Below are 55,920 nucleotides of genomic sequence, written 5' to 3'. Positions count from 1 at the left end.
TAAAGCTGCAGATGATTGATGCTGGCAACGTATCGCTTGCTTTAAAACAATTAATAGTTGCTTGATCAAACGTCTGCAAGATGGACAATCATCCTTCCTGCAGGCGCCTTCACAAGATACCTGCGCATACTTTCAAAGATCCGGGGAAGTGGCCTCAGCGCCGTTCCCGTGTGCTGCGAAGTTTCCTTCGTAGCGAGCCGCCCATTATAGCCGGCTTTTCCGCTTCGTCAACACCTTTTTTCAAGGCCGTCTCACCGGGGTGGACGTTGTTGCCGACGCTGCTTCGTCGTTGGACCCGAAGGCCTTTCGTCGTTGCGAGCCGCCTATTATGCCGGACTTTTCGAGTCCGTCAACACCTTCGTTCGATCATCTCGTTCGTCGGTGGTGGCGTTGCTGTTTGCGTGCCGTTTCCGAAGAAGCGGTGCGCTGCAGCAAGGGAGCGAATTCTAGAGATCCTGCAGATTTCGTCAAGCATTTTTTTGCACGGTGATGACAGAACCAAGGCAACGTCACGCATGGCATACGCTCGAAGATCACTGTGGCGTTGACCGCGCGTTGCGCGGTCAACGCCACAAGGGCTATCAATGCACGGATGCACAGTGGAGAGACGGCAATGAACATGCAGGTGCGGCAAGCGTGGTGGCGCGACCTTTCAGTACCGGCCCTCGTTGCCGGCTTCATTACTGTGCTGGTCGGCTTCGCCAGTTCGGCCGTCATCGTGTTCCAGGCTGCACAAGCTGTCGGTGCCAATCAGGCGCAGATCGCTTCATGGATGTGGGCACTGGGACTGGGCATGGGTGTCACCTGCATCGGGCTGTCACTGCGCTATCGGGTACCGGTGGTGACCGCATGGTCGACACCGGGCGCGGCGATGCTGGTGGTCGGTGCCGGCGGCGCATCTCTTTCCGAGGCCACCGGTGCATTCCTGCTCGCTGCGGTTCTGGGCATGCTGGCTGGCTTCTCCGGCATCTTCGCCCGGTTGATGCAACGGGTACCGATGGCGCTGGCCGCCGGCATGCTGGCCGGGGTGCTGCTGCGCTTCGGTCTGGACGTGTTCGTGGCCATGAACACCCAGCTGGTACTGGCGCTGGCCATGTTCGCCACGTGGCTGGCCGGACGCCGCCTGTTCCCGCGCTATGCGGTCATCGCCACCCTGCTGGTCGGCATCGCGGTTGCGGCCAGCCGTGGCCTGCTGCACGCACAGCAGGTGCAGCTGCAACTGGCGGTACCGCAATGGGTGACCCCATCCCTGTCCTGGACCGCGGTGGCCGGCATCGCCCTGCCCCTGTTCGTGGTCACCATGGCCTCGCAGAACATTCCGGGCGTGGCGGTGATGCGGGCATCCGGCTACGACGCCCCGGTGTCGCCGCTGATCGGCTGGATCGGTGTGGTCAATACACTACTGGCGCCGTTCGGTGCGTACGCGCTGAACCTGGCGGCAATCACCGCCGCGATCTGCATGGGCCGTGATGCACATGAGGACCCGGCACGACGCTATACCGCCGCCATGGCGGCAGGTGCCTTCTACATCGTCATCGGACTGTTCGGTGCCACCGTGGCCGCACTGTTCGCTGCCTTCCCCAAGGAGCTGGTGGCCTGCGTGGCCGGTATCGCGCTGTTCGGCACCATCGCCAACAGCCTGGCCAGTGCGCTGGCGGTAGAGCGGGACCGCGAGGCGGCACTGGTCACCTTCCTGGTCACCGCCTCGGGCGTCTCACTGGCCGGCATCGGCTCGGCGTTCTGGGGCCTGGTGGCCGGTGCGCTGTGCCTGCTGGTGCTGCGGCCCCGTCAGGACCGCTGACCCACCCTACCCGGCCAATGCGGCGCCGACGATGCTCAGCGCCACCGCGATGACGATGGCGATCAGTGTGGCGACCACGCTGGTGCCGCCACGCGCGGTCAGCTCGCTGCGCAGCCGTGCATCATCGTCGCCGGTGACGGCACGGGCCTGGGCGATCAGGCGCTGGCAGTGCGCCAGGTACCAGTTGTTGCCAAAGATGCCGGTGGTGATGCTCAGCGCGAAGGTGATGACCAGCGACAGGCCATCCGGCACATCCAGCAAGGTCTCCACCACGCTGATCAGCAGCAGCAGGCCAGCCCACATCGCCGCCAGGCGGTACATCCTGCGGTACATCATCCAGATCAGGCCGAGCAGGAAGGCCGGCCAATGCCAGGTGCCACTGCCCGTGGCAATGCCCTGATCCAGCCGCCAGCGCTGGCGATAGATCGGGAAGTTGCCGCCGACCACGCTGGCGTACAAGGCCATCTCGCCCTCCAGCCCGGCAGCCGCAGCCCTGTCCGGTGCAGCGACCGGCGCACGATAGGGATCGGACGGGTCGCCGACATCCGGCGCGATGCCCTCAACCGCAGGGGCTGCGTCGATATCCAGGGCCGGAACCACCTCGACGGGGGTGGAAGCCTGCTCCAGTTCCGCCAACGGCCGCCATGAGGGCATACCTTCGCACCAGAGCAGGGTGCGCGCCGTAACCGTCCCTTCCTGCTGCAGCTGGCGAAGACCGGCCAGATCCACCGGCCCACTGCTCTGCCTGCCATTGGCGTACCACCATTGTGCTTCCTGCATGTTTTCCGTCCTTGCTACCTGCATCGACAAACTGAAATCGTTGTCCGCGCCTACAGCGCGGTACTGCCCAGGGTCTGCACCAGCTGATGGCGCGCACCCGGCGCAAGCGTAATCTGCTCCGGGCCTGCGTTGGCCACTTCCAGGCATACGTAATCGCGCCAGCCCTCGCCGACATCGGACATCCTGGCTGCCGCCTCGGCCCCCGGATTCCAGACCACCAGCGTCTGGCTGCCTTCGCTGCGGATCTCGATCCGCCGCTGCAGTACGGGATCATGCAGCACGTAATGGCCGCCGGCACCGGTGTAGATGCGATCGCTGCGACCGGGATCACGTGGATCGCGCAATGACCACGGTCCCTGTTGCAGGCGCAGCTGCGCATAGTCCTCGTACTTGTCCAGGTACTGCAGGCCGTCAAGGCCCTCGACCTCGACCCGCTTGGCATCGCCCACCCGGAAATAGCTGTGCAGGGCCTGGGTGAAGGTCACCGGCGAGGTTCCGGTGTTCTCGGTGACCAGCTGCTGGCGCAGCTGGCGGCCGATGCGCAGCTGCATCTGCAGGCGCAGGCCGCGATCGGCGCTGGGCGCAGGCGCCAACTGCAGCTCGACCTCGCCATCATCGCGCTGGCTGGCCTGCAGAAGCTCCCAGCGCGCGGTACGTACCAGGCCATGCGCCGGTACATCGGCGCTCTGGCCCTGGCGACCGAACCACGGCCAGCACACCGGGACGCCACCGCGGATGGGCGTGGGCAGCTCGGCGCGCGTGGGCGAAAGCCACAGCAGATCGGGCTGCCCATCAGGAATGAACGACAGCAGCTGGCCGCCGAACACGCTGACGACCGCCGTGGCGTTGGCGGTTCGCACCTGCCAGGCCTCCAGGCCGTGATACAGGCCGGTGCTGATGTCCGGATTCGACTGCATGCGATGACGCTCCTTGAAGACCGCGGCGATGATGTCGCGGTCAACGTGCCGCCGGCAAGGCTTTCTGCCCAGCGGGTGCGATGGCGGTCGCCTCTTCCTGCAGCGTGCGCAGGATGCGCTGGCCTGCGCGGCCGTCCACCTCGCTCCAGCCCAGGCGCTGCTGCTCGGCCTGGATCGCGCGGCGCGTGGCGGTACCGATCATGCCGTCGGCGGCACCGATATCGTGGCCGCGGGCCAGCAGCAGGGTCTGCAGCTGGCGGCGCTCATCGCGGCCCAGGCCCGGGTCATCGGTCGGCCAGGCGGTGGCCAACCCGTTGCCGCCACGCAATTGGTCAGCCAGCGTCGCGATCGCCAGCGCATAGCTTTCGGCGGCGTTGTAGCTGTAGATCGCGTCGTAGTTGCGGAACACCAGCAATGCCGGGCCCTTGTTGCCGGCCGGCAGCAGCAGCGCGGCGCGCGCATCCGCCGGCAGGTTGGCCGGAGCCAACACGCTGCCATCCAGCGCGGTCACGCCCTGCGCACGCCAGTCGGCCAGGGCGCGACGCTGGGTGCGGCCGGCCTGGCTTGCGTTGAAGCCCGCAGGAACGCGGACTTCCATGCCCCACGGCTCGCCGCTGCGCCAGCCGGCGCGCTTGAGGTAGTTGGCGGTGGAGGCCAGTGCATCGGGAATGCTGCCGACCAGATCGCGGCGGCCATCGCCATCACCGTCCACGGCGATGCGTGCATAGGTGCTGGGCATGAACTGCGTATGTCCGAAGGCACCGGCCCAGGAGCCGGTGAGCCCCTGGGCCTGCAGGTCGCCGCGGTCGATCAGCTTGAGCAGCGCCAGCAGTTCACCGCGGAAGAAGGGTTGGCGACGGCCGGCGCAGGACAGCGTGGCCAATGACTGCAGCAGCGGGCGCTTGCCGAACACGCGGCCGTAGTCGCTCTCCACGCCCCAGACCGCGACGATGGTGGCCGGATCGACGCCGTACTGCGCCGACACCCGATCGAGCAGGTCGCGGTGCTGCTGCAGCAGGGCGCGGCCATCAGCCACGCGCTGGCGATCGACCAGCGCGGCCAGGTAGTCCCAGATCGGCGTGGTGAATTCGGGCTGTGCATCGAGCAGGCCGAGCACGCTGGGGTCCGGGGTGAGGCCGGCGGTGATCGCGTTGAAACGGTCGGGACTGATGCCTTGTGTCACAGCGGTGGCCTGCAGGCCCGACAGGCAGCGGCTGAACGCCGGATCGATGTCGCCGGCAGGCGCGGCGGGCGCTGTCGGCGCCGAGGCAAGAGCGGCCGCCAGGCCGAGCGTGGTCAGAATGGGCATGGCGTCCTCCGTGTTGCCGTTGCACGGCCATCTTAGGGGTAGCGCTGCTGCTGAACCTGAAGCGGTACCGGCTGGCCGTCCGCCCTAGATGGCACGCAACAGGCGCAGGCCATAGGCCGGGCCTTCAGCATCCCAGCGCTGCATGACCTGCAGGCCAGCCGGCCGCAGCAGCGCTTCGAAGCTCTCGTCGGTGTACTTGTGGCTGTATTCGACGCGGATCGGTTCGTCGGCCTCGAAATGGAAGGTCCGGCCATCCAGATGGACGTCCTGTGCCCGCTGGCTGACCAGATCGGTCTCGATGCGCAGCCGCGCGACGCTGTAGCGGGCACGATGACGGAAGCCCTGCAGATCGAAGTCGCTGCCGACCTCGCGGTTGAGGCGGGCCAGCAGGTTCAGGGTGAATGCGGCGGTGACGCCCTGCGCATCGTTGTAGGCCGCCTCGATCAACGCCGGGTCCTTGTGCAGGTCGATGCCGACCAGGGCCAGGCCATCACGCCCCATGGTCTGGCGCATCGCGCGCAGCAGCGCGACCGCGTCTTCGCCTTCAAAGTTGCCCAGCGTGGAACCGGGGAAGAACAGCAGCCGTCGCGCGGGTTCGCGTTCGGGCATGGGTACGGCGACGGGACGGGTAAAGTCGGCACAGACCGGCAGCATCTCCACCTCGGGCAGCGCCGGGGCCAGGTGGTCGATGCTGGACAGCAGCGCGGCACGCGAGATTTCAATGGGCGTGTAGGCCACCGGGTCGTGCAGGGCGGCCAGCAGCAACGCGGTCTTGCGGCCACTGCCGCTGCCCAGTTCCACCACGTGCAGGTGCGGCCCGACGCTTCGGGCGATGTCCGGCAGTACCCGTGAAAGCAGGGCCAGCTCGGTGCGCGTGGGGTAGTACTCGGCGGTCTGCGTGATCTGCTCGAACAGGCGCGAGCCGCGCGCATCGTAGAAGTACTTGGACGGCAGCTGGCGCGGCGTGCGCGACAACCCGGCCACCACGTCGGTGAGGATCTGCTGGCGGCCGGGGGTGAGATCGGTCAGCGCCTGCAGTGCGTCGTGCACCGTACTCATGCGAGGTCCCTGGCCAGGCGCAGCCCGGAGAACTGCCAACGCGCCGGGGGCATGAAGAAGTTGCGGTAGCTGGCACGCACGTGGCCACGCGGCGTGGCGCAGCTGCCACCGCGCAGCACCCATTGCCCGCACATGAACTTGCCGTTGTATTCACCGAGGTTGCCGGCGAAAGGGCGGAAGCCCGGGTAGGCGCCATACGCGCTGTGGGTCCATTCCCATACATCGCCGAACAGCTGACGTAGTCCACTGCCCCCTGCAGCCTGCGGGTGCAGCCGATCGTCATCGGCAAAATGACCGCGAGGCGGCAGCGTTGCGGCGGCAGCCTCCCACTCGAACTCGCTGGGCAGGCGCGCACCGGCCCAGCGGGCGCAGGCATCGGCCTCGTAGTAGCTGAGGTGGCAGACCGGCGCATGCGGATCCAGTTCGCGCCAACCGCCCAGGGTGTACTCGCGCTGCAGGGCGTCATCCCAGTACAGCGGGTGCTGCCAGCCCTCGGCTTCGCGCAGCGCCCAGCCTTCGCTGAGCCACCAGCGCGGTTCGCGGTAGCCACCGGCGTCGATGAAGGCGCGGTACTCGGCATTGCTGACGGGGCGCTCGGCCAGTGCGTGCGCGGGGAGCAGCACGCGATGCGCCGGCGATTCGTTGTCGTAGGCGAAGGCGGTGTGCTGCGGCCAGGCTGCGGCGCCGATGGTGACGATGCGCTCGGGCGACTCGATCCAGCCCTGCGCACTGGCAGCGCTGGTTGCAGGCTGCAGGTCCTCGCGGTAGGCCGGCTGCAACGGATTGCACCAGAACGCGTGCTTGATGTCGGTGAGCAGCAGTTCCTGGTGCTGCTGTTCGTGCTGCAGGCCCAACTGCAGGTGCTGCAGTGCCTGCTCATCAAGGTCGCCTGCCGCCAGCCGCGATTGCACCTGTGCATCGACCTGCTGGCGGTAGTCGCGCACCTGCTGCAGCGATGGCCGCGACAGCAGCCCACGCTGCGGCCGGGCATGCGCCGGGCCGAGGCTCTTGTAGTAGCTGTTGAACAGGTAGTCCCAGGCAGGGTCATGCGCCGGTGCAGGTGGGAAGCCGGCCAGCACGAAGCGTTCGAAGAACCAGGTGGTGTGGGCCAGGTGCCATTTGCTCGGGCTGGCATCGGCCATGCTCTGCAGCATGGCATCTTCGGCGCTGAGGGGGGCTGCCAGCTGCATGCTGCGGTTCCGCACACATGCGTACTGGCGGGCGAGATCGCGCTGCGGGGCAGCGACGGCGGTGGCTACGCTGTCCATCCGGGCAGCATCTGCGCAACAGGGTGAGTGCCATGTCATCGTTCGACGTCAACGCGTTCACATGCGTGACCATCCCGCATTCAAGAAGCCGGTGCGAACGCCGCTAACGGCAATGCTGCGGCCGCGTCGTCACCGCGCTGGAATTCCTGCTTGCCCCTGCATCCGCTCCGCCAGCCTGCGCATTACCTGTTCGTGCTGCCCGCCGTGCTGGTTGCCGTGGTGCTGTGGGCAGCACTGGGCAACGAAGACGTTGCCAGCCCGGCCCAACGCATCCTGCCCTGGCTGCTGGCCTGCCTCGGCGCCGGCCTTGCCCTGCTCTACCACCAGGTGCGTACGCTCTGCCTGCTGCTGGTGGTGGCGGTCATGTTCGCGCTGCTGCACCAGGACGTGGGCGGCTACCTGCACAGCGGCCACGTCACGTCGCTGACACCGCTGCGCTTCCATGCCATTTCGGCCTGGTTGCCCTTGCTGTTCGCGGGCCTGGCATTGTGGCCCGAGCGCGGGCGGCGCCGCCACGACCTGCTGTTGCGCTCCGTCGCCAGCGGCACGGCACTGCTGATCTTCCTGCTGCTGGCCACGCAGCAGCCGCGCGGCATGCACGATCTGCTGTCCAACCGCCACTGGAGCTGGATTCCGGCCGACTGGAACGCGCTGGCACAGCTGCCAGCGCTGCTGTTCCTTCTGGCAACCGCCGCGCTGGGCTGGCAGGCCTGGCGGCATCCGCGCCCATTGCACACGGCGATGCTGCTGGCCCTGCTGTGCCTGTGGTGGATGCTGCCACGGGTGTTCCTGCAGCCGGTGCTACTGCCGGCACTGGCCAGCGCGGCCCTGCTGCTGATGCTGGGCGCGATGCTGCAGGAGTCCTTCCATATGGCCTTCCGCGATGAGCTGACCGGCCTGCCGGGGCGCCGCGCCTTCAATGAGACCCTGCAGCGGGCGCGCGGCACCTACAGCATCGCGATGGTGGACGTGGACCACTTCAAGTCGTTCAACGACACCCACGGCCACGACACCGGCGACGATGTGCTGCGCCTGGTGGCCTCGCGCCTGGGCCGGGTGGGCGATGGTGGCCGGGCGTTCCGCTATGGCGGCGAGGAGTTCGCGGTGGTGTTCCTGGATCGTCCCGCAGCGGCCTGCGTGGATGCAGTCGAGGCGCTGCGGCAGACCATCGAGGACACCCGCATGCAGCTGCGCGACCGGAGCACGCGCAGCCGCGACGATGAAACAGGGCGCCGGCAGCGCGGACGCGGCGGAAGCGGGCAGACGGTGCAGGTGACGGTGAGCATCGGGCTGGCAGACAGCCGCGTGGATGAGCGGCCAGCGGCAGTGATCAAGGCCGCCGACCAGGCGCTGTACGCAGCCAAGGACGGTGGTCGCAACCAGGTCCGCGCGCATGCCGGCCAGCGCGTGCTGGCGGCACGCGGCGGCTGAGGCTCACACCGCGTCGAGGTAGTACCAGCGGCCGTCGACGCGCAGGAAGCGGCTGTGCTCGGCCATCTTCACCGCGCTGCCGCCGCCCACGCGGTAGCGGGCGGTGAAGCGCACTTCGGCGCTGTCGGCGCCGGTGACGGTGTGCTCGTGCACGGTCAGGCCCAGCCAATGCGTACGCTGGCCGGGCGCGTCATCCAACGACAACTCGGCCGGACGGGTATCCGGATGCCAGCTCTGGCGCAGATAGTCCGCCAGTCCCCGCACATAGGCGCTGTAACGTGATCGCATCAGGCGCTCGGCATCGGGGGCGGCCTCACCGGCATGGAAACGGCCACAGCAGGCGGCGTATTCGGCGGGAAGGCCGCAGGGGCAGGGATCGGTGGGTTTTCGGCTCATGCGGACATTGTCGCCGGGTTGTGCGGATGGATCCACGCGGGGCACCGGTCAACCAGTGCAGGACAGGCGTATGCTGTCGCGCCCCCATATCGATTGATCGCCGTGCTGGAACTGGTTCCCCCTGAGTTGTGGTGGCTGGTGGTCATCGCCTTCACCGCCGGGCTGGTCGATGCCGCCGTCGGTGGTGGTGGGCTGGTGCAGCTGCCTGGCCTGTTCACGGTGCTGCCGCAGCAGACGCCGGCGATGCTGTTTGGTACCAACAAGTTCAGTTCGATGTTCGGTACCGGTGCGGCTGCCTGGCGCTATGCGCGCAACGTGCGCTTCCCGTGGAAGCCGGTGTTGTTCGCGGCCGGCACGGCCTTCATCTTCTCCTTCGCCGGCGCCACCGCGGTAAGCCTGCTGCCCAAGGACGCGGTGCGCCCACTGGTGCTGGTGCTGCTGGTCGCGATGCTGGCCTACACACTGTGGAAGAAGGACTTCGGCGCGCTGCACCGTCCGCAGGAGATCGGCCGCCGCGAACTGGTGATCGCGCTGGCGATCGGTGCGGCGATCGGCTTCTACGACGGCTTCTTCGGGCCGGGCACCGGCAGCTTCCTGATCTTCCTGTTCGTGCGCTTCTTCGGGCTGGATTTCCTGCGCGCCTCGGCGGCATCAAAGGTGGTGAACCTGGCGACGAATGTGGCGGCGATCTCGTTCTTCGTGCCGACCGGCAACATCCTGTGGCTGTTCGCGCTGCCGATGGCGGCGGCCAACATCATCGGTTCGGTGGTGGGCACGCGCCTGGCGCTGAAGGGCGGCACGCCGTTCATCCGCAAGCTGTTCGTGGGGCTGGTGGTGGTGCTGATCGCGCGGATGGCGTGGGATACGTTCCACGCTGCGTGAACGCGGTTGCCGGCCAGCGGCCGGCACTACCGGGTCATGAACCCCGCCCATGGGTAGTGCCGGCCGCTGGCCGGCATTCCCATCCGATCAGGTCATGAACCCCGCCCATGGGCAGTGCCGGCCGCTGGCCGGCATTCCCATCCGATCGGGCCATGAACCCCGCCCATGGGCAGTGCCGGCCGCTGGCCGGCATCCCCATCCGATCAGGTCATGAACCCCGCCCATGGGCAGTGCCGGCCGCTGGCCGGCATTCCCATCCGATCGGGTCATGAACCCCGCCCATGGGTAGTGCCGGCCGCTGGCCGGCATCCCCATCCGATCAGGTCATGAACCCCGCCCATGGGTAGTGCCGGCCGCTGGCCGGCATTCCCCTTCAATCGGCCAGGTCAGGCGTCGGCTTCTTCCGGTTCGTTGGCCTGCTGGCGGCTGCGCTCGGGCAGCTTCAGGCGCTTGCCTTCCTCGTCATACTCGATCAGCAGCACGCCGGAGTCGTGGCGGCCGCTGATTTCGACGAAGCAGGCGCCGCCGATGAACGGTTCCAGCGTCATCACCGACTTCAGCGGGGTGGCAACCACCATCTGGAAGCCGAAGTTGTCGAAGATGTTCATCGCCAGGGCGGTGAACTCGTTGTCGGCCTTGTCGAAGGCTTCGTCGAGCACCACTGCGGCGTAGCTGGGCAGCTGGCTGTCGGCACCGCCGAGCTGGTAGCGCAGTGCCGCGGCCAGGCAGGTGGTAGCCAGTTTCTGGCGCTGGCCACCGGACTTGCCGGCGCCGCTGCGGTAGATCTCGACCTGCTGGCGCGTTTCCGCATCCAGCTCGACGCCGATGAACTCCACGTGCATGCGCACGTCCAGCACCAGCTCCCGCCAACGCTTGTCCTCGCCTTCCTGCGAGCCCAGGCGGTTGACCAGCTGGCGCAGCACGGTGAACTGCGATTCGGCCAGCTCGCGCTGCTCGGTCTGCTGCTGCGACAGCACTTCGCGCAGCTGCAGCTGGAACTCGCCCACTTCCGGCAGACGACGGTCGCTCAGTTCGATGGTCAGCAACGTACCGCGGTTGAACGGCACCTGTTCCAGGCTGGCGTTCACTTCGTCCAGGCGCTGGCCGATCGACTTGCGGGCCTCGGCGCTGTGGCGCTGCAGGGCCAGCAGGTTGTTCTTGCTCTGGTTCTGCAGCAGATCGAAGAAGCGCTCTTCGTGCTGCGGCAGGCCATCGCGCTCCAGTCGTTCGAGGCGTGCGAGGAAGTCCTCGGCCGAGGCCACCGACACGGTGAAGTCGCCCGATTCCTCCGGCCATTGCTGGATGAAGCGACGGAAGCAGCCGATCAGCTGGTTCTCGATGCGGTTGAGGTCCTGCTGCGAGGACGACAGCTGCTCGTTCAGCGCGTTGCTGACCTGGCGCATGTGCGCTTCCAGCGTTTCCAGGCTGAGCGGACCCTGCTCCTGCAGGCGCTCGGCAAGGCCGGCTTCCTGCTCCTGGGCCAGGCTCGGCAGCACCAGCGCACGGCTCTGCTGGCGCGCGCGGTCCAGGCGGTCACGTTCCTTGACCAGCTGCCCGCGCTCGACGCGGACGTCTTCATAGGTGCGGCGGGCCTGCTCGATGTCGGCGCGCACGGCGTCGATCTGCTTGGCCAGCTTGGCGAGGTCGGCATTGCCTTCGCGCAGGTCGCGCAGCGTGGCCTCGATGTCGCTCAGGCGCTGCTGCGGGGCGGCGATGTCGATCTCGTTCCAGCTGATGCTGACCAGCTCGTGGCAGGCCAGGCGGCGTTCGTTGTCGCGGTCACGCTGCCCACGCAGGCGCGCGATGTCGGTCTCGCAGCTGGCGATGCGCTTCGCCAGTTCCTGAGCTTCGCGCTCGAAGGCGCCCACCTTGTCGTGGTTGTTGAAGCCGAGGATCCAGCGACGGCGGTCGCCCACCGCACTGCGGTCATCCTTCTCGAAACGGTCGCCCGGATGCTTGACCTGGCCTTCGCGGGTGATGCCGCGGTCGACGTTGCGCAGCTGCTTGGCATCCACGCACTCGTAGTCGAATCGCTTGCCGAGCTCGCGGCGCAGCCAGCTTTCGAACACGTGTTCGCGCAGTTCCAGCTTGTGCAGCAGCGACTTCGCCGACGGCTCACGGGCGAACGCATCATCGTTGCGGCGCACGCGGTAGTAGGTGAAGCGCATGCCCAGGTGGGTACGGTTCACCCACTCGGCGACGTCGTTGTAATGCTTGTCGTCGACCAGCAGCGACAGCGCGAAGCCACCCAGCACGCGCTCGATGGCACCCTGCCAGCCCTGCTCTTCCGAGCGGACCTGGATCAGTTCGCCGACGAACGGCAGCGCCGCTTCGGCGATGCCGGTTTCCTCGGCCAGGCGCGCGCGCAGCTTCTGCATCGGCGCCGGGATGTTGGAGGGCGTGCGCTGCATCGCTTCGAGTTCCGCACGGACCTCGCCGAAGCGGCGCTCGTCATCGCGCTTGCCACCCAGGCGATCGCTGATCGCATCGTCCAGCGCCGAAGAGGCGCGCTGGCGGTCCTGCAGCTCGTTCTGTGCGCGCTCAACCAGTTCGGCGAAGCCGTGTGCGTCGTCCGGCAGTTCGGCCCCCAGCTGCTGCGCGGCCAGGCTTGCCTGCTCGCGCTTGGCCTGGCGGCGGTCGCGCTCGGCTTCGGCGCGGCCCTGCTCGCGTTCCAGTTCTTCGATGCGCTCACCACCCTGCTGGCGGCGCTGCAGTTCCAGTTCGGCCAGGCGCTCGGTGTGATTGTCCAGTGCGGCACGGCGCTGGGCTTCTTCGCCAAGCAGGCCACGGTCACGCACGTCCATCTCGCGCAGGCGCGCTTCGATCAGCGCCTGGCGGCGGCTTTCACGGAAGCTGTCGACGCCGAGCTTGAGGGCTTCGTCGTCGCCGCGCCGGCGGTGCATTTCCTTCAGGTCGTTGTAGTAGGCGCGTGCCGGCAGCAGAGTCTCCACCTGGCGACGGGCGGTGACCACCGCCTGGTGCGCGCCATCGAGCTCGGCGAAGTCGCTGACCAGGCGCTCGGCGGCGTCGAAGGTCTTCGGCGTGTCGAGCATGAAGTCGCGCAGGAAGACGTTGAGGTCGCCCAGGTTCTTCGCCGACTGCGTCTTGTGCAGCAGGCGCAGCGCCATCTCGTTGTCGATGCCGAGCAGGTCGCGGAAGCGCTCGGCGTAGCCGGAGAAGGTGTCGAAGTGGTGCAGGTCGGACAGCTTCTGCTTGAGCTTGCGCAGGTCCAGGTCGAACCCACCAAGATCCTTGGCGATGTCGAACGGGCGCTCGGCAATCATGTAGTGCTTGCGCACGTCACCGGCCGAGGTGCCGTTGCCGGAGATCCACAGCAGGCGCACCAGGCTGACCACGCGGCCATCGCCGGCGCGGTATTCCAGCACCAGTGCGGTCCAGGTGGCGCCCTTGCGCAGGTACTGGGTGGCGATTTCGCCGGTGCCGCTGTCCTGCTGGTCAGCCCACGCGCCACGCACGTAGGACACCAGGTTGCGGTCGCGGCCACTGCGCTCGGCTTCACGCGCAGCAGCGTTGAAGTCGACGATGGCCGGCGGCGTCAGCAGCGCGGACATGGCATCGAGCAGTGTCGACTTGCCCGAGCCGGAACGTCCGACGAACAGGAAGCCGCGCTCGGCGATCGGTACTTCGGTCAGGCCGTTGAAGGTGCCCCAGTTGTGCACCTGCAGGCGGCGCATGCGGAACTGCTGCAGGCGCGGGTCCGGCAGGCCTTCGTTGAACAGGGCGGGAGTGTGCTTGGAGATAGCCATGCGATGGTCGGGTCTCTCAGGCCTCGGCGGCCGGGGTTTCGCGCAGCTGGCGGTAGACCGCCGAGAGCTGGGACACGTCTTCGGCGGAGAACAGCAGCTTCAGCGCCGGCGAGACTTCGTGGCGGTCTTCCTGGCCGCTGAGGCGGGTCAGGATGTGGTTGTCCTTCATCTTCTGCACCGCCGAGGCGACGCGGCGGTTGAAGCCGGCGCGGTCGGTGGACAGGTTCTTTTCGTAGATGGCCAGTGCTTCGGCCATTTCGGCATCGGCGACCACCGCGCGGTTGCCGCGCGCATCGGCTTCGGCCAGCTGCTGGCGCAGGTACAGCAGCAGCACCGAGTCGATGAAGGTCAGCGGCGAGGTGCGCAGCAGCACCGGCGCATCCACGTCTTCGGTATCGGCCTGGCGGGTGAAGGCCACGCCGCTGTCACGGTCGAGCACAAGTTCCAGGAACAGGTCCGCCAGCGAGGAGCGGATGGCCGCCTCGCTGCGGATCAGTGCCGGCCACAGCTTGGCGTGGCGCAGCTGGTCGATGCTGGGGCCGATCAGCAGCTGGCACAGCGCGCGGCGTGCGTCCAGCGGCAGGCGCCCGGTATCGCCGAGGTAGTACACGTCGTTGCCACGGCGGGGCTGCGCCACGGCCGCCACCGGTTCGGCCTCGTAGGCGTCTTCCGCCACGTCGGCCTGCGCTGCGTCGATGGGATCTTCATGCCAGCTCATGGCGTCTCTCCTGGGTGAACCAAACCAGCGGGATGCGGGCGCGACGGACCTGGCCGTCGCCACCACGCCATTGCGCAAGCTCCTGCTCGCCGGCGACCACGTTGCCGAAGCGCGTGCCCAGCGACAGATAGCCGATGACGCTGCCAAGACCTTGCGGCGCCTCGCGCTGCGACAGGGCCTGGGCGATGCTGAGCCGCGGCTGTGCATCGAGCAGGTCGTGCAGGTCGCGGCGCAGGGTGCGGAAGTCGATTTCGGACGAAGCGACCAGGTCGCCGACGCTCTCCAGGCTGATCGCGGCCGCGTCGTTGTACTCGACATTGCCGTCGACCTGGGCGCTGCGCGGATCATGCAGCTTCCACTGCGACCACGAGCGCAGGCGGCTGGTGGTCAGCTGCAGGTCGCGGCCGATGCCGCGTTGTGCGGGGAATTCGTCGCGCAGGGCCAGCGCTTCGGACTGCGCCTGCTTCAACAACTGGTTGAGGCGGCGCTGTTCCAGGTAGCCACGGCTCTGCACGAAGCCGCGCAGGCTGCGCGCGAAGTTCTGCAGCACGTCGTGCACCTGGCCACCGCGCTCGAGCATGGTGCTGGTGAAGCTGCGCAGGAAGTTGCGTTCGTTGCGGTCCAGGCGGCGGGCGAAGCCGCGCGCCAGCACCGCTTCCAGCGCGGCATCGAGCTGGGCACTCTGTTCGGCGTCGTTGAGCAGGCGCCAGAAGGCCTGGAAACTGCGCCCGGCGTCACTTTCGCCAATGACATCCACACCTTCGAACAGCTGCGACAGCACATCGCCGCGCTCGCCCTCGTCGTCGATGATGCGTTCGCGGAAATCGCGGTTGAGCTGCTCGAAGTCATCGCGCACGCGGCGGAAGTCCTCGGTCAGCTCGTCGGCCAGGCCGATGATCTGGCGGGTGCGTTCCAGCGCGCGCTTGCCGTCCAGCGCAACCACGCGGCCGGTGCCGACCCGGGCGATTTCGGCATCGATGCGGTCGCGCTCGTCGTGCAGCGCGGACAGGCGCGCATCGGGATCGGCTTCGGTCTGCGCAGCCAGCGCCGAGAGCTGCTCAATGACCAGCGCCAGGCGGCTTTCGGTGGCGGCCACGCGGGCCTGCTCGAGGCCGTCGGCGAAGCGGATCGCCTGCAGTGCCGCGGTCGCCAGCTCGTACTGCTCCTGGTCGGCGCCTTCGGGCAGACGGCGTTCCAGCCAGCCCTGGGCCAGCCAGTGCGCGATGTAGGCCTGGGCGGTGCGCGGCAGCTCGCGCGAGAGTTCATCGCCGGCCAGCTGGTCCAGCGCGCGCTGCAGTCGCTCGTTCAGTACCGAGGACGGCAGCGTGCGCTCGCCGTCCATCAGCAGGCCCTGCAGCAGGCCGATGATTTCCGGAGCGTGGTCGGCGGCAAGCAGCTTCCACTGGGGCTGTTCGCGCAGGTGGCGGTAACGGGCAATGCGTTCGCGATGCTTCATGCAGCGAAAGAAGTCTGTAGGGCTGACAGGGACAAACCGCCATGCACAGCTGCCGCGTGGACAGCCGTGGGCATGCCGGCCTGCAGGAGCCGGCGTGGTGCGGGCAAGCGGCTCAGCGCTTGCCGCCCACTTCGATGAAGCGCAGGAACTCGGCGCGGGTACGCGCGTCGTCGCGGAAGCTGCCCAGCATCTTGGAGGTGACCATGCTGACGCCGCGCTTGTGGATGCCGCGGGTGGTCATGCACTCGTGGGCGCCTTCGACGACCACGCCGACGCCGATCGGCTGCAGCACATCCTGGATGCACTGGGCGATCTGCGCGGTCATCTTCTCCTGCACCTGGAAACGGCGGGCGTAGGCTTCGACGACACGGGCCAGCTTGCTGATGCCCACCACCTTGCCGGCCGGCAGGTAGCCGACGTGCACGCGGCCGATGATCGGGGCCATGTGGTGCTCGCAGTGGCTTTCGTACTCGATGTCGCGCAGGACGATCAGCTCGTCGTAGCCGGCCACTTCCTCGAAGGTCCGCTCCATGTAGGCGCGCGGGTCGTCGCGGTAACCGCTGAACCAGTCGCCATAGGCTTCGGCGACACGGCGGGGGGTATCCAGCAGGCCTTCACGGGACGGGTCCTCGCCGGCCCAGCGCAGCAGGGTGCGCACGGCATCCTCGGCCTGGTCCTGGGTCACGTCGCCCTGCGGGGCGGCCTTTTCGTTGTTCTTGCTCATTGCGTACAGCGTCCCGAACGGGGGGCGAGCATCGTACCCGACCGGGGGGTGGGTCGTCCTGTTGGGACGGTTCATCGGGGGTCGTTGTTGGCGCGTCGTTGCTATCGGTTTGGAGTGGGAGAGGGGGCAGCGCAGGACACGCCGTAAACCCGTCCATGGGGGCTCGATGGCGCCATCCATGGCGCCAACGGTCCTGCGCAGCCCCCTCTCCCACTCCCTGGCGGTGTCCCGCGGGCGCGGCCTGCCCCCCGAAAGCGGGGGCAAAAGCGGGGGTTCATGGCTTCGGAAGCGGCGCGCCGCTGCTGTGGTGTCTTGTGCTTTGGTGGGTGCGGACCGTTGGTCCGCACTGCTTCTGCTCTTGCTTCCAAGAGCCAACCCACCGCGCTCGCGGGGGATGGGAAGGCAGCGGGGGCCGGGCGGGGCAGGACCGTCCGCGGCATGGATGCCGCGGCCGAGCCCCCAAGGGTGAGGGCGCTTGCTTGCGAGGCATGCCTCGCAAGCGCCCGAACGCACAGCCGCCAGCGGCTGGGCCGGACCCCGGAGGGGGGTTCACGGCGTGTCCTGCACCGTCCGGCGCCCGCTGCCCCACCCGACACCAGGCAGGCGCAACGCTTTCCTCACTACACCCACCCATTCAGAAAAACCTATTGATAGGAATGAAATTAGTAGTATCCTATCTATCTCCTATGGACCGACCCCTCGACGAGCGCACCGTGCTGCAGATGCAGCTCAGCTCCGGCCTGCTGTACGCAGGGCGGCAGTGGCAGCGCCTGGCCGACAGCCGGCTCGGCAGCTACGGCATCTCCACCGCCTGCACCATGCCGCTGCTGATGATCGGCCGCTCCGGCGGTGGCATCCGTCAGGTGGCGCTGGCGCAGCAGCTGGGCATGGAAGGTCCCTCGCTGGTGCGCCTGCTGGACAAGTTGTGCGCCAGCGACCTGGTCCGCCGCGAGAGCGACGCCAGCGACCGCCGCGCCAACCTGCTGTGGCTGACCGACGCGGGCCACGCGCTGGTCAGCGAGCTGGAAGACCAGTTGATCGGCCTGCGCCAGGACGTGTTCGGCGAGCTTTCCATGGATGAACTGCACGCCGTGCTGAAGGCATGGCGCCTGCTGGCCGAGGCCGCCGACCGCATCACGTAAGACCGCTGCCCCTGAACACCGCCGCTGCCGTGCACACGCCAGCGGCTTTTGCCCGTTGCCGTTGTTTCGTTGTTCCTCCCCTCCCCCCACCTCGCCCCCGCCCCTACCGATGCCCGGTGAATTCAGTCTCCACGGAGTGTTCGTCCCGACCCTGCTCGGGTTGATGTTGTTGGCCTACCTGGTCAACAGCGGCCTGCATGCGCTGCTGCAGCGTGCCGGTGCCTATCGCCATATATGGCACCCGCCACTGTTCAACCTGGCGCTGTACGGGATCGTGCTTGGCCTGCTGTTCCACCTCCTGCGTTGGATGCAATCGTGAACAAGATCGTGAAGAAGACCCTGCCGGTGCTGCTCACCAGCGCAGCCGTGATCATCGCCCTGCTGGTGCTGCGCCAGCTCTGGGTCTATTACATGGATGAGCCATGGACCCGCGATGCCCATGTCGGTGCCGACGTGGTGCAGGTGGCGCCGGACGTGTCCGGGCTGGTGGAAACGGTGCAGGTGGCCGACAACCAGGCGGTGAAGAAGGGTGACCTGCTGTTCGTGGTCGATCGCGCCCGCTACCGCATCGCGCTGGAGCAGGCCCGCGCCAACCTGGCCGAGCGCCAGGCATCGGTGGCGCAGCTGCGCCGCGAGATCGGCCGTGACCGCAGCCTGCAGGACCTGGTCGCCGCCGAGGACGCCGAAGTGCGCCGCGCCAAGCTGCAGGCCGCACAGGCGGCGCTGGCCACCGCACAGGCGGCGGTCGACCTGGCCGAGCTCAACCTGGGCCGCACCGAGGTGCGCGCGCCGGCCGATGGCCGGGTCAACGACCGCACCCTGCGCGTGGGCGACTACGTGGTGGCCGGCAAGCCGGTGCTGGCGCTGCTGGATACCGGCTCGTTCCGCATCGATGGCTACTTCGAGGAAACCCGCCTGCGCGGCGTGGCCCCGGGGCAGAGCGTGGACATCCGCCTGATGGGCGAGTCGGCCCCGCTGCGTGGCCACGTGGAAAGCATCGCCGCCGGCATCGAGGACCGCTACCGCAGCAACGGCAGCACCCTGCTGCCGAACGTGACCCCGGCCTTCGACTGGGTGCGGCTGGCACAGCGCATTCCGGTGCGCATCGCCATCGACGAAGTACCCAAGGGCGTGGAACTGATCGCCGGCCGCACCGCCACGGTGACCGTGGACACCGGCCGCCATCCGCACAACGACAAGGCCGGCACTGCGCCGACACAGGCGGGCCTGTGAACGCCGCCCTGCCCCGTCTCGGTCTGATCGTTGCGCTGGCCAGCTTGGCGGCCTGCAGGACCGTCGGCCCGGATTACGCCCTGCCGGAAGGGTCGGCGTTCAAGCGCCCGGAGGCCAATACAGCCTTCATCGATACGCAGAACCCGCAGGTGGCCGCCAACCAGGCGCTGCCCGACCGCTGGTGGTCGCTGTACAACGACCCGGTGCTGGACGGCCTGATCACCCAGGCGCTGCGTGACAACGTGGAACTGAAGGCCGCCGATGCACACCTGCGTCGTGCCGCGGCGATGTACGAACAAGCGCTGGACGCCGGTGGCTTTGAGTACGAGGCCGAGGCCGGTGTCAGCCGCGCGCAGCTGTCGGCCGAATCGTTCCTGCAGGAGCACGAGCTGCCGGTGATCAACCTGGCCGATGGCAAGTTCGCGGTCAGCTACCAGTTCGACCTGTTCGGCAAGCTCAAGCGCGGCGCCGAGGCAGCGCGTGCCGACGAGCAGTCGGTCGCTGCGGCGCGCGACCTGGCCCAGGTCAGCGTGGTCGCGCAGGTCGCCGACAGCTACCTGGAAATCTGCCACGCCAACCACGAACTGCACGTGGCCGAGCATTCGCTGCAGCTGCAGCAGCGCAGCCGCACGGTCACCGAGCGCCTGATCGCGGCCGGCCGCGGCACGCCGCCGGAACTGGCCCGCGCCAATGCGCAGGTAGCGTTGCTGGAGGCGGCACTGCCGCCGCTACGCGCGCAGCGTTCGGCGGCCGCCTATTCGCTGGCCGCGCTGCTTGGGAAAACCCCGGGCCAGCTGCCAGCCGGCGTGATCGACTGTGCGCACGCCCCCGGCCTGGCGCAGCCGCTGCCGGTCGGTGATGGCCGGGCGCTGCTGCAGCGCCGCCCGGACGTGCGCCAGGCCGAGCGCAAGCTGGCCTCGGCCACGGCGCGGATTGGGGTCGCCACCGCCGAGCTGTACCCGGACATCCGCCTGGGTGCCTCGGTGGGTGCCGCCGGCCTGCTGGAAGACTTCGGCACGCCGATGACCCAGCAGTGGTCGATCGGCCCGCTGATCTCGTGGACGCTGCCGTCGTCCGGCACGCACGCACGCATCCACGCCGCCGAGGCGGGTGCCGATGCCGCGCTGGCCGAGTTCGACCACACCGTGCTGCAGGCGCTGCGCGAGACCCAGACCGCGCTGGACCGCTATGCGCAGGACCTGCGCCGGCTGCAGTCGCTGCGCATCGCGCAGGAGCAGGCCGCACTGGCCGCCGAGCAGAACCGCCGGCTGTACCAGGGTGGCCGTACGCCGTACCTGTCCAGCCTGGATGCCGACCGCAGCCTGGCCACCAGCGACGCCACCCTGGCCGCCGCCGAAGCGCAGGTCTCGCGCGACCAGATCCATCTGTTCCTGGTGCTGGGTGGCGGCTGGCAGGCATCGGTTGCCCCGCCCGCGCCGTCCACCGCACAGGCCTCGGCGAAGTAAGCCATGAACGCGCTGACCGATCGCCAGGCCTGGCTGTTCTCGATCAAGACCTACCTGGCCGCGGTGGCCGCGCTGTACATCGCCATGGCCGGCAACCTGTCGCGCCCGTACTGGGCGATGGGCACGGTGTACATCGTCAGCCAGCCGCTGCTGGGCCCAACCCGCGCCAAGGGCGTGTACCGCATCGTTGGCACCCTGGTGGCCGGCCTGGCTACCCTGCTGGTGCTGCCGGCGCTGGTGGAAACGCCGCTGGTGCTGAGCGCGGCGATGTCGATCTGGCTGGCCGGGTGCCTGTTCATGGCCCTGCTCAACCGCGGCCCGCGCGGTTACGCGTTCCTGCTGGCCGGCTACACCACCGCCTTCATCGGCTTCCCGGCAGTGACCTCGCCGGAGACCATCTTCGACACCGTGGTGGCGCGCAGCGAGGAGATCATCCTCGGCACCGTGGTGGCAGTGCTGTTTGCTTCGCTGCTGTTCCCGGCCTCGGTACGCCCGATGCTGCGCGCCCGCATCGGCAACTGGATGGAGGACGCGGCGCAGTGGTGCCGGCAGATCCTCGAACGCGGCCGCGCGCACGCGCCGCGCAACCGGCTCGCCGCCGACCTGGTGCAGTTCGAGGCGTTGATCGAGTTCCTGCGCCGCGACGACCCGCGCCATGCCGGTTCGGCAGTGTCGATGGAGCGGCTGCGCGAGCGCATGCTGCTGCTGTTGCCGGTGCTGTCCTCGATTGCCGATCGCTTGAGCGCACTGCGCAGCGATGGCCAGGCCCTGCCGGAAGGCCTGCCGGCGCTGGTCGACGACATCCATGACTGGCTGGACGGGCCCACCAACGCCAGCGAGTACGCCCGCCTGCGCGCGCGCATCAGTGCGTTGAAGCCGCAGGTGGACCGCGACCTGCAGCACCTGCAGCTGGCCAGCCTGCTGCTGCGCCTGGAGGAACTGGTGGACCTGTGGCAGGACTGCCGCACCCTGCAGCACGCGATCGACCAGGGCACCGCGCCGCTGGACCGTGCGCACTACCGCATCCGCACCGAGCGCGTAGCCGCCGACAAGCACGTCGACTACGGCATGGCGCTGTTCTCCGCACTCAGTGCCGGCGTGGCGCTGATGAGCTACTGCGTGCTGTGGATCGCGCTGGGGTGGGAAGGCGGCGGCAACGGCGCGATGATGGCCGCGGTGACCGCCGCATTTTTCGCCGCGCAGGACGATCCGGCGCCGAGCATGGTGTCGTTCCTGGTGTGGGCGATGGTCGCCTCGGTGGTGGCCGGCGTGTACCTGTTCGGCGTGTTCCCGGCTGTGCACGACTTCGGCCTGCTGGCGCTGGTGCTGGCGGTGGCGTTCCTGCCGCTGGGGCTGATGCTGCACCACCCCAAGAGCGCGCTGTTCGCGCTGCCGCTGACGGTCAACCTGGCCGCGCTGCTGAGCCTGCAGAACACCTACAGCGCCAACATCCAGACCTTCCTCAACTCGTCCATCGCGATGTTCATCGGCATTGGCTTTGCGGTGGTGATGACCCGCCTGTTCCGTTCGGTGGGCGCCGAGTGGACCGCGCGCCGGCTGGTGCGGCAGGGCTGGACCACGCTGGCCGAAGCCGCCGAAGGTCGTGGCCAGCAGGACCGCCAGCGCTTCGCCGCGCGCATGCTTGACCTGCTCGGCCTGCTCGCGCCGCGCCTGGCGGCAACGCCGGAGGGCAGCGACATCGCCTCGGTGGACATGCTCAATGAAGCACGCATCGGCCTGAACATCCTGCAGCTGCGCCGCGCCCGGCTGGAACTGCCCGAGCGCAGTCGCGAGGCGGTCGAGCACATTCTGGAAGAGGTCGCCGTGCACTACCGGCGGCAGATCGCCGCGCGCAAGCCGATTGTGGCGGCCGACGCGTTGCGCGAGCGGCTGGATACTTCGCTGGGCCGGGTCGGTAGCGTGGCCGCCTGCAAGGCCCGCGATGAAGCCCTGATGGGCCTGATCGGCCTGCGCTTCGCGCTGTTCCCGGAGGCGAAGGCGCTGGCGCCGGGGTGGGCGATGAGTGCAGCCGGACAGCCGTAGCGCGATACCCTGTGTAGCCACAGACCTCGTTGCCGGGGTCGGATCCTTCGCCCCGGGCGAAGGCTCTGACCCCTGCTCTGCACAGGAAGCTCCAATGAGTTACGACATGATGGTGTTCGAGACCAGCGCCGCCCCACGTGAGGCGGCGGCCTTCATCGCCTGGTTCGAGAAGCAGACGCAGTGGAACGAGCGCCACGAGTACGACGACCCGGTGGTCAGCAGCCCGTCGCTGCAGGCGTGGTTCGCGGAGATGGCGCAGGACTTCCCGCCGATGAACGGCCCATTGAGCAACGACGATGACGACCGTGCTGAGGTGACCGAGTACAGCATCGGCCGCGAGGTGATCTACGGCGCGTTTGCCTATTCGGTGGCCGAGCGCGCGCACGGCCGCGTGCAGGACCTGGCCGAGAAGCACGGCGTGGGTTTCTTCGATGTGAGTGCCGATGAAGCGGCGATCGTGTTCCCGGATGGGCTGGTGTTGATCGCGGAATGACGGGGGCGGCAGGGCTGCGCCCTGCACCTGCCGAATCGACGGCAACGGCAACGTCAAATGCGTGCTATCCGTGGGTTGGCGGGGTGGGTCCGGTTGCGGGGGACGCTGCAAGTACATCCTTGTAAGCTCGGTCGCCGCATCCATGCGGCTCACGCCCCCGCAACCGGACCCACCCCGCCTTCGACAGTTTTCCGGTGGCCGGTAGATCCACGCCATGCGTGGATGAGCGTGGAAATGATCGAAGTACGCTTCTGTAGAGTCGAGCCACGCTCGACTCCGTAGCCCATCAGCCGAGCATCGCTCGGCTCTACAGGAAGCGCATCGCGCCCGCGTCAAAACAACGTGCCCTGCACCGTAGGCTGTTCACTGCGCGTCGGTAATTCGATCACGTCTTCCGCACCCAGCCGCCAGGCCAGGCCACCCAATCGGCTGGCGTGGCGTTTCAATGCGGCCTGCAGCACCTCTGCGCTGCCCGCCACATGCAGCACTTGGCGGGCGCGGGTCAGGCCGGTGTAGACCAGCTCGCGCGACAGCACGCGGCTGTCCTGGCGTGGCAGCTGCAACCACACTTCATCGAACTCCGAGCCCTGTGCCTTGTGCACGGTCATCGCAAAGGCGCTTTCGTGCGCGGGCAGTGCGGCCGGGTGGAAGGCGCGCGGCTGGTCGACGCTGTCGCCGGGGAACCAGGCCACCATCGCGCCACTGCCATCGCGCAGGCAGATGCCGATATCGCCGTTGAACAGGCGGTGCCGGTAGCTGTTCTCGGTCACCAGCAGCAGGCGACCCTGGAAGTAGCCAGGGGTGTTGCCGGCCAGCAGCTGTTCGATGCGGCTGTTGAGCCCGCGCGCACCCTGCGGGCCTTCGCGCAGCGCGGTCAGCACGCGCAGGCGCCCGGCCTGCTGCAGGGCAAGCGCTGGATCGGCCGCGTCGGCCAGTGCACGCCAGTGGCCCAGCAGGTGCTCGCGCTGGCCGCGCAATGGATCGGCCTCGCCTTCGTGGAAATGCACGCCTGCCAGCGACCCACCGCGCAGCAGCTGCAATGCGGTACCGCTGTCGCCCTCGCGCACGGCATGCGCCAGCGGTGCCAGGTCCAGCGCATCGCTCTGCCGGTAACCACGTTGCAGCTGCACGCGGCGGCCGGCGAAGGCGCGCGGCGTGGCCTGCGGCTGCAACGTGGCCGGTGCCAACAGACCCTGCAGTGCCTGCGCATCATCGGCGCGGGTGCCGATGCCATCACCGCTGGCGCGCAGGATCGCGCTGAGCACATCACCGGCTTCGACCGAGGGCAACTGATCGGGGTCGCCAAGCAGGATCAGGCGGGTGCCGCTGGCGATCGCGTCGACCAGCTTGGCCATCATCGGCAGATCGATCATCGAGGCTTCGTCGACCACCACCACGTCCACCGGCAGCGGGTTGTCGGCGTGGTGGCGGAAGCGCGGCGAATCCGGGATCACGCCGAGCAGGCGATGCAGGGTGGTGCCGGTACTGGGCAATGCCGCGCACAGCGCCGGGTCCACGCCGTTCTCCTGCAGGCGCTGCACGGCCAGACGCAGGCTCTCGGCCATGCGCTCGGCGGCGCGTCCGGTAGGCGCGGCCAGCGCCACTTCGGGCAGCGGCTGGCCGGCGTGCCGGGCCTGCGCCGCCAGCAGCAGCAACAGGCGCGCGATGGTGGTGGTCTTGCCGGTGCCGGGGCCGCCAGTCACCAGCGCCAGCGGATGGCGCAGGGTCACGCCGGCGGCACGGGCCTGGTGATCCTCGCTGCCCGATGCCTGCGGGAACAGCTGCGCGAACAACGGTGCCAGCGCTGCCATGTCCGGTGCCGGCAGCGGATGCCGGCCGATGCGCTGCAGCCCGGCGGCCAGCTGCCGTTCGTACTCGCGGTAGCGGCGCAGGTAGAGCAGGCCGTTCTCCAGCACCAGCGGCGCATCCTCGGCGATGGCGTCGGCCTGCTCGGGTATAGCCACCCAAGGCGATGCGCGCAGTTGTGCCAGCCAGTCCTGCGCGGCGGGCCACTCGGGCACCCCTTCCAGCAGGCGCTGCGGCTGCGCCGGATCGAAGCCGGCGTGGCCCTGCGCCACCGCCAGCGAGGCCAGCGCCGCCGCCAGCGCCACGCTCTCCGGCGTGTCGCCGCGCAGCCGCATCAGGCTGGTCGCCAACGCGTGGTCGAGGGTGCGCAGCAGGCCCTTCTGGTGCAGTTCCTTCAGCAGGCTCATGCGCTGGCCCCACGGGCACGTGCGGCCAGTTCGGCCTGGGCCTGTTCGCCACCGGCGAACAACGCATCCAGTGCATCCACCAGCGCCAGCGGGAAGCGGTCCACATGCACACCGTTGCCGGTGCCATCGAGGCCGCGGCAGAACAGGTAGCGGATGCCGCCCATGTCACGCTCGTAGTCGTAGGCCGCGCCCAGGCGGAAGCGCAGCCAGCGATGCAGGGCCACGGTATAGATCAGCGCCTGCAGGTCGTACTCGCTGTGGCGCATGGCGATGGCCAGCAGGTCCTGGCTGTAGCCGGGCAGACGATTGGATTTGTAGTCGAGCACGTACCAGCGCCCGTCGCGCACGTAGGTCAGGTCGATCATGCCGGTCATCAGCCCTTCCAGGCGGCGGCGCTGGCCGAAGCCTCGACGACCACTGGAAACACCGTGGGCATGCAGCACCTGCAGCAGCGCCGGCACCGTGGTGGGTTCGATGGCGAAATGGAAGTCGATTTCCGCGCGACGCTCACCTTCACCCAGGCTGTGCAGCGCGCCGCCTTCGGGCAGCGGCACGGTGAGCGTGTGGCCGACCAGCGGCACCAGCACGGCCACGCCATCGTCCAGGTCGACGTCGGCATAGCCTTCGTCGTGCAGCGCCTTGCGCAGTACATCGGCCTGTCCCTCGGGCGCTTCCCGGCCCGGCTTCCAGTCACCCCAGGCAGCAAAGTCGACGTTCTCCATCGCCTCGTGCAGCACGTTGCCGAAGCGGCTGCCCATGAAGCGCGGGTCGATCGGCGCGCTGTCTTCGACGACGGCGGTGGGTTCGGGCAGCGCCGGTTCCAGCGGCAGCTCCGGGCCGGCCGGTTCATCGGCGGCCGGTGCCGGCAGCTCGGTGGCGGCGGCTTCAATATCACTGCCAGCGCCCGCATCGGCATGCGCCAGCTGGGTGAAGCTGTACACCCACCAGTCATGCGGCACGCGCCGGGTCAGAGCACGCACCGCCGGCAGGTCGCCTTCCACTTCGGCCGCCAGCTGCGGCAGCGCGGCCGGTGCCTCGCTGTCATCAATATGCACATCGGCGTGCGCGCGCAGCGCCTGCAGGTCACCCAGCAGTGGCGCCAGACGCGTCCTGCCGAGCCCGGCCAGATCACCCACGGCGATCCACAGCGCATGCTCGGCGCGGGTCAGTCCCACATAGAGCAGGCGCGCATCCTCGGCACGCTGCTCGCGCTCACGCTGCGCGTTGGCCGCTTCCCAGGCCTCGTCCTTGTCCAGCTTCCAGTGCAGCTGGCGCTGGCCGCCAACGTGCACGGTGCAGTGCGAGGCGGTGTTCGGCGCGCCGCCGTCGATGCCGACGAAGGGCAGGAACACCAGCGGATACTCCAGGCCCTTGCTCTTGTGCAGGGTGATGATCTGCACGCGGCGCGCATCCGACTCCAGGCGCAGGAGCTGCTGCTCGTCATCCTGGTCGGCACTGGCCATCTGCCCCTGCAGCCAGTCCAGCAGGCCATGCATGCCCAGCGCCTGCGCCGAGGCCTCCTGCAGCAGTTCACCCAGCTGCAGGTAATTGGTCAGGCGGCGCTCGCCATCGATCAGCGCCAGCAGGCGTTCACCCTGTGCGGCACAGACATCGGCAATCACTGCGAACGGTCCGCCGCGCTGCCAGCGCTCGCGCCAATGCAGCAGGTGTGCCTGGAACCCGCGTTGCAGGTCACCTTCGCGTTCCATTGCCGCGATCGCGCTGGCCCGCTGGCCAAGCAGCACGGTGGCCAGCGCTGCACGCAGGCGGCCTTCGTCGGCCGGTTGCAGCAGTGCCAGCAGCAGCGCACGAAGGTCGCGGGCTTCAGCAGTGGCGAACAGGCTCTGCTTGCCGGCCGCCACCGCGGGAATGCCGACCGCGGCCAGCGCGCGCTGTACCAGGGTGGCCTCGCGATGCGAGCGCACCAGCACCGCGATATCACCGGGCTGCACCGGTCGCTCACGCAACACGGCATTGCCCGTGCGCGCATCGACCAGGATCTGGTGAATCGCGGCCACGCAGGCCTGGGTCGCCGCATCACGCGAGGCATCGGCGCTCATCGCCTTGTCACCGCCACTGCGCAGCACACGCAGGGTGAGTGCCTTGGCGGCCTGCCCGTCGCGCAGGTAGTCCGCATCGCTGCGCACGCCACCGGGCCGCACCGGCTCGAACCGGATGTCGCGTTCGAGGAAGGCGTCTTCGCCACCGTTGTCGTACAGCGCCTGCAACGCGCGCAACACAGACGGTCGCGAGCGGAAGTTCTGGTCCAGCACCGGCGCCTGCTGCGCCACCTGCTTGGCCTTCAGGTAGGTGTGGATGTCGCCACCGCGGAAACCGTAGATCGCCTGCTTGGGGTCGCCGATCAGGAACAGCGCCGGCGCCAGGCCGAGTTCGCGCACCTCCGGCGAATCGCCGAACACGGTGTGGAAGATGCCCCACTGGCGATCGTCGGTGTCCTGGAACTCATCGACCAGCGCGATGCGGTACTGCGCACGCAGTTGCCTGACCAGCGTCAGCCGCTGCGGGCCTTCCAGGGCGAGCGCTACGCCATCAATCAGATCGTCGTAGGTCTGTACCCGGCGCGTACGCTTCAGCGCCTGCAGGCGCTGCGTGGCTTCGGCGCGAAGCGTGTGCAGGAAATCCAGCGCGGTGCCACGCAGCCAGGCATCGCGTTCGGCCAGCAGCGCGACATAGCGCGCCAACGGCGCCTGCAATGGCGACGACGGCGTGCGATCAGGGAATTTCTTGTTGGTCTTGTCGGCCAGCACCTCCGGCAGCAGTGCCGGCAGGCGATCGCTGGCCAGCAGCTCGCGCGGGTCGGCGCGCTCGGCCCAGGCCAGCAGCTGCCGGCCCAGCGCGTGCAGCCAGCCCAGCTTGTATGACACGCCGTTGAGCCACTTGTTGTCGACGGCATCGCAGAGGTCGATGAAGAACTGCTCGCCATGCTCGCGCACGCTTGCGGACAGTGCTTCCGCCGCGCTCTGCAATGCCGGGCGTGGATCGGCCAGCGCCGTCGGCCGTGGCAGCGGATGCAGCGGCGGTGTGCCCAGCAGCGCGCGCAGATCGGCGGCCAGCGCGTCGGGGCTGGACCACAGCCAGGTCAGCGGCTCCAGCGTGACCGGGTCGTTGGCATGCACGCGCCACAGATCGGCCGCGAGCTCCTCCAGCAGTTCACGGTCGCTGGCCAGCAGTTCCGGCGGATCAAAGGTGTGGCCGCTTTCCAGCGCATGCTCGCGCAGCACGCGGGTACAGAAACCATGAATGGTGAAGATGGACGCCAGGTCGATCTCGTCTGCGGCCACCTGCAGGCGGCGTTTCAGTGCGGCGGCGCTCTCGGTGCCGCCCCGCAGATGGCGCTGCAGCACGTCGCGCGTCAATCGTACCTCCGGTGCTTCACCGTCGGCCGCTTCCAGGTCGACCAGGCGCGCGGCCAGCGCCAGCCGCTCGCGGATGCGCTTGCGCAGTTCCTGGGTGGCGGCATCGGTGAAGGTCACCGCCAGGATCTGGCCGATGCGCAGGCCCTGCTCCACCACCAGGCGGGTGAACAACGTGGCCAGGGTGAAGGTCTTGCCGGTGCCGGCGCTGGCTTCGATCAGCCGGATGCCCTCCAGCGACAGCGCCAGATAGGGATCGCGGCTGAGGGATTCGAGGCCGTCTTCGGCGATGGCGGTGTTCATGCGCTGCCCTCCTGGCGTGCTTCGGTGCCGAGAGCGCGGCCTTCGCGCACCGCGCTGAAGACCACCTGGCTGTTGCGCAGCAGGTCAGCGTAGCTGGCCTCGGTAGCGAACGGGTCGGCACCCCGCAGCAGCAGCTGCCAGGCGTCGCTGCTGGATTCACCCCAGCTGCGGTCGCTGCCGTGCCACTGCTTCCAGCCTTCGCTGCGCTGCTTTTCTGCTGGCGCGTTGTACAGCACCCAACCGGTGTACGGGGCAAAGCGCAGCGGCTCGCGCAGGCCACGCTGGCGCAGCTGCAGCAGCGCACGCAGCGCCGCACGTGCAGCGGGAACGCTCAGTGCCGGCAGTACATGCGGGCCGGGACCGGCGTCGCCACCATCATGGAACTGCACAAGCGGCAGCGCGTCGCCCGCCGCGTTCGCCAGCAGCCAGTCCAGGCCGTGGCGGATCACTGCATTGCCATTGAGCGTGCCGGCACGCAAGCGCACCAGCCCTTCCGGATGCCGATCGGCCACGCGGCCATGCAGGCGCACGCCATCGATGTCCACTTCGTAGCGACGGCTTTCCAGTGGTTCGCCCTGCAGCCAGCCCAGCAGCGCACTGGCATACGGGCGTGTCTTCAACTGCTCCACCTCGAACTGACGCTCGCCCAATGGACCCGACGGCAGCAGGCCACGCGCGCGCAGGCGTGGGTACAACGGCTCGGTATCGCCGCTGAGCGTGGCGCGCACTACCGCCGCCTGCACGCTGCGCTTTTCCGGCCCGCGCGAGGACAGCACCAGCGGTTCCAGGTCATCCACCTCCTCGACCTCGTCGGCCAGGCGCAGGCCCAGCGACTGTGCGAGGAACTGCCCGGCCGGGTCGCACAGGAAGCGGCGCAGGGTATCGAGCGCGACCTCCTCCTCCACCGCGTCGTCGAGCGGCGGCGGCAACGGTGCATCGAACCACGGCTGCAGGCCACCGCGCTGGCCGGTGAGGCGACCGGCGGCTGGGTGCCACTGGCGGCGATAGCTGAAGCGACGCGGATCGCCATCACCGAACGCCGCCGGTGAGAACGGCTGCAGGGCGTGGCGCACGGTGAAGTCGCGGACCGCCGCAGGCGGATCGAGGTGATACGCGGCGGCGGCGTCGATCAGTTCGCTGACCAGCACCGACGGCTCGCGCACGCTGCCATCGCGCGGATCGGCGCCGAGATAGCTGAGATAGAACACCTCCTGCGCCGCGGCGAACAGCTGCAGGAACAGGAAGCGGTCATCCTCGCGGGTGGAGCGGTCGCCCGGACGGCGGCGCGGCGTATCCAGCTCGGCAGTGAGCTGGTTGAGACCGGCAGCGGGGTCACGGCGCGGGAAATCGCCATCATTGAGGCCGAGCACGCAGATCACCCGGAACGGCAGCAGGCGCATCGGCACCATGCGGCCGAAACTGATGCCACCGGTCAGCAGCGGTGCGCGCGTATCGGCCTCGCCCAGCGCGCCGGCGAAGTGCGCGCGCACCACCTCTGGCGGCACGCCTTCCTCGAAGCCGGCCTTGGCGGCATCTTCGGCGAACTGGTTGAGCAGCTTGCGCAGGCGCTCCAGCGCGCGCTGGCTGTTGGGGGAACTGGGCGCGGTGGGCAGCAGTGCATCCAGCAGCGACAGCAGGCGTTGCCGCCACTGCGCCGGGGTGAGCAGCTCGCCCAGTCGGCGCTGGTAGATGGCCAGCACGCGCAGCAGGCGCAGCAGCCGGTCCAGCGCGTCCAGCGCACCGCCTTCCAGTTCGATCCACGGCGCCACGCCGGCCAGGTCGGCCTCGCTGCCGGTGGCGTGGCCGAGTACCAGGCGATCCAGCGCGAACTGCCAGGTGTAGGCGTCGTCGGCCGGTGCCTGGTGCTGGTTGCGGTGTTTCGCATCCAGGCCCCAGCGTGCACCGGCCTGTTGCAGCCAGCCATGCAGGCGGTCGAAGTCCACCGCTTCCAGCCCGGCCGCCTCGGCCAGCGGCGCGCTGGCCAGCAGGTCCAGCACTTCGTTCAAGCCAAAGCGCGAGACCGGCAGGCCCAGCAGGTGCACGAACACATCGGCCAACGGCTCGCCGGCCAGCGGACTGCTGTCGGCCAGCGCATACGGAATGTGTTCCTCCTCGCCGCCGCGACCGCCGAACACCGCTTCCAGGTACGGCACATAGGGATCGATGTCCGGTGCCAACACCGCGATCTCGCGCGCCTGCAGCGGCGGGTCGAAGCGCGGGTCCTGCAGCAGGCTGCGCAGCTGGTCGTGCAGCACCTGCAGCTCGCGCAGGCGGGTATGGCAGGCATGCACCTGCAGGCTGGGGTCGTCGCTGCGCAGGCCGTCGCGCAGCTCGCCCGAGGGCAGCGCGCGGCGGTGGAACAGGTCACGCTGCAGGCGATGCAGCAGGCTGTCGGACAGGCCGCCTTCGTCCAGGGTCGGGCGGGTGTCCTCCTCCGGATCGGAATAGGCAGCGATTTCGCCGGCCGGATGCACCACCTCGTAACTGCCCAGCACCGCCATGAAGTCGCGCCCGGCCGCACCCCAGGCTTCCAGCAGGCGGTTCTCGCCGGCCGCTTCGCCGAAGGGGTCCGGTGCGCCGCTGCGCAGGCGCTCGGCCAGCGTCTGCAGGTCACCCCAGTACGACTGCACCGGGGTAGGCATATAGAAATGCAGTTCGCCCACCCGCGCCTGGGTGGCCATCACCCGCAGCACGTCGGGCGAGATGTTGAGCGTTGCGAACGCAGACATGCGCGGTGGCAAGCCCTTCGGCAGCGGTTGGACGGCACCTTCGAAACGGTCCAGGTACTCCTGGATGCGGCGCGCGCGGTAGTCGTGGCCCTGGGTGATGGTGCGCCACAGGATCGCCTGCGGGTCGGCAGGATCGGCACCGGCTGCCCAGCGCAGCAGCCAGTCACGGCGCCACGCCTGGTACTTTTCAAATACCGAGGCCAGCTCGCCGGCCAGCGCCCAGGGTTTCAATGCGTCACCGCCGGCAAGATAGGACTGCAGCGCACGCATCGGTGGCTGCGCCAGCAATGTCGGGTCGCGCAGGGCCTGGTACAGCTTCCAGTGCAGGCCGGCCGCGTCCAGATCGTCCTGCTCGCCGCTGACGTTGGCCTTCAGCGCGCGGGCCACGAACTCGCCCGGGGTGAGGAATTCGAGGTTGGCGGCGACACCGAATTCGGCGGCCAGTGTCGCTTGCAGCCAGCGGCGCATCGCCACCTGCGGGATCAACACCACTTCCGGCGCCAGCAACGGCTGGCCTGGCACCGGCGCACGCACGTTGCGCGCCAGCAGCGCGGCCAGCACGTCCAGCGAGTTGGAATGGTAGAGGCGGAAATCGCTGCCTGGGTCACTCATCATGCACAGTGTGCAGGACGGCAGGCAGTATTCAATGGTCGGCCCATCGACGGTACGGATTGTTCCGGGCTGCCGGCCGATTGTCCCGGCCTGCGCCACGCCCTGCCGTGCAACAATACTGCACCGTCCAGTCTGCTTATGTTCAGCCGGCTGGCCCGATCCTTCGATGTCTAAAAAACGTTAATGGTGCCCATGTCGGCTTCCACCTCCAGTCTGGTGCAGTTGTCCAACGTCCGCATCGACCGGAGCGGACGCACGATCCTGCGTGACGTGTCGCTGCAGGTGCCGCAGGGCAGCATCACCGCCGTGCTCGGCCCCTCCGGCAGCGGCAAGTCGACCCTGCTGGCGGCGCTGACCGGCGAACTGCGACCGGTGGCCGGCGACGTTACCCTGTTCGGCAAGCCGATCCCGCATGACAGCAGCGCGCTGCTGGAGATGCGCAAGAGCGTGGGCGTGCTGCTGCAGGGCAATGGTCTGCTGACCGACCTCACCGTGGCCGAGAACGTCGCCCTGCCGCTGCGTACGCATACCCGCCTGCCGGCCGCCGTGCTGCGCCGGCTGGTGGAGATGAAGCTGCATGCGGTGGGCCTGCTGGCCGCCGCCGACGCCTGGCCGCGCGAGCTGTCCGGCGGCATGGCGCGCCGTGTGGCGCTGGCCCGTGCGCTGGCGCTGGACCCGCCGCTGATGATCTACGACGAGCCGCTGACCGGGCTGGACCCGATCGCCTCCGGGGTGATCATGAGCCTGATCCAGCGCCTCAACCACAGCCTGGGCCTGACCAGCATCATCGTCAGCCACCACGTGCACGAGACCCTGCCGATCTGCGACCAGGTGATCGCCATCGCCAATGGCGGCGTCGTGTTCCAAGGGACGCCCGAGGCACTGCAGTCCAGCCAGGATCCGCTGCTGCGGCAGTTCCTGCATGGCCAGCCGGATGGCCCGATTCCGTTCGATGCCGCGCCACGCGCGAGGGTTGCCTGATGCCGTTCGTCCAAGCCACCCGCTCGCTGGGCCGCGCCGGGCTGTTCTCGCTGACCGTGCTGCGCGGTTCCCTGCCGACCCGTGATTTCCTGGCCGAACTGACCCGCGAGATCTACAAGATCGGCGCGCGCTCGCTGCCGATCATCGCCGTCGGTGGCGCCTTCGTCGGCCTGGTGCTGACCCTGCAGGGCTACCGCACGCTGACCACCTTCGGCGCGGCCGACGCGTTGTCGACCCTGCTTGGCCTGTCGCTGTACCGCGAACTGGCGCCGGTGCTGACCGCGCTGCTGTTCATCGGCCGCGCCGGCAGTTCGATCGCCGCCGAGCTGGGCCTGATGCGCGCCACCGACCAGATCAAGGCGCTGGAGCTGATGGCGATCGACCCAGTGGCCAAGGCCGTGGCGCCACGCTTCTGGGCGGCGGTGCTGACCGTGCCGCTGCTGACCGGCATCTTCTGCTCGCTGGCGATCAGTGCCAGCTACTTCGAGGCCGTGCACGTGCTGGGCCTGGACAATGGCGTGTTCTGGTCGGCGCTGCGCAACAGCGTCGATTTCTGGGATGACTTCGGCGTGGCGATGCTGAAGTCGGCGATCTTCGGCGGCACCGCCGCGCTGGTCGCCGCCTATGTTGGTTTCCATGCCGAGCCGACCATTGAAGGCACGTCGGTGGCGACCACCCGTGCAGTGGTCAACGCTTCGCTGCTGGTGCTGATGTTCAACTTCGTTCTGTCGGCAATGTTGTTCACCTAACCCCTCCACCGGCGGTGCGCAGGCGCGCGCGGCCACCACGACTCGATCAGGTAATCCACATGGCCATCCGCGGTCCCAGACTCGAATTCTCCGTCGGCGCTTTCCTGCTGCTGGCCCTGGCCTCGCTGATGGTGCTGGCCGTGGCCTCGACCAACCAGCGCTGGAGCTGGGGCAGCCAGGGCTACGAGCTGAAGGCGCGCTTCTCCCAGGTCGGCCAGCTGCGCAAGCAGGCGCCGGTGAAGATCGGCGGCGTCACCGTCGGCCAGGTCGCCTCCATCGACCTGGACCCGGTGAAGTTCGAATCGATCGTGACCCTGCGCATGGACAGCAAGGTCAAGGACCTGCCGGCGGACACCTCGGCCGGCATCTTCACCAGTGGTTTGCTCGGCGAGAGCTATATCGGACTGCAGCCGGGCGGTGATCCGGACGTGCTGAAGGCCGGCGACGAAATTGTCTTCACCCAGCCGGCGGTTGACCTGATCCAGCTGGTCGGCAAGTACATGTTCAGTGGCGGCGCCGGTGGCGGCGCTGCTCAGAAGCCCAACGATGGCGCGCAGGCGCCTGCAACGGAACCGCAACCATGAAGATGAAACTGATCCCGGCCCTGCTCGCCTCGGCGCTGCTGGTGGCTACTCCGTTCCTCGCCCAGGCCCAGGCCGCCGCCCCCGCCGCTGCCGCGGCGCAGGGCCAGGCCGGCAAGGTGGTGATCGATGCCAGCACGCGCATCCTCACCACCCTGCAGCAGCGCAGGAGCGAATTCGGCAGCAACCCGGCCAGCCTGCGCAACTACATCGACAGCGAACTGAACCGCACCTTCGACCGCGACTATGCCGCGCGCCTGGTGCTGGGCCCGCACGCCCGTGGTGCCTCGGATGCCGACATCAAGCTGTTCGCCGATGCCATGGCCGACAGCCTCATGCAGCGCTATGGTTCGACCCTGCTCAACATCCAGGGCAAGCCGAGCTTCCGCCTGAAGGGTGAAAGCCCGCTGCCGGGCAACCGCGGCGTGCGCGTGAGCACCGAGCTGGTGCGTGCCGGCAGCGAGCCGACCCCTGTCGAGTACTGGATGCGCAACGTGAACGGCCAGTGGAAGATCTTCGACGTCAACATCGAAGGCATCTCCTACGTGCAGACGTTCCGCAACCAGTTCGACACCCCGCTGCGCCAGAAGGGCATCAAGCAGGTGGCCAGCGAGCTGCACAGCGGCAGCATGCAGGCCGGGCCCGCGGGCAATGGCAAGTAACGCACTGGCGCTGCTGGAAGGCGACACCCTGCGCCTGCGCGGGGTGCTCGACCGCGCTGCGGTGATCGCGCTATGGCCGCAGCTGCAGGCCCTGCCGGCAAAGCTGGCACGGCTGGATCTGGCTGAGGTCGAACGCGTGGACAGCGCCGGCCTGGCCCTGCTGGCCGAGCTGGCGGCACGTGCGCGCAAGGCCGGCCATCCGCTGGTGATCACCGGCGCGCCGGCTGGCTACAACGAACTGAGCGCGGCCTACCGGCTGTCGCCCAACCTGGATTTCAACGCTACTTCTGCTGCGAGCTGACATGAACGTCGTGCGCACTCTCCCCCTGATCGTCCTGGCCACCGCCCTCACCGCCTGTGCCGGCAAGCCCGCGCGCAGCGATGCACCGGCAGCCAGCACCGTGGTCCCGGCCAGTTCTTCCACCTCGCCCGCCGTCGCGGCCACCGATGCCGGCACGGCTGACGCTGCCCTGGTCGCGCCGGTGGCCAATCCGCCGGCTGCTGCCGCATCGTCGCCGGCTGCTCCCACCGACAGCGGCGACGGCAGCGCGGCGAAGACCTCAGCCGCCACCGCGCCCGGTGGCGATGACGACTTCGATGCCCTCTATGGCGGTGCCGGCAACACCACCAACGCAGCGGCCTACGATCCGTGGGAACCGTTCAACCGCAAGGTGCACAAGTTCAACAACGCGGTCGACCGCGGCGTCGCGCGTCCGCTGGCCACCGCCTATACCCACGTGGTGCCGCGCTTCGCCCGCACCGGCGTCAGCAACTTCTTCAGCAACCTGCGCGCGCCGGTGACCATCACCAACCAGCTGCTGCAGGGCCGCGGTGCCGATGCATGGGACAGCCTCGGCCGCTTCCTGATGAACAGCACGCTGGGCATCGGTGGCCTGTTCGATCCGGCCAGCAAGGCGATGGTGCCGCGCCGCAATGAGGACTTCGGCCAGACCCTGGGTGCCTGGGGCTGGCGTCGTTCGCGCTACGTGGAACTGCCGTTCTTCGGCCCGCGTACCGTGCGCGACGTGTTCGGCCTGGCCGGCGACATTCCGTTGTCGCCGATCCGCCGTATCGAAGAGGACAAGGTCCGCATCGGCCTGCAGGGCCTGCAGCTGGTCGATACCCGCGCGCAGCTGCTGGCGATCGACGACCTGCGTGACACTGCCGTGGACGAGTACTCGCTGGTGCGCGATGCATGGATGCAGCGTCGCAACTACCAGATCGAGAACGATCTGCGCAGCAAGCGCGAGCGTGGCCACGACGACGCCAATTCGCCGATCCCGGTCGATGCGATGCCGATGCCGCAGTGGACGCACTGAGTCCTTTCAGCGACGCATGAAAAACCCCGCCTCGGCGGGGTTTTTCTTTGGCCCCGTGGGTGGGGTCGGAGCCCTTTCCCGTGGAAAGGGATCCGACCCCGGCCGATCAGGCAGCCAGCGCGGCTTCGATGGCTTCGCGCAGGCGCGCGTCGTCAGCCGCCACGTCCGGGGCGAAGCGGGCGATGACCTTGCCGTCGCGGCCGACCAGGAACTTCTCGAAGTTCCACAGCACCGCCGGCGCGGCGTGGATCGGAATCTCCTTGCTGGCCAGGCGCTCGCGCAGCGGGCCTTCGCCGATCGACTGCGGCTGCGCAGCGGTCAGCTGCTGGTACAGCGGGTGGGTGTCGTCACCGGCCACGCTGATCTTGGAGAACATCGGGAAACTGACATCGTAGGTGAGCTGGCAGAACTGCTGGATCTCCGCTTCGCTGCCCGGCTCCTGGCCGAGGAAGTTGTTGGCCGGGAAGCCCAGCACTTCCAGGCCCTGTGCGTGCTTTTCCGCATACAGCGCCTGCAGGCCTTCGTACTGCGGGGTCAAGCCGCACTTGGAGGCGACGTTGACCAGCAGCAGTACCTTGCCCTGGTAGTCGGCAAGCGAGGACGGCTGGCCGTCGATGGTGGTGAGGGAAATGTCCTGGATCGAAGTGCTCACGCGGGGGCTCCGGCAACAGCGGGGAATGGCCCACCAGCATAGCGCCGCGCGATGTCGGTCGTGCCGGCCGCTGGCCGGCAATCGTGCGATCGTTCGCAAGGGTTCATGAGGCTGCCGGCCAGCGGCCGGCACTACGATCAGTCCACGCAGATCATGCCCTGCGCCTTGCCCTCATCAATGCGCTGGCGGCAGCCGAAGTTCTGGCGGGCATCGCGCTGGCAGGTGCCGGTGGCGGGGCTGCCAACCGCCACTTCGCCGCCGGCAAGGCACTGGCCCGTGCAGTCGCTCTTGCGGCTGCAGGCCTTGCCGGCATCGGCGTAGGGAATCACGCACTGTTCGCGCTGCAGCCGGCCCAGCCGCTGCAGGGTGCCGCCAGCGGCCTGGCAGTCCACATCGCGCGCTTCGCGGTAGGCCTCGGCCGCTTCGGGACTGGTGGCTGCGGCGGGTGCCGCCGCCGGATTGGCAGCCGGCGGTGCGCTGCTGCAGGCGACAAGCAGCGCGGTCAGGATGAGACTGGTGCAGAGGCGCAGGCGCATGGCGTTACCTGATCCAGTAGGACAGGCCGCCAGCATACGCATCGACCATGCAGGCGGCGTGTCGACGTAGCTCAGGCTTCGTCGCCGTCGTCGCCTTCGTTGCCTTCGTCCTCGGCCGTGGCATCAGCATCGGCCAAGCCGCCCAGCAGGGATTGCGCCTGCTCTGACGCCAGCGACTCCACGCCGCGCAGGCGCCGTTCGATGGTGCGCGTCTTGCGGCTGGCTTCGCCGATGCTGCGGCCGACCGTGGTGATCTGCTTCTCGGCCTTCTCGAGAATGCCGGCGAACTTGCCGAACTCGCTCTTCACCGCACCCAGCAGGCTCCACACCTCGCTGGAACGCTGCTCGATGGCCAGCGTGCGGAAGCCCATCTGCAGGCTGTTGAGCAGCGCGGTGACCGTGGTCGGTCCAGCCACCACCACGCGGTGCTCGCGCTGCAACAGGTCGACCAGGCCCGGGCGCCGGATCACTTCGGCATACAGGCCTTCGGTGGGCAGGAACATCACCGCGAAGTCGGTGGTGTGCGGCGGCGCGATGTACTTGTCGCAGATCGACTTGGCCTGCACGCGCACCGCGCGTTCAAGCTGGATGCCCTGCAGGCGCACGCCCTCGGCGTCACCCTGTTCCTGCGCGTCGAGCAGGCGCTCGTAGTCCTCGCGCGGGAACTTGGAGTCGATCGGCAGCCACACCGGCGTGTCGTCACTGCTGCGGCCCGGCAGGCGCACCGCGATATCGACCATCTCGCCACTGTCCGGGCGTACCTTCACTGCCCGCGCGTACTGTTCCTGGGTGAGCGTCTGTTCGAGGATGTTCTCCAGCTGTACTTCGCCCCAGCTGCCACGGTTCTTGACGTTGGTCAGCACACGCTTGAGATCGCCAACGCCGGTGGCCAGCTGCTGCATCTCGCCAAGACCGCGCTGCACCTGTTCCAGGCGCTCGGAAACCAGCTTGAAGGAGTTGCCCAGGCGTGTTTCCAGCGTCGACTGCAGCTTTTCGTCCACGGTGTGGCGCATCTGCTCCAGCTTCTGCGCATTGTCGTTCTGCAGCGCGCGCAGCTGCTCTTCCAGCGTGGCGCGCATCTCGGCGATGCGCTGTTCGTTGCGCTGGGTCAGTTCCTGCAGGCGCAGGCCAAGGCTTTCGGTCAGGCGCTGCTGCGACTGCGCACCTTCCTCACGACCCTTGCGCGCATCGTCCACCAGGGTCTGGCGCAGCGCGCCCAGCTGGGTATCGGTCCGCCCGGTGAGTTCCTGCAGCTGCTGGCCGAAGGCGTGGATGCGCGCTTCCTGCTGCTGCCCGAAGGTTTCCAGCTGGCCGCGCAGTTCCTGCAGGCGCTGCCCCATGAGTGCGGCGCCACGCTGCTGGCTCTCCGCCGCCTCGGCACGCGCCTTGCGGGCGTCCTCGCCCAGCGCCTCGCGCAGCAGGTCCAGGCGCTGGTCGGTGCGGGTGGACAGATCGGTCAGCGCGCGGGCAAAGCCATCGAGCTGTTCGCGCAGCTCGCTGCGCCCGGCGCGCGCCTCCTCACGCACCGCCTGTTCGAGGCGGTCGTGCGGCGGGCGGCGCAGCAGGGCGACAAGCTGCAGGATGAGCACGGCCAATAGAAGGCCGCCAATGAGCAGATATTCGGTTTGCATGGGGCAAGTGTAGGCTGGCGGAGTCTCAGCTGCTGCGCCAGGACCATGCTCGCTCTGTACGGAAAGCCCACCTCCATCAACGTGCGCAAGGTGCTGTGGCTGTGCGCGGGGCTGGATCTGCCCCCGCGCCACGAGCCTGCGCCACCCGCGGACCTGCTGGCCGCACTGAATCCGAACCGGCAGGTACCGGTCCTGCGCGATGGCGACTTCGTGCTGTGGGAATCCAACAGCATCTGCCGCTACCTGGCCGCCCGCGCCGGCCGTGACGACCTGCTGCCCGCAGCAGCGCAGGCCCGGGCCCGGGTGGAGCAGTGGATGGACTGGCAGTCCAGCGACCTCAACAGCGCCTGGCGCCATGTGTTCATGGCGCGCGTGCGCCAGCATCCGGACTACCCGGACGATGCCCGCGCCGAGGCCAGCCTGGCGCAGTGGAACCGGTTGATGGGGGTGCTTGATGCACAGCTGGCCGCTTCCGACGGCTATGTGGCGGGCGACACCTTTACCCTCGCCGATATCGTGCTGGGGCTGTCGACCCAGCGCTGGCGCAGCACGCCCGGCCACAAGCCCGCGCTGCCACACCTCGCGGCGTGGTTCGAACGCCTGCGCCAGCAGCCCGGTTTCGCCGAACACGTCGACAACGGCGTGGCCTGAGGCAGGGGTCAGATCCCTTTCCCAACGGGAAGGGGATCTGACCCCACGAGCGGCTCCCAAGGGCGCGGGAACAACCAGCGTTACCAGCCTTCCAGCACGATCTTGCCCTTGGCGCGGTGACTCTCCAGCAGCGCATGCGCGCGCCGCAGGTTGGCCGCGTCGATGCGCCCGAAATGCTCGCCCAGGGTGGTCTGCAGCACGCCGGCATCGATCAGCTCGGCCACCCGGTTCAGCAGGTCGTGCTGGCGCTGCATGTCCGCGGTCTTGTACAGCGGGCGGGTGAACATCGACTCCCAGTGCAGTGACAGTGCCTTGCGCTTGAGCGCCATCACGTCCACCTGGCCCGGATCGTCGATCAGGCCGAACTGGCCCTGCGGCGCCAGCAGCTCCACGATCTGCGCGTAGTGCTGGTCGGAGTGGGTCAGGCTGGCCACGTGCTGCACCTCGCTGATGCCCAGCCGTGCCAGTCCCTCGGCCAGCGGCAGGCTGTGGTCGATCACGTGGTGCGCGCCCATCGCATACACCCAGTCCTGGGTGTCCGGGCGCGATGCGGTGCCGATCACCGTCAGTTTCGTCAGCTTCCGCGCCAGCTGCACCAGGATCGAACCGACACCGCCGGCCGCACCGATCACCAGCAGGGTCTGGCCTTCGCCACCGCCCTCGGGGATGCGCAGGCGGTCGAACAGCAGCTCCCAGGCGGTGATTGCAGTCAGTGGCAGCGCGGCGGCGGCGGCATCATCGAGGCTGGCCGGCTTGCGGCCGACGCTGCGCTCGTCCACCAGCTGGTACTCGGCATTGCTGCCCGGGCGGTCGATCACGCCGGCGTAGTAGACCGCGTCGCCAGGCTGGAACAGGGTGACTTCGCTGCCCACCGCGTCGACGATGCCGACCGCATCCCAGCCCAGCACGCGCGGGCCGTCGGTGGCCACGCCGCGGCGGACCTTGGTGTCGACCGGGTTCACCGCCACCGCGCGCACCGCCACCCGCAGGTCGCGTGGGCCGGGCTGCGGCAGTTCCAGTTCGATATCGATCAGGGCCCGGGTGTCGTCGATCGGCAGGCCGGCGTGGGTGTAGGCAATGGCGCGCATGGCAGTGGTCCAGTGGGGAAGGAGTGCACAGGTTGCGCCGCGCACGGTCGCTCAGAAAGGCGCAGAATCGGGCAGCACTTTCACTCCGGCAATGAAGATGATCCGCTTCGACGACCTGCAGTTGTTCGTCCGCACGGCCGCACTGGGCAGCTTCTCGCAGGCGGCCCGCGAGGCCGATCTGTTACCCGGCCAGGTCGCTGCTGCCGTGGCGCGGCTGGAACGCGAACTGGACCTGCGCCTGTTCGTGCGTACCACCCGCAGCCTGCGCCTGACCGGCGAGGGCGCGCTGTACCTGCCGTATGCGCAGGAGGTACTGGCTACCCTGCGCGAAGGGCGGGCCCGCGTACAGGGCGAGGACGCCGAACTGCACGGCACGCTGCAGCTGTCGGCACCGTCGGACTTTGGTCGCAACCTGCTGCTGCCGTGGCTGACCGCATTCCGAGCCGCACATCCACGGCTGCGCCTGCACCTGCGGCTGTCCGATGAAGTGGCCGACGTGTTCCGCGACCCGGTCGACGTGGCCATCCGCATCGGCCACTTCGATGACGCCAGCTACGTCGCCCTGCCCCTGCTCGAAGGCAACCGTCGTGTGCTCGCGGCGTCGCCCGATTACCTGCAGCGACGGGGCACGCCGGTGCGTCTGGACGAACTGCGTGAGCACGATTGCCTGGTCTACCAGCTCAGTGGCCGCGCCTACGATCGCTGGTCGTTCGAGGTCGACGGGCGCCGCACCGTGATCCCGGTGCGCGGCCCGCTGGTCTGCGACGACGCCGACGTGGTGCGGCGCTGGGCGGTGGCCGGCGAAGGCATCACCTACAAATCCTGGCTGGACCTGCGCGAAGACGTGCTGGCCGGACGCCTGCAGCTGCTGCTCGACGGCCTCGGCAGCCACATTCCGCTGCAGCTGGTGTGCCCGCACCGCAAGCAGTTCTCGCCGGCGGTGCGGCAGCTGCATGCGCAGCTGCGCCAGCACCTGCAACCGCTGCTGTCTGGCATGCCCGATGGACTCCCCCACCCCCTGTCGCCCACCCCGGTGCTGGCCGACAATGGCAGCCCCCCGTAAGAGAGAACACCGCCATGCCGTGGATGGGCATCCAGGACCTGTGGACGTTTCTGGTCGCTGTGCTGGTGTTTCTCGCCCTGCCCGGCCCCGGCACCTTCACCCTGCTGACCGCCACCGGTCGGGGCGGCGTGCGCGGCGGCTACACCGCACTGGCCGGACTGCTGGTCGGCGATCAGATCCTGATGTGGCTGGCGCTGGCCGGTGTCGCCGCACTGCTGAAGGCCAACCCCTTGGTCTTCCACGCTGTGCAGTACCTGGGTGCGGCCTACCTGGTATGGGTGGGCATCAGCCTGCTGCGTACGCCGAAGCACGAGGGCGGTGATGCTGGCCCGATCCGCATGCAGCCGGGCCGCTATTTCCAGCAGGCAATCCTGGTCAGCCTGCTCAATCCGAAGGCGATCCTGTTCTACATGGCCTTCCTGCCGCTGTTCATCGATCCGAAGGCGCACCAGGGCATCGCCACCTTCGCGGCGCTGGCCGGGATCATCCTGGTGGTCAGCATCGCCTACTGCTCGATGCTGATCGGTGTGGGCAACCTGGCCCGCCGCCGGTTGATCCAGCATCCGCGCATCAGCGATGCGCTGCGCCGGGTGGCCGGCCTGTTCCTTGTCGGGTTCGGCATCCGGTTGGGGTTGAACGGATGAAGGCCTGGCTGGCAACCGCGGTCGCACTACTGCTCGCCGGCACCGCCTCTGGCACCACCGTGCAGGACCATCGCTGCCTGAGCGGCGGTCGCAATGACAGCATCCACCTGGAATGGCGCTGGCTGAAAGACGGCCGGGCCGATGTGCGCTACGCCGGGCAGCGTGAGCGCCTGCCCCTGCACCGGATCTCGATGGAGACCACGGTGCTGGCCGAAGATCGCCCGTACCAGTTCGACAGCGTCTGGGAAGAACGCATCGACGGACGCCTCAACGGCCGCTACCTGCTGAGCACGCAGGGTGCCCTGGTGCTGGATCTGCGTTACGAACGCGCCCGCGATGGCCGCAGCACCACCTTCCACGACGACCCCGAAGCCTGGCAGGAAGACGGCTGCCGCTGGCCCGGCAGGGTGGCTGAGTGAGCACCATCGACGACGACACCCTGCTGGAGCGCAGCTGGGAGTATCGGGAGGAGACGCTGTACCGGCGGTTGTTCGGCGATACCGGACCGGGGATCTACCCCCTCGACATGGATCTGCTGCGCAACGTCTTCAAGCAGGAGCAGATCGACCCGCGCTGGCTGCATGTCGGCGTCAATGCGTGCCCTCCGCACGGTGATCGACGGCACTGGATCTATGTCAGCACCGGCCTGTCCAACCCCTGGGAAGGGCGGCACGAAGATGGAGATTCGGGGTGGGGCATCGAACTGATGCTTGAGACCCAGGATGAAGCGACGTGGGCGCTGACCACCTTGCGCTGGTTCACCGCGTACCACCTGCTGCTGTGCCACTCACGCATGCCCGGCAATCCGTTGGCGCCATGGGACCGGCTGAAGCTGGGGGGGCCGGTGGATCACGCAGGGAGCATGCTGCAGGCGGCCGTCTTCGTTCCGTCATTGCACTTTCCGGGACCCCAGCAACTGCCATCGGGACGATTCGACTTCCTGCAGCTGCTGCCGTTGACCCTGGACGAGCACGCGTTCGGCCGCGCGCATGGCTTCGAAGTGCTGGTGGCCCAGTTGAGAACCCAAGGTGCGGCGCCGGTGATCGATCCGCAGCGGGTCAGCATCGATCTGGCCCCTGCTCTCGTACTTCAATCGCCTCCGGGCTCGCCTTGAGGGATCGAATCATTTCGAACCCTGCCAGCATTTGTGCCGATTCCGGCAGCGTGGCCGGGGGGCAGCGCGCGCGCCGCCATGCATGACCCCCGTCAGTGGTAATGCTGCGCTGCGTTCGGTCACACTCGGGAACTTGTCGTTCTTAGTCACCCCTTCCGAGGCCTGCATGTCCCTGTTCCGGCGCAAGTCCCTAGATTCCGTCACCGTCCACGAAGCCGGCAGGCGTCTGATCCCGACGCTCAGCTGGCCGCACCTGATCGCGCTGGGTATTGGCGCCATCGTCGGTACCGGCATCTACACGCTGATCGGCGTCGGTGCCAACCTGGCCGGCCCGGCCGTACTGATCTCCTTCGCCATCGCCGGTGCGGTCTGCGCCTGTGCGGCGCTGTCCTACGCCGAGCTGTCGACGATGATGCCGGCCGCCGGCAGTGCCTACACCTACAGCTACAGTGCGCTGGGCGAGGTGTTTGCCTGGGTGGTGGGCTGGAGTCTGATCCTGGAGTACTCGCTGGTGGTGAGTACGGTGGCGGTGGGCTGGTCCGGCTACTTCGTCGGCTTCCTCGAATGGGTCCACACCCAGTTCGGCTGGAACGTGCACCTGCCGGCCTGGCTGGCGGCCGGCCCGCACGTGGAAGGCGGCATGATCAACCTGCCGGCGATCATCATCACCTGGCTGGTGGCCGGCATGCTGATGGCCGGCACCAAGGAAAGCGCCACCCTCAACGCCATCCTGGTGGTGTTCAAGCTGATCGCGCTGGCTATCTTCGTGGCCGTGGCCCTGCCCGCCTTCGACAGCGCCAACCTGCAGCCGTTCATGCCGTATGGCTTCGCCAAGTCGATGGGCCCCGATGGCGTCGAGCACGGCGTGATGGCAGCGGCGGCGATCATCTTCTTCGCCTTCTACGGCTTCGATGCGATCTCCACCGCCGCCGAGGAAACCAAGAACCCGGGCCGCGACCTGTCGATCGGCATCATCGGTTCGATGATCGGCTGCACCATCGTCTACGTGCTGGTGGCGCTGGCCGCCGTGGGTGCGATGAGCTACGCCGTGTTTGGCCACAGCGCCGAGCCGCTGGCGCTGATCATGCGCCAGCTGGGCCATCCGACCGCGGCGATGGTGATCGGCGTGATCGCGATCATCGCCCTGCCGACCGTGCTGCTGGCCTTCCTGTACGGCCAGAGCCGCATCTTCTTCGTGATGAGCCGTGATGGCCTGCTGCCGCGTGGCCTGTCCAAGGTCAACGCGCGCACCGGCACGCCGGTGGCGACCACGCTGTTCACCGCAGTGGTGGTGTCGGCGCTGGCCGGTGTGGCGCGCCTGGACGAGATTGCCGCGCTGGCCAACGCCGGTACCCTGGCCGCGTTCACCGCCGTCGGCATCTGCCTGGTGGTGCTGCGCCTGCGCGAGCCGAACCGCGAGCGCACGTTCCGCACGCCGCTGGCCTTCGTGGTCGGCCCGCTGGCCGCACTGGGCTGCATCTACCTGTTCCTCAGCCTGCCGCACACCACCCAGCTGTATTTCCTGCTGTGGAACGTGGCCGGCCTGGTGCTGTACTTCCTGTACAGCCGTCGCCACGCGCTGATCGCGAAATAACCGGATCACCGGTAGTGCCGGCCGCTGGCCGGCACCTCTCATCCTGTTGATACGGGCAATGCCGGCCAGCGGCCGGCACTACCACAGGGCGGTCAACCGCCCTGCTTTGCCGCATAGTCCTGCGCCTGGCGCATCACCCGCAGCAGGTTGCCGCCCCAGATGCCGGCAATCTGCTGCTCGGTGTAACCCTTGCGCAGCAGCCACGCGGTGATCTTCGGCAGCTGGCTGACATCGGGCAGGTCGCTCAGGCCGCCGCCGCCATCCCAGTCCAGGCCGATGCCCACGTGCTCGGGGCCGACCACCTTGAGGATGTGCTCGAAGTGGGCGAAGAAGTCGTCGAGGCTGGCATGGCGCACCGGGTGCTCGTGGTCCAGCGCCCGTTCGGCCTTCAGCAGGGCAACACCCTGCTCGATGCCCATGCCTTCCCAGCCACCCAGCTGCTTACTCAGCGCTTCCTCGGCCTGCTTGCGCTCGGGCGTCTTTGCGGTGTCGATCAGGTAGCCACCATAGGCGTTCACCTGGATCACGCCGCCGGCCTTGGCCAGCTTGCGCAGGCGCGCATCATCAAGATTGCGCGGGTGGTCGTAGACCGCCTTGGCTGAGCTGTGCGACAGCACGAACGGCACCGGCATCATTGCCAGCAGGTCATCGAACACCGCGTCGGACGCATGCGACTGGTCGATCACGATGCCCAGCTTCACCGCCTGCTGCACCAGGTCCTTGCCGGCCGGGCTCAGGCCTTTCCATTCCGCTCCCTTGGGGTCGGTGGCCGAATCGGCGAACTCGTTGTTGGCGAAGTGCACGGTACTGAGCAGGCGCAGGCCGGCACGGTGGTAGAACGAGAGCAGGCTGGGGTCTTCCACCAGCGGGCTGGCGTTTTCCATGCTGATGTAGACCACGCGCTTGCCGGCGGCCTTGATGCGTGCCGCGTCATCGGCGGTCAATGCCAGCGCGAAACGCTCGGGATTGGCGGCCAGCATTTCGCGGATTTCCAGCAGCCGCTGCAGGCCATGGTCACGCTCGGCGAGGTGCGCGGCTGGGCTGCGGTCGCCCTGATCGGTGTAGATGGCCCAGAAGCCACCGTCCAGCGCGCCCTCGACCATGCGCGGGTAGTCCACCTGCGAGAGTGCGTTGCGGTCGTGGCGCTGCTCGATGTCGAAGCCGGTCCGGCCGAAATTGGCCGGCGTATCCAGATGGCTGTCGAGTGTGACCAGGCGCTGCTGCAGCGCCTTGGCGCGGGCCAGTTCCTGTGCGCTGAACTCGATGGCATGAGCCGACAGCGGCGCACACAGCGCCAGGGCAAGCACGACGGACAGGTGGCGCAACGATGGCATGGGCTCTCACCGGCAATGGGAAGAGCCCGACCATAGCGCTGCAGCCAGCAGATTTGTAGAGTCGGGCTCACGCTCGGCTGCCAGGCACCGCGAGTCGAGCATGAATCGTATTCACGGCCCAGCGGCCAGCTTCCCGCGCATTGCGATGCGTTCGAAACAATGGCGCCCCCAGGATCAGGTGGCGCGGCTCGCCTCTACATCGTCCCGCGGTCAGTCGACCACGCGGCAGAACACGGCCTTCAGGTAACGCGATTCCTGCACGTGGGCCATGAACGGATGGTCCGGACCCGCACCAGCGACCTTCAGGATCTGGATCGTGCGGCCGGAGAAATAGGCCGCGCGGCGCAGCATGTCGAGGAACTGGTCCTCGGCCACCAGGCCGGTGCAGGAGAACGTGGCGAACAGGCCGCCCGGCTTGACCACGCCCAGCGCCAGCTTGTTCATGTCCAGGTACTTCTTCAGCGCGGTGATGACCTGGTCGCGGTCGCGGGTCATCTTCGCCGGATCCAGGATCACCACGTCGTACTGCTCGCCGCGGTTGGCGGCGTCGCGCAGCCACGGGAAGATGTCGGACTGGATGAACTTCGGGCGCACGTTGTTCAGGCGCGAATTGCCCTTGGCGATCTGGATGACGTCCTCATCGATGTCGATGCCGACCACTTCCGAAGCGCCACGCGCAGCGGCATACACGGCGAAACCGCCGGTGTTGCAGCACAGGTCCAGCACGCTCTTGCCTTCCACCTGCTGGCTCAGCCACTCGCGGTTCTCGCGCTGGTCGGCGAAGAAACCGGTCTTGTGCGCGCCGGCCGGGTCGGCGCGGAACTTGATGCCGTACTCGGTGATCACCGACGCTTCGGTGGTGGTGTTGCCGTGGAAGTCGAAGCTCTCCTGCTTCTGTACGTGTTCGTCGGCGAAGCTGTGGAAACGGCAGCCCGGGAACTGCTCGCGCAGGGCGTCGTAGATCCATTCGCGGTGGCGGAACATGCCGGCGGCGAAGAACTCGACCACCACCAGGTCGCCGTAGCGATCCACCACCAGGCCGGACAGGCCGTCGCCTTCGCTGTGCACCACGCGCCAGGCGTCGGAGACCGCGTCGAGCTTCAGCACCTCACGGCGCAGCGACACCGCCTGGGCGATCTTGCGCGAGAACCAGCCGGCATCGACCGGCACGTTCTGGTCGGTTTCGAGGATGCGCACGGCGATGCGCGAGTGCCCGTTGTAGAACCCGCGGCCAATGAACTCGCCATCGATGCCGACCACGTCGACGATGGAACCGGGCTTGGGCCGGACGGTCGGTTTCTCGACCAGTTTCTGGAAGATCCACGGGTGGCTGGAACGCCACGCATTCTTGAGGCGGACAATCGGAAGGGGGGTATTCATCCACCCATTGTAAACCGGGTGCCGGGGTCGGATCCCCGCAGGGGCTCTGACCCCAGTGTGGCGACGATGGGGTCGGAGCCCCTTTGGGGATCCGACCCCTGGCCTCCCCATTTGACGGCGGCGGGGCCAGACGGCAGAATCGGCGCCAGAAGGGGAGTAGCTCCCAGACGTTGTCGCCGTCATTTCGAGCCCGCAGGCTCCGGTGCAACGGCAGTTCCAGCCGACTGGAACTGCGAGCGAGACCTTCGCCGTACTGGCGAAGCTCTGTCCCTGGATCCCCCTCCCGATCCTCCGTTGCAGATCCTCGCCGTCCGGCCTGGCATTCATCTTTCCAACGGACATTCCCAATGCAGACGATCGGTAACGTGTGGTTGTGGGGCGGCTTCGCAGCGGTGGTGGTCATCGCCCTGCTGGTCGACCTCGTGTTGATGCGCCATGGTGGACCGCACAAGGTCACCTTCAAGGAGGCCCTGTGGTGGTCCATCGGCTGGGTAGCGCTGGCCCTGCTGTTCAATGCGGGCCTCTGGTACTACCTGAATGAAACCGCCGGCCAGGTGGTGGCCAACAAGGTCGGCCTCGAATTCCTGACCGGCTACCTGGTCGAGAAGGCGCTGGCGGTCGACAACATCTTTGTGTTCCTGATGATCATGAGCTACTTCGCGGTGCCGGAGGAGCAGCGCCAGAAGGTGCTGATCATCGGCATCCTGGGCGCGATCGTGCTGCGTACGATCATGATCTTCGCCGGCAGCGTGCTGATCAGCCAGTTCCATTGGCTGCTCTACGTGTTCGGCGCCTTCCTGCTGTTCACCGGCTGGAAGATGTGGTTCGCCGCCGGCCAGGAGCCGGACCTGGAAACCAATCCCGCCCTGCGCTGGATGCGCAAGCACCTGCGCCTGCTGCCGGACTATGCCGGCAACGCACTGAGCGTGAAGCGCGACGGCGTGCGCTGGTTCACCCCGCTGTTCGCGGTGCTGATCCTGATCGCGGTCACCGACGTTATCTTCGCCGTGGACAGCATCCCGGCGATTTTCGCGATCACCACCGACCCGTTCATCGTGCTCACCTCCAACGTATTCGCGGTGCTGGGCCTGCGCGCGATGTTCTTCCTGCTGGCCGGCATGGCCGACCGCTTCCACCTGCTGCCGTATGGCCTGGCGCTGGTGCTGGGCTTCATCGGCATCAAGATGATGATCATCGACCTGTTCAAGATCCCGACGCCGGTGTCGCTGGGCGTGGTCGCGGTGATCATCGCCGCCACCGTGGTACTGAGCCTGAAGTACCCGCCGAAGGAAGGCTCCGGCCACGCCTGATCATGGCCGGCCGGCGGGATTGTCCCGCCGGCCTCACCCACTCTCCCGTTGCGGTGGCCTTGGTTTCGCGCCAGTCACCGCCATTGCTGAGGTATGGACAACAACGCGCCCCTGCCCGCCGGCGACGTACCGGCCCCCCGCAATGACCGCTCGCGCATCCTGCGGGCGTTCAATGTCAGCCTGGCCGCCGTGCTGGTGCTGGTGGCCGTGTTCGCCCTGCAGGGCACCTTCGACTGGCGGCCCTGGGCGGTCGCGCCGCTGGAAGCCAAGGGCCTGCTTGGCCTGATCGGCGGCCCGATGCTGCATGCCTCGGTCGAGCACATCGCCGCCAACAGCATCGCGATCCTGATCCTGGGCACGCTGGCCGGCAGCGTCTACCCGAAAGCCACCGTGCGCGCCCTGCCCCTGCTGTGGCTGGGCTCGGGCATCGGTGCGTGGATGCTGGGCAATCCGGGCAGCGTGCACCTGGGCGCCAGCGGCGTCACCCATGGCCTGATGTTCCTGCTGGCCAGCCTGGGCCTGCTGCGCCGCGACCGTGCAGCGATTGCCACCGGCCTGATCGGCATGCTGTTCTACGGCGGCATGCTGATGACCATCCTGCCGCACGCCGACGGCGTGTCCTGGCAGTCGCACATGGGCGGCGCCTTCGCCGGCATCATCGCCGCGCTGCTGTTCCGCAACGCCGACCCGCTGCCGCCGCGCCCGCGCTACAGCTGGGAAGACGAAGAAGACGAGGCCGAACCGCTGGCCGACGACGAGCTGGAACCGCCGTCACCGCAGCGCGTGCCGGTGCTGTGGCAGCCGCGCGAAGGTCAGGACTACGTGGTGATCCCGTTCCGCCGGCCAGACGAGCCGCGCGGCTGAAAATGCCCCGGTAGTGCCGGCCGCTGGCCGGCACCCTCATGAACCGGTAGTGGCCGACCTTGGTCGGCGCGGTTGTAGTGTGCCAACCAAGGTTGGCACCTACCAGAGTCCGTCAGTTCGCCGCATTCCCCGCCGCGCCCATGCCATCCACCGCCTGCCGGCCCAGTGCCGGGTCATCGGTGAAGAGGGCATCGATGCCGGTGGCCAGATAGGCACGCATCTCGGCAATCGAACCCTCGGCATTGCGCGCGTTGTCGGCGCCCTTGCGCAGGTTGCTGGCCTGGAAGTGGTTCTCCGGACGGAAGGTGTACGGAATCACCATCAGACCCACTGCATGTGCGTCCTGTACCAGCGTGGTCGGAGTGCTCAGCGCGCCCTTGGCGTCCAGCGGAATGATCGAGCGCAGTTCCGGGCCGATGCTGTCGGCGTAGCTGGCGATGTCCTTCAGTCCTGCCGGCGTCATCATCTGCGCGTAGGTCAGCTTGCCACCGGCCTTGGCGATGTCGGCCGGCTGGGTGTCGCCCTTCCACAGCAGTTGCAGCAGGCGGATGTTGCTGCCGCGCGGGATCTTGCCGCGCAGGTAGCGCAGGTTGGCGGTCTCGAACGACTGGATGGTGACCGGGCCGACGTTGGTATAGGCATTGCCACGCAGCGCGGTCAGGAGCTTGTCTTCCATCGGCAGGCCGATCGACTGGAAGTAGGTCGGGTGCTTGATCTCCGGCACCAGGCCGATGCCACGGTTGGCACGCCCGGCCTGCTGGACCAGGAATGCGAGGATCTCGTCCAGGCTGGCGATGCGGAACTGGCCGTCATAGGCGGTGCTGCGCAGTTCCGGCAGGCGCTCGCGCGCGTACAGGGTCTTCAGCTCGGCCAGGGTGAAGTCTTCGGTGAACCAGCCGTCCACCTTCTGCCCGTCGATGACCTTGCTGGTGCGGCGGCTGGCGAACTCCGGATGCGAGGCCACATCAGTGGTGCCGCTGATCTCGTTCTCGTGGCGGGCCACCATCACTCCGTCCCTGGTCATCACCAGGTCCGGCTCGATGTAGTCGGCGCCATCGGCGATCGCCTGCGCATAGGCGGCCAGGGTGTGCTCGGGCAGCAACGCGCTCGCCCCGCGATGGCCATAGACCGACACCTTGTGCGCGGCCGAGGTGGAGGATTCAGCACTCATGGCCACCGATGGTGCCACGGCCAGCGACAACAGCAACGCACAACCCCACGACTTCACTGCGACTTCCCCAAGCGGTATGTGATGGGCGTCAGTATGCGGCGGCAATGTGACAGGTGGGGGACCTGGGGTCGGATCCCCGCAGGGGCTCCGACCCCGTAGCGATCCCGGGGAGCTCGTTCGGCTGGGTTGCCGGCCAGCGGCCGGCACTACCAAGGCTTACTTGCCGATGCAGAAACTGGAGAAGATCCTTCCCAGCAGATCATCGGCACTCATCTGCCCAGTGATCTCACCCAGCGCGTCATGCGCCAGCCGCAGTTCCTCGGCGGCCAGCTCCAGGTGCTCGTGCGCCAGCTCGCCATCGGCGCGCTGCGCATGTTCCTGCGCACGTTCGATTGCATCCACATGGCGCGTGCGCGCGGAGAACTCGCCATCCACCTGCTCCCCTGCCCCGGCCGAAGCGATCGAACGCAGACGCGCGTGCAGATCGTCGAGCCCGGCGCCGGTGGCGGCCGAAACGAACACGCGGTCCGGATCGTCCAGCGACGGCAACGCCTCCAGCAGGTCCGACTTGTTGTGGATGTAGACCTTGTGCGGCACCGCCGCCACGGCCTCGCCCAGCGCCGCTTCGCCAGCCGCCGGATCGCGCGCATCCAGCACGATCAGCGCCAGATCGGTGCGCTCGATTTCCACGTGGGCGCGGCGCATGCCTTCGCGTTCGATGGCGTCACCCCCGTCGCGCAGGCCGGCGGTGTCGACCAGGGTCAGCTCCAGGCCGTCCAGGCGGATGGTCTCGCGCAGGGTGTCGCGGGTGGTACCGGCGATGTCGGTGACGATGGCGCGTTCGCTGCCGGCCAGCGCGTTGAGCAGTGAACTCTTGCCGGCGTTCGGCGGACCGATCAGCACCGCGTGCAGGCCATCGCGCAGGCGACGGCCGCGTTCGGCATCGCGGCGCAGCAGGGCCAGATCGCTGCGCGCCTGTTCCAGCCCACGCCGCACCTGCGCGCCACCGAGCGTATCCAGCGGTTCGTCGGCAAAATCGATGGCCGCTTCCACGTGGATGCGCAGCAGCACCAGCTGCTCGACCACGGCGTCGATGCGGCGCGAGAACACGCCATCCAGCGAGCGACGTGCCGCGCGCGCGGCGCGGTTGTCGCCCGCGGCGATCAGGTCGGCGATGGCCTCGGCCTGGGCCAGGTCGAGCTTGCCGTTGAGGAATGCCCGTTCACTGAACTCACCCGGCCGCGCCTGGCGCGCGCCGAGCGCGATGCAGCGCGCGACCAGCTGCTGCAGCAGCACCGGGCTGCCGTGGCCCTGCAGTTCCACCACTTCCTCGCCGGTGAAGCTGTTCGGTGCCGGGAACCACAGCACGATGCCATCGTCGATGACCTCGCCGTCGGCATCACGCAGGCGCGCGTAGTGCGCGTGGCGCGGACGCAGTGCAGGTGCACCCAGTGCATTGGCGATGGCCGCAGCACGCGGGCCGGACAGGCGCAGCAGGCCGACACCGCCGGCGCCAGGGGCGCTGGCGATGGCGACGATGGTGTCGGTGCGGATCGCGTCGTTCATGGCTCAGAGCTTCTCCAGCTGTGCGCGCGCCTGGGCCGCGCCACTGCCCTGCGGCTGCAACGCCAGGTAGGTGGTGTAGGCCTGCTTGGCCTTGGCCTTGTCGCCGGCGTTGAAGTAGGCATCACCCAGGTTGAGATAGGCCACTGCACGCGAGGGGTCGATCTTCAGCGTGTTCTCCAGCCAGCGCGCAGCTTCGGCATAGCGCTGCTGGCGGTAGTAGACGAAGCCGAGGTTGTTGGCGGCCTGGGCGAAGTCCGGACGCAGCTTCAGTGCCTCGGTGAACTGCGCCACCGCCTCGTCGTACTGCTTCTCGCGGTACAGCTGCAGGCCGCGGTCATTGGCCTGCTGCGCGCGCTGGCGATCCGACGCCGGGCCCGCAGTGGGCACCACCAGCTTGGCCTTGCCGCCCTGCAGGTCGGCCACCGTCACCGGCGCCTGGCTGCCCTTGGCTTCGCTGGCGGCTTCAACCTTGTTGTTCAGTGCGATCGCATCGGCGGTCAACTGGCGCGTATCGGCATTGAGGAACTCCTGGCTGTCCGGCACCTGGAACACGAACTCGCCGCCCTGCGAACCGGGCAGGCTGCCGAAGGCCGGGGTCTGGTGTGAAACGGCTGAGACGGCCGGCGCAACGTAGGCGGCCAGTTCGGTACCGGTGATCAGCCCATCGCCGTTGAGGTCGCCCTTGCCGGCCAATGCCTGCAGCAGCACCCAGGTGAACACCGAGTGGCCGTTCGGACCGGCGTCGGCCACCTGCTGGTCGGCACCGCCGGCGGTCAGCATCTGCCGCGCGCTGCGCCGCGCGTTCTCGCGCAGGAACGACGACGACGATGGACCGCCACGGGTCAGGCCCAGGCCGCTGTAGCAGGCATCCATCACGAACATCACGTGCTTGGCCTGCATGCTCTCGGCGATGTTCTGGATGTCGGTCATCGCGATGGCGTCGGTAGCGAATTCCTTCGGGTCCGAATCGACCGGGATGATGTAGCCGAGGTCGCGCCCGGAGGCGAGCTGGCGGGTCGCGCCGTGGCCGGCGAAGAACACGAACACGCGATCGTTCTTGCCAGTGCGGTCATCGGCCAGGCGGTCGTGGAAGGCAGCCAGGATGTTGTTGCGCGTGGCCTGCTCGTTCTTCAGCACGATCACCTGCGAGGACGGGAAGCCGAACTGCCCGGTCAGGGTATCGGCCACCGCCTGCGCATCGTGGCTGGCGTACTCCAGCTTCGGCCACTTGGCGTAGTTGTCGATGCCGACCACGATTGCCCAGGACTTCTCGTAGCCGGTGGTGACGGTGGCGGCACCGGTATCGCCCTTGCGCGCACGGGCGACCGTGAAGTCGCGGCCGTTCCAGCCAGCGAACTGGTAGCCATCGGCGATCAGCCGGTCGAGGATCTGCGGCAGCGCCTTCACCGCACGATCGTGAATGTCGTGGAACAGGATGATGCCGCGCTGTTCCTTGTTCACCTGGTCGAGCACGCGCTGGACGATCGATTCCGGCACCGGGTCGGCCCAGTCCATCGAGTCGATGTTCCACATGATCGACTTCAGCCCGGCTTCGTTGAGCAGCTGCAGGCCGTCGGCATTGCGTGCGCCATAGGGGAAGCGGAACAGCGGCGCGCGCTTGCTGTCGACATCCTTCAGCAGCGTGTCGGTGTCCAGCACCTGCTGGCGCAGCGCGTCACCGGTGGTCCGCGACAGCTGGGCGTGGGTCAGGCTGTGATTGCCGACCGCATAGCCCTCTTCCATCAGGTTGCGGCTGATCTTCGCCATCGGGCCGAGGCTGACCTTGCCGTCGGCCTCGACCTTGCCCAGGTTGCGGCCCACTTCGAAGAACACGCCCGGCACGTCGTAGCGCTTGAGGATGGCCACCACTTCATCGGTATAGGCCTTGTGCGGGCCATCGTCGAAGGTGAGCACAACGGTCTTGGCCGGCAGGTCGCGGCCGAAGATCTCGCGGTCGCTGTCCTTCATCGACATCGGGTACGGCTCGATCACGCCGTAGTCACGCAGGATCGCTTCGCGGCTGTAGTCCTTGTGCAGGTGGGCGATGTAGTCGTCCCACTTCTCACGCTTCAGTTCGATGGCGCGGGTGCGCTCGAAACGGCTGAAGATGCGGGTCAGTTCCTGGTTGTAGTTGCGCTCGATCTCATCAAGCGCCTCCAGGTCCTCACCGATGCGCTGGTGCAGCTTCACCGCCGGCAGCGACGAATCGGTGCCGACCCGTTCATGCAGGTCACGCAGCACTTCGCGGAAGGCCAGGCGGTCGGCGTCGAACAGTTCCGGCGCCAACTCGATGTAGTCCAGCACGGTGCCGAGGGTGGCGAAGCGCTGCGGACTGGAGCCGCGCAGCAGCGTGTCGAACTGCGCGGCGATGGCCGTGCGCTGTTCCAGGCCATCGTGGAACAGCTGCTGGCCCACGCGCGTGGAGGTACCGCGGTCGGCAGCCGACTGCTGTTCCTCGTCGGCCAGCAGCACGATGATGCGGCGGTAGCCGTCGAGCTGCTTCTGCAGCGCGGCCAGCAACGATGCAGCGGCGGGATCGGCGGCGGCCGCGGCCTGCGCGCTGGGCTGGGTGACCGTGGTCGCCGGCGCCTTCGCGTCGTTGTCGCCACAGCCGGCAACGACCAGGGTCAACAACAGCGACGGCAGGAACAGGCGGAACGACGACGCACGCTGCATGGTGGACTCGAAGGTGGGAGGAACGGTGTGCCGGCGATTCTAACGCCGCATGCGAAAAGCCCGCCTTGCGGCGGGCTTCTCATCGACCGGGGCGGTAGTAGAGTCGACTGTTAGTTGTGTAAACCCACCACGTTGTTCAGCAGGACTCTGGAAATAGGTGGCTGGCCACCGATCCCCATGTGAGGGCGGTGCCAGTTGTAGTGGTGCAGCCATTGGGTCAGCACGGAATTGCGCTGGT

General features: G+C 68.1%; 46 protein-coding genes. 23 read left to right on the top strand and 23 right to left on the bottom strand.

Features of this window, described 5'->3' with window-relative positions:
• Positions 1-613: 613 nt before the first annotated feature.
• Complete coding sequence (locus AC5P9L_RS20360; protein WP_005414935.1) at positions 614-1,801, top strand: benzoate/H(+) symporter BenE family transporter; 1,188 nt, start codon at positions 614-616, stop codon at positions 1,799-1,801.
• 6 nt (positions 1,802-1,807) lie between these two features.
• Here the strand turns inward: AC5P9L_RS20360 and AC5P9L_RS20355 are convergent, their stop codons facing one another.
• From AC5P9L_RS20355 to egtB, 5 genes are all read right to left on the bottom strand, one after another.
• A complete protein-coding gene (locus tag AC5P9L_RS20355; RefSeq protein ID WP_262101755.1) occupies positions 1,808-2,581 on the bottom strand; it encodes a DUF2628 domain-containing protein in 774 nt (257 codons plus the stop codon).
• Between the two features lie 50 nt (positions 2,582-2,631).
• The gene (locus AC5P9L_RS20350; RefSeq protein ID WP_197614238.1) at positions 2,632-3,498 is read right to left on the bottom strand and encodes a D-hexose-6-phosphate mutarotase; all 867 of its coding nucleotides are present in this window, start codon (positions 3,496-3,498) and stop codon (positions 2,632-2,634) included.
• Between the two features lie 40 nt (positions 3,499-3,538).
• Positions 3,539-4,807, bottom strand: coding sequence for a lytic murein transglycosylase (locus AC5P9L_RS20345; protein WP_012481659.1), 1,269 nt, complete (start codon positions 4,805-4,807; stop codon positions 3,539-3,541).
• Between the two features lie 84 nt (positions 4,808-4,891).
• Positions 4,892-5,866 carry an L-histidine N(alpha)-methyltransferase gene (egtD, locus tag AC5P9L_RS20340; protein WP_262101754.1) on the bottom strand — a complete coding sequence of 325 codons (975 nt, stop codon included), beginning with the start codon at positions 5,864-5,866 and terminating at the stop codon, positions 4,892-4,894.
• Positions 5,863-7,134: an ergothioneine biosynthesis protein EgtB gene (gene egtB / locus AC5P9L_RS20335; protein WP_012481661.1), complete on the bottom strand. Its 1,272-nt coding sequence runs from the start codon at positions 7,132-7,134 to the stop codon at positions 5,863-5,865. Before egtB ends, egtD begins: the two co-directional genes overlap by 4 nt.
• 150 nt (positions 7,135-7,284) lie before the next feature.
• On the opposite strand from egtB, the gene AC5P9L_RS20330 reads away from it, so the two are divergent.
• A complete protein-coding gene (locus tag AC5P9L_RS20330; RefSeq protein ID WP_197614240.1) occupies positions 7,285-8,565 on the top strand; it encodes a GGDEF domain-containing protein in 1,281 nt (426 codons plus the stop codon).
• Between the two features lie 3 nt (positions 8,566-8,568).
• Here the strand turns inward: AC5P9L_RS20330 and AC5P9L_RS20325 are convergent, their stop codons facing one another.
• On the bottom strand, positions 8,569-8,961 hold the full coding sequence (locus AC5P9L_RS20325) for a YchJ family protein (protein WP_005414942.1): 393 nt from the start codon (positions 8,959-8,961) through the stop codon (positions 8,569-8,571).
• A gap of 102 nt (positions 8,962-9,063) precedes the next feature.
• Here AC5P9L_RS20325 and AC5P9L_RS20320 point away from each other — a divergent pair, with 102 nt between their 5' ends.
• Positions 9,064-9,843 (top strand): sulfite exporter TauE/SafE family protein, encoded by a 780-nt coding sequence (locus AC5P9L_RS20320; RefSeq protein ID WP_262101752.1) that lies wholly within the window; start codon positions 9,064-9,066, stop codon positions 9,841-9,843.
• A 386-nt stretch (positions 9,844-10,229) separates the two neighbouring features.
• Here AC5P9L_RS20320 and AC5P9L_RS20315 read toward each other — a convergent pair whose 3' ends face one another.
• The 4 genes from AC5P9L_RS20315 to folE form a co-directional block, all read right to left on the bottom strand.
• Positions 10,230-13,610: an ATP-binding protein gene (locus AC5P9L_RS20315; RefSeq protein ID WP_012481665.1), complete on the bottom strand. Its 3,381-nt coding sequence runs from the start codon at positions 13,608-13,610 to the stop codon at positions 10,230-10,232.
• Between the two features lie 16 nt (positions 13,611-13,626).
• Entirely contained in the window at positions 13,627-14,328 is a 702-nt protein-coding gene (locus AC5P9L_RS20310; RefSeq protein WP_005411692.1) for a DUF4194 domain-containing protein, read from the bottom strand.
• Positions 14,315-15,784 (bottom strand): DUF3375 domain-containing protein, encoded by a 1,470-nt coding sequence (locus AC5P9L_RS20305; protein ID WP_005411693.1) that lies wholly within the window; start codon positions 15,782-15,784, stop codon positions 14,315-14,317. Before AC5P9L_RS20305 ends, AC5P9L_RS20310 begins: the two co-directional genes overlap by 14 nt.
• A 112-nt stretch (positions 15,785-15,896) precedes the next feature.
• Positions 15,897-16,508, bottom strand: a complete 612-nt coding sequence (gene folE, locus AC5P9L_RS20300; RefSeq protein WP_004141296.1) for a GTP cyclohydrolase I FolE — start codon at positions 16,506-16,508, stop codon at positions 15,897-15,899.
• A gap of 686 nt (positions 16,509-17,194) precedes the next feature.
• Between folE and AC5P9L_RS20295 the strand changes: the two genes are divergently transcribed.
• The 6 genes from AC5P9L_RS20295 to AC5P9L_RS20270 all read left to right on the top strand — a co-directional run bounded on the left by AC5P9L_RS20295 (position 17,195) and on the right by AC5P9L_RS20270 (position 22,885).
• Complete coding sequence (locus AC5P9L_RS20295) at positions 17,195-17,650, top strand: MarR family winged helix-turn-helix transcriptional regulator (RefSeq protein WP_012481667.1); 456 nt, start codon at positions 17,195-17,197, stop codon at positions 17,648-17,650.
• A gap of 109 nt (positions 17,651-17,759) precedes the next feature.
• Complete coding sequence (locus AC5P9L_RS20290; protein WP_005411696.1) at positions 17,760-17,969, top strand: DUF1656 domain-containing protein; 210 nt, start codon at positions 17,760-17,762, stop codon at positions 17,967-17,969.
• Positions 17,966-18,883, top strand: coding sequence for an efflux RND transporter periplasmic adaptor subunit (locus AC5P9L_RS20285; protein WP_005411697.1), 918 nt, complete (start codon positions 17,966-17,968; stop codon positions 18,881-18,883). Before AC5P9L_RS20290 ends, AC5P9L_RS20285 begins: the two co-directional genes overlap by 4 nt.
• A complete protein-coding gene (locus AC5P9L_RS20280) occupies positions 18,880-20,349 on the top strand; it encodes an efflux transporter outer membrane subunit (protein WP_043035327.1) in 1,470 nt (489 codons plus the stop codon). Before AC5P9L_RS20285 ends, AC5P9L_RS20280 begins: the two co-directional genes overlap by 4 nt.
• 3 nt (positions 20,350-20,352) lie before the next feature.
• Entirely contained in the window at positions 20,353-22,392 is a 2,040-nt protein-coding gene (locus AC5P9L_RS20275; protein WP_262101750.1) for an FUSC family protein, read from the top strand.
• A gap of 94 nt (positions 22,393-22,486) precedes the next feature.
• Positions 22,487-22,885, top strand: a complete 399-nt coding sequence (locus AC5P9L_RS20270) for a hypothetical protein (RefSeq protein WP_099484832.1) — start codon at positions 22,487-22,489, stop codon at positions 22,883-22,885.
• A 332-nt stretch (positions 22,886-23,217) separates the two neighbouring features.
• Here AC5P9L_RS20270 and recD read toward each other — a convergent pair whose 3' ends face one another.
• From recD to recC, 3 genes are read right to left on the bottom strand one after another with little or no spacing between them, the layout of a single operon-like run.
• The gene (gene recD, locus AC5P9L_RS20265; protein WP_262101749.1) at positions 23,218-25,098 is read right to left on the bottom strand and encodes an exodeoxyribonuclease V subunit alpha; all 1,881 of its coding nucleotides are present in this window, start codon (positions 25,096-25,098) and stop codon (positions 23,218-23,220) included.
• Positions 25,095-28,775, bottom strand: a complete 3,681-nt coding sequence (recB, locus tag AC5P9L_RS20260; protein ID WP_111193921.1) for an exodeoxyribonuclease V subunit beta — start codon at positions 28,773-28,775, stop codon at positions 25,095-25,097. The genes recD and recB overlap by 4 nt, the downstream gene beginning before the upstream one ends.
• Entirely contained in the window at positions 28,772-32,119 is a 3,348-nt protein-coding gene (recC, locus tag AC5P9L_RS20255) for an exodeoxyribonuclease V subunit gamma (protein ID WP_279915788.1), read from the bottom strand. The genes recB and recC overlap by 4 nt, the downstream gene beginning before the upstream one ends.
• 189 nt (positions 32,120-32,308) lie before the next feature.
• Between recC and AC5P9L_RS20250 the strand changes: the two genes are divergently transcribed.
• Genes AC5P9L_RS20250 through AC5P9L_RS20225 form a run of 6 tightly spaced genes read left to right on the top strand, consistent with a single transcriptional unit; the run spans position 32,309 to position 36,408 of the window.
• Complete coding sequence (locus tag AC5P9L_RS20250; protein WP_005411704.1) at positions 32,309-33,097, top strand: ABC transporter ATP-binding protein; 789 nt, start codon at positions 32,309-32,311, stop codon at positions 33,095-33,097.
• On the top strand, positions 33,097-33,846 hold the full coding sequence (locus AC5P9L_RS20245) for an MlaE family lipid ABC transporter permease subunit (protein WP_005414955.1): 750 nt from the start codon (positions 33,097-33,099) through the stop codon (positions 33,844-33,846). Before AC5P9L_RS20250 ends, AC5P9L_RS20245 begins: the two co-directional genes overlap by 1 nt.
• 59 nt (positions 33,847-33,905) lie before the next feature.
• On the top strand, positions 33,906-34,430 hold the full coding sequence (gene mlaD / locus AC5P9L_RS20240; RefSeq protein WP_005411706.1) for an outer membrane lipid asymmetry maintenance protein MlaD: 525 nt from the start codon (positions 33,906-33,908) through the stop codon (positions 34,428-34,430).
• Positions 34,427-35,089 (top strand): MlaC/ttg2D family ABC transporter substrate-binding protein, encoded by a 663-nt coding sequence (locus AC5P9L_RS20235; RefSeq protein WP_049417748.1) that lies wholly within the window; start codon positions 34,427-34,429, stop codon positions 35,087-35,089. The genes mlaD and AC5P9L_RS20235 overlap by 4 nt, the downstream gene beginning before the upstream one ends.
• The gene (locus AC5P9L_RS20230; protein WP_005414956.1) at positions 35,079-35,390 is read left to right on the top strand and encodes an STAS domain-containing protein; all 312 of its coding nucleotides are present in this window, start codon (positions 35,079-35,081) and stop codon (positions 35,388-35,390) included. Before AC5P9L_RS20235 ends, AC5P9L_RS20230 begins: the two co-directional genes overlap by 11 nt.
• 1 nt (position 35,391) lies before the next feature.
• The gene (locus tag AC5P9L_RS20225; RefSeq protein WP_043035321.1) at positions 35,392-36,408 is read left to right on the top strand and encodes an MlaA family lipoprotein; all 1,017 of its coding nucleotides are present in this window, start codon (positions 35,392-35,394) and stop codon (positions 36,406-36,408) included.
• 106 nt (positions 36,409-36,514) lie between these two features.
• On the opposite strand, the gene AC5P9L_RS20220 is transcribed toward AC5P9L_RS20225, so the two are convergent.
• From AC5P9L_RS20220 to AC5P9L_RS20210, 3 genes are all read right to left on the bottom strand, one after another.
• Positions 36,515-37,060: a glutathione peroxidase gene (locus AC5P9L_RS20220; RefSeq protein WP_005411710.1), complete on the bottom strand. Its 546-nt coding sequence runs from the start codon at positions 37,058-37,060 to the stop codon at positions 36,515-36,517.
• A gap of 137 nt (positions 37,061-37,197) precedes the next feature.
• On the bottom strand, positions 37,198-37,596 hold the full coding sequence (locus AC5P9L_RS20215; RefSeq protein ID WP_005411711.1) for a hypothetical protein: 399 nt from the start codon (positions 37,594-37,596) through the stop codon (positions 37,198-37,200).
• Between the two features lie 71 nt (positions 37,597-37,667).
• Positions 37,668-39,227: a DNA recombination protein RmuC gene (locus AC5P9L_RS20210; protein ID WP_005411712.1), complete on the bottom strand. Its 1,560-nt coding sequence runs from the start codon at positions 39,225-39,227 to the stop codon at positions 37,668-37,670.
• Between the two features lie 45 nt (positions 39,228-39,272).
• On the opposite strand from AC5P9L_RS20210, the gene AC5P9L_RS20205 reads away from it, so the two are divergent.
• A complete protein-coding gene (locus tag AC5P9L_RS20205) occupies positions 39,273-39,878 on the top strand; it encodes a glutathione S-transferase family protein (protein ID WP_049432471.1) in 606 nt (201 codons plus the stop codon).
• A gap of 80 nt (positions 39,879-39,958) precedes the next feature.
• Here AC5P9L_RS20205 and AC5P9L_RS20200 read toward each other — a convergent pair whose 3' ends face one another.
• Positions 39,959-40,966, bottom strand: a complete 1,008-nt coding sequence (locus AC5P9L_RS20200; protein WP_059035992.1) for a zinc-binding alcohol dehydrogenase family protein — start codon at positions 40,964-40,966, stop codon at positions 39,959-39,961.
• Positions 40,967-41,057: 91 nt separating this feature from the next.
• Here AC5P9L_RS20200 and AC5P9L_RS20195 point away from each other — a divergent pair, with 91 nt between their 5' ends.
• The 5 genes from AC5P9L_RS20195 to AC5P9L_RS20175 all read left to right on the top strand — a co-directional run bounded on the left by AC5P9L_RS20195 (position 41,058) and on the right by AC5P9L_RS20175 (position 45,381).
• The gene (locus AC5P9L_RS20195; RefSeq protein WP_262095227.1) at positions 41,058-42,029 is read left to right on the top strand and encodes a LysR family transcriptional regulator; all 972 of its coding nucleotides are present in this window, start codon (positions 41,058-41,060) and stop codon (positions 42,027-42,029) included.
• 14 nt (positions 42,030-42,043) lie between these two features.
• The gene (leuE, locus tag AC5P9L_RS20190) at positions 42,044-42,673 is read left to right on the top strand and encodes a leucine efflux protein LeuE (protein ID WP_005411716.1); all 630 of its coding nucleotides are present in this window, start codon (positions 42,044-42,046) and stop codon (positions 42,671-42,673) included.
• Complete coding sequence (locus AC5P9L_RS20185) at positions 42,670-43,092, top strand: hypothetical protein (RefSeq protein ID WP_005411717.1); 423 nt, start codon at positions 42,670-42,672, stop codon at positions 43,090-43,092. The genes leuE and AC5P9L_RS20185 overlap by 4 nt, the downstream gene beginning before the upstream one ends.
• On the top strand, positions 43,089-43,787 hold the full coding sequence (locus AC5P9L_RS20180; protein WP_005411718.1) for a suppressor of fused domain protein: 699 nt from the start codon (positions 43,089-43,091) through the stop codon (positions 43,785-43,787). The genes AC5P9L_RS20185 and AC5P9L_RS20180 overlap by 4 nt, the downstream gene beginning before the upstream one ends.
• A gap of 166 nt (positions 43,788-43,953) precedes the next feature.
• Positions 43,954-45,381: an amino acid permease gene (locus tag AC5P9L_RS20175; RefSeq protein WP_005411719.1), complete on the top strand. Its 1,428-nt coding sequence runs from the start codon at positions 43,954-43,956 to the stop codon at positions 45,379-45,381.
• A gap of 92 nt (positions 45,382-45,473) precedes the next feature.
• Here the strand turns inward: AC5P9L_RS20175 and AC5P9L_RS20170 are convergent, their stop codons facing one another.
• Together AC5P9L_RS20170 and AC5P9L_RS20165 are read right to left on the bottom strand one after the other, a co-directional pair.
• A complete protein-coding gene (locus AC5P9L_RS20170) occupies positions 45,474-46,715 on the bottom strand; it encodes a dipeptidase (RefSeq protein ID WP_043035318.1) in 1,242 nt (413 codons plus the stop codon).
• A 210-nt stretch (positions 46,716-46,925) separates the two neighbouring features.
• Positions 46,926-48,095: a class I SAM-dependent rRNA methyltransferase gene (locus AC5P9L_RS20165; RefSeq protein WP_005411721.1), complete on the bottom strand. Its 1,170-nt coding sequence runs from the start codon at positions 48,093-48,095 to the stop codon at positions 46,926-46,928.
• 347 nt (positions 48,096-48,442) lie between these two features.
• On the opposite strand from AC5P9L_RS20165, the gene AC5P9L_RS20160 reads away from it, so the two are divergent.
• Positions 48,443-49,405 carry a TerC family protein gene (locus tag AC5P9L_RS20160; RefSeq protein ID WP_005411722.1) on the top strand — a complete coding sequence of 321 codons (963 nt, stop codon included), beginning with the start codon at positions 48,443-48,445 and terminating at the stop codon, positions 49,403-49,405.
• Positions 49,406-49,498: 93 nt separating this feature from the next.
• A complete protein-coding gene (locus tag AC5P9L_RS20155) occupies positions 49,499-50,269 on the top strand; it encodes a rhomboid family intramembrane serine protease (RefSeq protein ID WP_059033054.1) in 771 nt (256 codons plus the stop codon).
• A gap of 112 nt (positions 50,270-50,381) precedes the next feature.
• Here the strand turns inward: AC5P9L_RS20155 and AC5P9L_RS20150 are convergent, their stop codons facing one another.
• The 4 genes from AC5P9L_RS20150 to AC5P9L_RS20135 form a co-directional block, all read right to left on the bottom strand.
• Positions 50,382-51,497 carry a glycerophosphodiester phosphodiesterase gene (locus tag AC5P9L_RS20150; RefSeq protein WP_099498098.1) on the bottom strand — a complete coding sequence of 372 codons (1,116 nt, stop codon included), beginning with the start codon at positions 51,495-51,497 and terminating at the stop codon, positions 50,382-50,384.
• A 159-nt stretch (positions 51,498-51,656) separates the two neighbouring features.
• Positions 51,657-53,006, bottom strand: a complete 1,350-nt coding sequence (gene mnmE, locus AC5P9L_RS20145; RefSeq protein WP_024958544.1) for a tRNA uridine-5-carboxymethylaminomethyl(34) synthesis GTPase MnmE — start codon at positions 53,004-53,006, stop codon at positions 51,657-51,659.
• 3 nt (positions 53,007-53,009) lie between these two features.
• Entirely contained in the window at positions 53,010-55,682 is a 2,673-nt protein-coding gene (locus tag AC5P9L_RS20140; protein ID WP_262101747.1) for a polysaccharide deacetylase family protein, read from the bottom strand.
• 110 nt (positions 55,683-55,792) lie between these two features.
• Positions 55,793-55,920, bottom strand: a 128-nt coding sequence (locus tag AC5P9L_RS20135) for an integrase core domain-containing protein (protein ID WP_146257439.1), incomplete at its 5' end; no start/stop codon positions are given.

Source organism: Stenotrophomonas sp. YJH_SMC_64 (genome assembly GCF_059371375.1).
Note: the sequence above shows the minus strand (reverse complement) of the source record. Positions and strands in the feature narration are given on the sequence as shown.

What these genes read in the sequence shown, in the direction of transcription:
- AC5P9L_RS20360 (WP_005414935.1), top strand. Translation starts at nt 614, where the DNA reads ATGAACATGCAGGTGCGGCAAGCGTGGTGGCGCGACCTTTCAGTACCG.
- AC5P9L_RS20355 (WP_262101755.1), bottom strand. Translation starts at nt 2,581, where the DNA reads ATGCAGGAAGCACAATGGTGGTACGCCAATGGCAGGCAGAGCAGTGGG.
- AC5P9L_RS20350 (WP_197614238.1), bottom strand. Translation starts at nt 3,498, where the DNA reads ATGCAGTCGAATCCGGACATCAGCACCGGCCTGTATCACGGCCTGGAG.
- AC5P9L_RS20345 (WP_012481659.1), bottom strand. Translation starts at nt 4,807, where the DNA reads ATGCCCATTCTGACCACGCTCGGCCTGGCGGCCGCTCTTGCCTCGGCG.
- egtD (WP_262101754.1), bottom strand. Translation starts at nt 5,866, where the DNA reads ATGAGTACGGTGCACGACGCACTGCAGGCGCTGACCGATCTCACCCCC.
- egtB (WP_012481661.1), bottom strand. Translation starts at nt 7,134, where the DNA reads ATGGACAGCGTAGCCACCGCCGTCGCTGCCCCGCAGCGCGATCTCGCC.
- AC5P9L_RS20325 (WP_005414942.1), bottom strand. Translation starts at nt 8,961, where the DNA reads ATGAGCCGAAAACCCACCGATCCCTGCCCCTGCGGCCTTCCCGCCGAA.
- AC5P9L_RS20315 (WP_012481665.1), bottom strand. Translation starts at nt 13,610, where the DNA reads ATGGCTATCTCCAAGCACACTCCCGCCCTGTTCAACGAAGGCCTGCCG.
- AC5P9L_RS20310 (WP_005411692.1), bottom strand. Translation starts at nt 14,328, where the DNA reads ATGAGCTGGCATGAAGATCCCATCGACGCAGCGCAGGCCGACGTGGCG.
- AC5P9L_RS20305 (WP_005411693.1), bottom strand. Translation starts at nt 15,784, where the DNA reads ATGAAGCATCGCGAACGCATTGCCCGTTACCGCCACCTGCGCGAACAG.
- folE (WP_004141296.1), bottom strand. Translation starts at nt 16,508, where the DNA reads ATGAGCAAGAACAACGAAAAGGCCGCCCCGCAGGGCGACGTGACCCAG.
- AC5P9L_RS20295 (WP_012481667.1), top strand. Translation starts at nt 17,195, where the DNA reads ATGGACCGACCCCTCGACGAGCGCACCGTGCTGCAGATGCAGCTCAGC.
- AC5P9L_RS20290 (WP_005411696.1), top strand. Translation starts at nt 17,760, where the DNA reads ATGCCCGGTGAATTCAGTCTCCACGGAGTGTTCGTCCCGACCCTGCTC.
- AC5P9L_RS20275 (WP_262101750.1), top strand. Translation starts at nt 20,353, where the DNA reads ATGAACGCGCTGACCGATCGCCAGGCCTGGCTGTTCTCGATCAAGACC.
- AC5P9L_RS20270 (WP_099484832.1), top strand. Translation starts at nt 22,487, where the DNA reads ATGAGTTACGACATGATGGTGTTCGAGACCAGCGCCGCCCCACGTGAG.
- recD (WP_262101749.1), bottom strand. Translation starts at nt 25,098, where the DNA reads ATGAGCCTGCTGAAGGAACTGCACCAGAAGGGCCTGCTGCGCACCCTC.
- recB (WP_111193921.1), bottom strand. Translation starts at nt 28,775, where the DNA reads ATGAACACCGCCATCGCCGAAGACGGCCTCGAATCCCTCAGCCGCGAT.
- recC (WP_279915788.1), bottom strand. Translation starts at nt 32,119, where the DNA reads ATGATGAGTGACCCAGGCAGCGATTTCCGCCTCTACCATTCCAACTCG.
- AC5P9L_RS20250 (WP_005411704.1), top strand. Translation starts at nt 32,309, where the DNA reads ATGTCGGCTTCCACCTCCAGTCTGGTGCAGTTGTCCAACGTCCGCATC.
- AC5P9L_RS20245 (WP_005414955.1), top strand. Translation starts at nt 33,097, where the DNA reads ATGCCGTTCGTCCAAGCCACCCGCTCGCTGGGCCGCGCCGGGCTGTTC.
- mlaD (WP_005411706.1), top strand. Translation starts at nt 33,906, where the DNA reads ATGGCCATCCGCGGTCCCAGACTCGAATTCTCCGTCGGCGCTTTCCTG.
- AC5P9L_RS20235 (WP_049417748.1), top strand. Translation starts at nt 34,427, where the DNA reads ATGAAGATGAAACTGATCCCGGCCCTGCTCGCCTCGGCGCTGCTGGTG.
- AC5P9L_RS20230 (WP_005414956.1), top strand. Translation starts at nt 35,079, where the DNA reads ATGGCAAGTAACGCACTGGCGCTGCTGGAAGGCGACACCCTGCGCCTG.
- AC5P9L_RS20225 (WP_043035321.1), top strand. Translation starts at nt 35,392, where the DNA reads ATGAACGTCGTGCGCACTCTCCCCCTGATCGTCCTGGCCACCGCCCTC.
- AC5P9L_RS20215 (WP_005411711.1), bottom strand. Translation starts at nt 37,596, where the DNA reads ATGCGCCTGCGCCTCTGCACCAGTCTCATCCTGACCGCGCTGCTTGTC.
- AC5P9L_RS20210 (WP_005411712.1), bottom strand. Translation starts at nt 39,227, where the DNA reads ATGCAAACCGAATATCTGCTCATTGGCGGCCTTCTATTGGCCGTGCTC.
- AC5P9L_RS20205 (WP_049432471.1), top strand. Translation starts at nt 39,273, where the DNA reads ATGCTCGCTCTGTACGGAAAGCCCACCTCCATCAACGTGCGCAAGGTG.
- AC5P9L_RS20200 (WP_059035992.1), bottom strand. Translation starts at nt 40,966, where the DNA reads ATGCGCGCCATTGCCTACACCCACGCCGGCCTGCCGATCGACGACACC.
- AC5P9L_RS20195 (WP_262095227.1), top strand. Translation starts at nt 41,058, where the DNA reads ATGAAGATGATCCGCTTCGACGACCTGCAGTTGTTCGTCCGCACGGCC.
- leuE (WP_005411716.1), top strand. Translation starts at nt 42,044, where the DNA reads ATGCCGTGGATGGGCATCCAGGACCTGTGGACGTTTCTGGTCGCTGTG.
- AC5P9L_RS20185 (WP_005411717.1), top strand. Translation starts at nt 42,670, where the DNA reads ATGAAGGCCTGGCTGGCAACCGCGGTCGCACTACTGCTCGCCGGCACC.
- AC5P9L_RS20175 (WP_005411719.1), top strand. Translation starts at nt 43,954, where the DNA reads ATGTCCCTGTTCCGGCGCAAGTCCCTAGATTCCGTCACCGTCCACGAA.
- AC5P9L_RS20170 (WP_043035318.1), bottom strand. Translation starts at nt 46,715, where the DNA reads ATGCCATCGTTGCGCCACCTGTCCGTCGTGCTTGCCCTGGCGCTGTGT.
- AC5P9L_RS20165 (WP_005411721.1), bottom strand. Translation starts at nt 48,095, where the DNA reads ATGAATACCCCCCTTCCGATTGTCCGCCTCAAGAATGCGTGGCGTTCC.
- AC5P9L_RS20160 (WP_005411722.1), top strand. Translation starts at nt 48,443, where the DNA reads ATGCAGACGATCGGTAACGTGTGGTTGTGGGGCGGCTTCGCAGCGGTG.
- AC5P9L_RS20155 (WP_059033054.1), top strand. Translation starts at nt 49,499, where the DNA reads ATGGACAACAACGCGCCCCTGCCCGCCGGCGACGTACCGGCCCCCCGC.
- mnmE (WP_024958544.1), bottom strand. Translation starts at nt 53,006, where the DNA reads ATGAACGACGCGATCCGCACCGACACCATCGTCGCCATCGCCAGCGCC.
- AC5P9L_RS20140 (WP_262101747.1), bottom strand. Translation starts at nt 55,682, where the DNA reads ATGCAGCGTGCGTCGTCGTTCCGCCTGTTCCTGCCGTCGCTGTTGTTG.